Here is a 57,061-nt window from a genome sequence, read left to right on the forward strand (position 1 = left end):
CGCACCACGACGATTCATCCCACCCTTCTGACATGGCGGAAATGAGTCGGCGAGGAACAGAGGGCCGCTGGCGTGTGCCAGGGCAAGACCAGGGCGAGGCAGGAGAACCGCACCGCGGTCAGGCGGTGCCGGGCCTGGATGAGGGCCGGGCTGGCCCCACCTCAGCGTCGGGAGGAGAGCAGCCCGGTCAGGCCGTGGTTCTTCAGGGTGAACCACAGGGTGGCCAGGCCGTCGCCGCCGATGGCACGGCCGTCGGTGATCCGGTCCATCTGCATCTCGTACCAGTTGGTGCCCAGCAGGTGCTCCAGCGGCTCATCGAGTTTCTTGGAACCGGTGCTCAGCCGCGGCAGGCGCACCAGCTTGCGGCTGCCCTGCTTGATCAGCTCATTGGGGTACTCCGGGACCATCACCAGCGGGCGTGCCATACCGATCAGGTCCGCCAGACCGTCCAGCCCCCTCTCGATGTCGGCGGCACACCGAAAACCACCGGTGAGCAGCACCGGGGTGGAGACCTTGTCACGCAGCTGCTTGGCGTAGTCACCGAAGTAGATCTCACCGGTGTCACCCGAGGCATCCACCTTCTCACCCTGCATCAGGGGCGCGGTGTAGGTGCCACCGGAGACCTCGATGACGTCCACTCCCAGCTCTGAGAGTTTCTCAGCGACGACCAACGACTCATCCTCGTCAAAACCGCCGGACACGCCGTCGGAGGAGTTCAGCTTCACGGAGATCGGGAACTCGGCGCCGACCTCGTCTCGGATCGCCTCGTAGATCTCCACCAGCAGACGCATCCGCGACTCCAGGTCACCGCCGTACTCATCGGTGCGCTTGTTGTCGTTCGGGGACAGGAACTGGTTGATCAGGTACCCGTGGGCGGCGTGGATCTGCACACCGGTGAAGCCGGTCGACTGGGCGATCCGGGCGGCGTAACCGAAACGCCACACGATCAACTTGATGTCGTCGACGGTGAGTTCACGGGGGGTGGCGAAGAACCGTTCCGCAGGTCCTTCCATCGGCACCACACTGGGTGCGACGGGATACTTGTTCACGCTGCGGGGCGACTGCTTGCCCGGGTGGTTGAGCTGCATCCACAGCTGGGTGTCGTTGGCGGTGCCCGCCTCAGCCCATTCGCGCAGCGCATCGAGGTGCCGGTCATCGGCGACGACAACGGTGTTCGGCTCCCCGAGGTGCTCGGGGTCGACCATGACTGCTCCGGTGACCAGCACCCCGGCGCCACCTTCCGCCCACCGGCGGTAGAGGTCGATGTGCTGGTCGGATGGTCCGCCCGACGGGGTGGCCAGGCCTTCGCTCATCGCGGCTTTCACGAGGCGGTTTTTCACAGTGGTGCCGCACGGAAGTTCCAGTGGCGCGGCGACCGTTACAGGGGTCACGGTGACTCTCCAGATCAGTTCATGGTTGATGTTCTCGTCGTCAGGGACTTAGGTCCAAGACCGGTCCCACCCGACTGCCCCATAGTGTACCCGCTGTAAGGACGGCATAACTAGCGCTGGTAGAGGCGATAGAAATCCCCAGCGCACAGGCCTACCAGCCCTACCGTCGGACGCGACGTTGTGCGCGGACCCTCCGCAAACGTGCCGCAGCCAGCGGCCAGATGAGCTTCTCGATCTCCACGATCACCAGCACCGTCACACCGATACCGGTACACATCAGCCACTGATCCCAGCTCAACGCGGTCAGGCCCAGCAGGTCCGCCGCCGCCGGCCAAGCGGTAACACCCCACTGCAGGAATATCGCGATCAGTGCGGAGATCGCCAGCAGTTTATTGCCCAACGGATTCATGGTGAGGATGGAGCGTCGCAGGGCGCGGGCGCTGAACACCTGGAAGAAGTTGAACATCACCATGGTGATCAGGGCCAGGGTGCGGGCCTCCTCCAACGGAAGGCCCGACTCGTGTGCCCACCGGTAGACCAGCAGCGTGCCGATGCCCATCCAGGCTCCGGTGACGACCGTTCGGATCCACATCCGGGTGTCCAGCACACCTTCGCTGGACGGTCGGGGTTTCTGCTCGAGTTCATCACCCTCGCCCTTCTCGAAGGACAGGGCGATGTCCTGGATGCCGTTGGTGATCACGTTCATGAACAGCAGGACGACCGGCATGAAGATCAACGGGAGGTCGGTGAAGGTGTTCACGATGACCGCGATCATCAACGCCAGACCGTTGGTCAGCAGGAAGAATGTGGCCTTACGGATCGAGGAGAACGTCACCCGGCCGAGGCGGACGGCCTCGACGACGGTGACGAAGTTGTCGTCGGTGAGCACCACGTCGGCGGAGTCGCGGGCGACATCGGTTCCGGAGGCGCCCATGGCCACACCGATCGAGGCGGACTTCAGGGCGGGGGCGTCGTTGACACCGTCACCGGTCACCGCGACGGTCTCGCCGTCGGCCTTGAGCAGCTTGACGATCCGCAGTTTGTCCTGCGGGCTCATCCGGGCACACACGGTGGTGGTCTTCAGCCGGTCGCGCAGCTGGGCATCGTCCAACGACCCCATGTCGCGCCCGGTGAGAGCTTCATCGCCACCACGCAGGCCCAGTCGGGCGGCAATGGCGGCGGCGGTGACCGGGTGGTCACCGGTGATCATCATGACATGGATCCCGGCATGACGACACTGGACGATCGCGTCCCGCACGCCCTCGCGCGGGGGATCCATCATGCCCTGCAGTCCGGTGAACTCGAGGTGCTCCGGGGTGGGCAGCGTGTCGGCAGCGGCCAACTGGTCGACCTCCGCCCTGCCGACCACCCGTGAGGCGGTGGCGATGACGCGCAGGCCGTCGCGTCCCATGTCCTCGTTGGCGGCCTCCATCTCGGCGATGGTCCCGGGGCTCATGTCGCAGAACGAGGCGATGGTCTCCGGGGCACCCTTGGCGTGCAGGACGAACCGCTCGCCCCCGCCACTGTCGATCTCACGTACCAGCGTCTGCGAGTACGCCAGCTCAGGCTCATAGGGCATCCCCGCGACCGGGCCCCGGTCCCGTTCATCGGAGGTGACCATCCCGGCGTTCAGCGCGACCTCGGCCATCGCCACGTCAACGGCATCGCCGATGAGCGGGGCGGTCGGGTCGCCACCAGTATGGGTGGCATCGTTGGTCAGCGCACCGGAGCGAAGGGACTTCCCCACCGCCGCGTCAGTGGCACCGGCAGCAGCCAGCTTCTCGGTGAGGTAGGTGCCGCCCGGGGTCCACACCTTCTCCACGGTCATCTTGTTGATGGTCAGGGTTCCGGTCTTGTCCGAACCGATCACCGTGGTCGACCCCAGGGTCTCCACGCTGGGCAGCTGTCGCACCACGGCATGGTTGGCGGCCATCCGGGACACGCCGACCCCCATCGCCACCGACAGCACCACCGGGAGCGCCTCCGGCATCGCCGAGACGATCAGGGCGACAGTGGTGCGGAAGGCCTCGCCGAGGTCATTGCCGACGATGATGTTCACCCCGAACACGGTCAGACCGGCGACGATGAGGACAACGCCGATGAAGCGTTCCAGCCGGTCGGTGAGGACCTGAAGCGGGGTCTTCTCCGGGGCCTCCTGGACCAGTGAGGCAATCGAACCAAGCTCGGTGTCGTACCCGGTCGCCACGACGATGCCGGTCGCCCGTCCGGACACCACCAGCGCCCCGGAGTACGCCATGGTCACCCTGTCGCCGACCGGGGAATCAGCCTCCAGGTCATCGGCTTCGGTGTACTTGGTGACTGGCAGCACCTCACCGGTCAGCATGGATTCATCGCTGCGCAGTCCATTGCACTCCACGATGCGCAGGTCAGCAGGTACCTTGTCGCCGGATTCCAGGCGCACCAGATCACCGGGGACGAGCTCGGCAGCGTCAATGGTGGTGACATGTCCGTCCCGGATGACGGTCGCCTCCGGTGAGGACAGCTGCGCCAGGGCAGCGACGTCCTTCTCAGCCTTCCGTGCCTGCCAGTAGCCGATCGACGAGTTCAGCACCACGACAATGAAGATCGCGATCGAGTCGAACCATTCCTGCTGCAGCAGCGTCACCACACCGGCGATCAACAGGAAGATGACCATCGGTGAGGTCAGCTGCTTGCCCAGGACCACGTACCACGGGTCGGCGACGATCTCGTCGAGTTCGTTCCTGCCGTAGATCTCGGCCCGCTCCGCTGCTTCGGCGCTGGTCAGGCTGGCGTCCTGCCCCTCAGCGGCGACCGGGAGGTCGAGCGTCCCGCGGGTCTCGTCGACGGTGAGCGTATGCCAATGTGTCCCTGCTCCGGTCACGGAAGCCTCCCTGGTCGTGGATATCCTCCCCAATCGTAACCGGCCCTCCGGACACGAAGTTGCCGTCACACCGGCAGGCACACCCGCTGGTCTTCCCCCGTCCGCGACCCGGACGGACATCGCTAAACTCGATGTCATGAGTATCCCAGGTCTCCCCCGCGTCATCGATGCTGCGACAGTGCGGTCAGTGTTGTCCCCCACCGCGGCGGCGGACGCGATCAGCACCCCGATCATCGACCCGACGATCAGCTTCGACCCGTCCACCGACCTGCCGCGCCGTACCGCGCACACCAGTCACGGCCACTTCCTGCTCATGCCCTCGGAGGTCGGGACATATGCCGGGGTGAAGGTCGCCACCGTCGCCCCCAGTAACCCCGCGCTGGGCCGCCCCCGGATCAACGCCACCTACCTGTTCTACGATGCCGAGTCCCTGCAGTTGGAGAGCATCATCGACGGGGTGGCGCTGACCACCCGACGCACTCCTGCGGTGTCGATCGCCGCCCTGCGTCCGACTCTTGCCCTGGTGGACACCCCGGTAAACCTGGTGGTCTTCGGGGGTGGGCCCCAGGGGCTCGCCCACATCGAGGCACTCGCCGCGGAACTGGGACCGCGTGCCGGCGGTTCCCCGTTCAACTCGGTGAATATCGTGGTGCGTAACCCGGACCGTGCCAGCGATCATGCCCACGCGGCCGTCGAGGGACTCGGCCGGGTCCTGCCCACCGACTCCCAGGACACCCTCGATGCACTCGCCGCGGCCGATGTCATCGTCACCGCGACCAGTGCGGACACTCCCCTGTTCCAGGACCATCACGTCCGCGACGATGTCGTCGTCATCGCCGTGGGCTCCCACGAACCCAACACCCGCGAATTGGACGCCGACTTCATCGCCGGGGCGAAGGTGATCGTCGAGGACATCGACACCGCCCTGGAAACCGCCGGGGATATCGTGCTCGCCCACTTCGAAGGGGCGATCAACCCCGGCGATCTGGTGTCGATGCGTACGGCACTGACCGAGAAGACCGTGACCCCGGGGCGGCGTCCGGTGGTGTTCAAGAGCGTGGGCATGTCCTGGCAGGACCTGCTCATCGCCGAGGCGGTGGACCGCCTCAGTCGGTGACCCAGTCGGCGGTTCAGCCGGTGGCTCAGTCCGTGGGCCCCTGCCCCCCTGGGGTATACTTTCCCCATGACAACCATCGATCCGGCTGAAGAACAGCGACGGAGGAAAGCGTCCTACCGGGGGTCAGGGAAAGCACTGACCTGGACAGTACTGGCCGGACTGCTGATCGCCGCCGCCGGCGCGCTCGCGGGCCTGGGCATTGCGGGGTTCATGGAGCAGTTCCGCATCATGGCCTTCCAGTCGATCGGCGAGACCAACGCGTGGTTTCCGGAGTCGATCCCGCCGTGGTTGCCCACCGTCGGCGACTTCGGCAGTATCTTCCTGTCGATCGCCGCAGTAGCCCTGTACCTGCAGTGGAATCGCCGCTACACCGGTCGCACCGAAGGTGTCGGTGGGGCGGGCCCGACGCTCCTCTGGCTGGTCGGTTGCGCAGTGTCACTGTGGTTCGCCTGCCTGCTGCTGTGGGGGGGGGAGCCGGACACCGTCGGCTACTACGAAGGCCCCTTCCGTGCCGGGGAAGAGTGGGGTGCCGATGCCTCGATCATGTACTGGGCGAAGATCTGGTTGCCGCTCGCCGCGACACTGATCGCCCTACTGGTGTTCCTCATCCGCAATCTGGGCAGCCTGGGACGGCAGTCGAAGAACCGTCGGATCGACCAGATGCTGTCCACCCAGACCCGGGTGAAGGGCACCGTCACCGAGGGCGGGGTGCCCAACCTGGAGGCCTCGAAGACCTTCATGAAATGGACGTTCACCTTCTGCGACCACCAAGGTCAGCAGCGGTGGGCGAGGCCTTCGGTGGCTACGGCAGTTCGAGCTACCCGGGGCAGGGCAACACCGTGTGGGTGATCTTCCCCGCCACGGAGCCGGACAACACCCGCAGGATGTACGTGTCCATGAAGGACTCCCGGAACCCGGCCGACTACCAGTCGGTGTCCCACGCGTAGTTCTCTCGGCCCTCTCGGCCCTCTCGGCCCTCTCGGCCCTCTCGGCCCTCGCGCGCATTTCGTGTCCGGGCCGTGTCCTATGGTGGGCACCATGACCAACGAGCTGCACGACCACGCCACCTCAATCCTGCGTGACCTCACCGGCAGGCCGGACGCCGCCTTCCGCGACGGCCAGTTCGAGGCGGTCTCCGCGCTGGTCGCCGACCGTAGGCGCGTGCTGGTGGTCCAGCGCACCGGTTGGGGAAAGTCGGCGGTGTACTTCGTGGCGGCACGACTGCTACGGGAACAGGGTGCCGGGCCCACACTGATCATCTCCCCGCTGCTGGCGTTGATGCGCGACCAGGTCGCCGCCGCCGAACGCGCCGGGGTGCGCGCGGCGACGGTGAACTCCTCGAACGTCACCGAGTGGGATGACATCCTCGCCGCGCTGAACGCCGGGCAGTTGGACGTTCTGCTGATCTCCCCGGAGCGGCTGACCAACCCGCGGTTCCGGGAGCGGGTGTTGCAACCGTTGCTGAACGGCGCTGGTGCCGACCCTGGCGCAGGTACTGGTGCAGGCGTTGGCATGATCGTGGTGGACGAGGCCCACTGCATCTCGGACTGGGGCCACGACTTCCGCCCGGACTACCGTCGGATCGGCGCGCTGCTGGAGTCGCTTCCGGACGACCTCCCCGTGCTGGCCACCACCGCGACAGCGAATACCCGCGTGGTCGAGGACGTCGCCGAGCAGCTCGGCCACGACACCATGGTGGTCCGCGGGGCACTGTCACGGGACTCGCTGCGCCTTGGTGTCGCCCCCACGTCCTCGGCTGAACACCGGATCGGCTGGTTGGCGCAGCACCTCGGCGACTTCACCGGTTCCGGCATCATCTACTGCCTCACCGTCTCCGCCGCCGAGGACACCACCCGGGTGCTCCGCGAAGCCGGGTGGAATGTCGCCACGTACACCGGACGTACCGATGCCGAGGACCGCGCTCGTCTGGAACAGCAGCTCAAGGACAACGAGCTCACCGCCCTGGTGGCCACCAGTGCCCTGGGCATGGGCTTCGACAAGCCGGACCTGGGGTTCGTGGTGCACCTGGGTGCCCCGTCCTCCGCCGTGGCCTACTACCAGCAGGTAGGACGCGCCGGCCGCGCCACCGATTCCGCCGACGTCCTGTTACTGCCCGGCCCGGAGGACCCGGACATCTGGGAGTACTTCGCCACCGCCTCCATGCCGGACCAGGACGAGGCCGCCGCAGTGCTCGCCGCCCTGGGAGAGGCCACCGCACCGATGTCGGTCCCTGCCCTGGAACCACTGGTCGGGGTCCGCCGAACCCGCCTGGACCTGCTGCTCAAGACCCTCCAGGTCGAGGGGGCGGTGGACCGGGCATCCGGTGGATTCGTCGCCACCGGTGAACCCTGGCACTACGACACGGAGCGCTATGCCGCGGTCGCTGCCGCCCGGAAGCGGGAAGCCCAGGCGATGCTGGACTACGAGTCCGGCCAGATGTGCCGCATGCGGTTCCTCGCCGAGTCACTGGACGACCCCACCGCCCACGACTGTGGACGCTGCGACGTCTGCGCCGGGGTGTGGTGGGATACCTCGGTGGACCAGACGAACACTACCGATGCCCGCCAGGTGCTCTCCGGGATCGGGGTGCCAGTGGATCCGCGGGGTCAGTGGCCCTCCGGGATGGACAAGGTCGGTGTTCCGCTGAAAGGGAAGATCCCGGCAGAGGAGAAGGTCGCCGAAGGACGGGTCATCGCCCGCTACACCGACCTGGGCCCGGGCCAGGTGCTGCGGAAGTTCCTGGAGACAGGCGCCGAGGATACCCCGGTTCCGAAGAACATCGCCGACTGGTGCATCCGGGTACTCAAGGGATGGGGATGGGACCAGCGCCCCACCGTGGTGGTGGCCATGCCGTCGGCGACCCGGCCGGTGACGACCTCCGCCCTGGCCTCCGGCCTGGCACAGATCGGGCAGATGGTCGATGCCGGTTCACTGGAGCACACCGCAGACCCGGGCGACCCGGATGTCAACAGTGCCTTCCGGGTGCGCAACCTCCACGGGGCGATCCAGGTGCCGGCGGAGACCGCTGCCGCAGTGAACGGGCAGGTCGTCCTGCTGGTGGACACCGAAATCGGGTCACGGTGGGCGATGACCGTGGCGGGCCGGGAGCTACGCCGTGCCGGGGCAGCGGAAGTGCTGCCCTTCGCTCTGGCACTGCGCGCGTAAACTCGCCGGGGTAAGGGTGGCCACACAAAACCTGGACACCCGCGATCCCACCCCACACTCAGGAGGCTCACGACAGTGCACGGAGAATACAAGGTCACCGGCGGCAAGCTCATCGTCGTCGACCTGGAGGTGACCGGCGCGTCCGACGGTTCCGACGGCACCCCGCAGAATGCCGGCGTGCTCACCGGCGTCCGCATCGCCGGCGACTTCTTCCTCGAGCCGGACGAAGCACTGATCCGCATGACCTCCGCCCTCCAAGGCGCACCGGCGGACCTCTCCGCCGAGGGCTACGCCGAGCGGGTCAGCGACTCCCTGCTGCGCAGTGACGTCCTCTTCGGCATCACCGCCGAGGGCGTCGGCATCGCCGTGCGTCGTGCACTCGGCCACGCCATCGGCTGGGAGGACATCGACTTCGACGTCATCTACGGCCCCTCCGTCGACCCGATGGTCAACGTCGCCCTCGACGAGACCCTGGTCGCCGACGTCGCCGCCGGACGCCGCAAGCCCTTTATGCGCCTCTGGGAGTGGAATGCCCCACAGGTCGTCATCGGGTCGTTCCAGTCGTACTCCAACGAGATCAACCAGGAGGGTGTCGACAAGTACGGCATCACCGTCTCCCGACGCGTCACCGGTGGCGGGGCGATGTTCATGGAACCCGGCAACTGCGTGACCTACTCCCTGGTCGTCCCCCAGTCCCTGGTGGACGGACTGAGTTTCGCCCAGTCCTACCCCTTCCTCGACGAATGGACTATGGAGGCGTTGAAGAAGGTCGGCATCAACGCCCACTACATCCCGCTCAACGACATCGCCTCCGAGGAGGGAAAGATCGGTGGTGCGGCACAGAAGCGTTTCTCCAACGGGTGGATGGTCCACCACGTGACCATGTCCTACGACATCGACGCGGAGAAGATGCTCGAGGTGCTCCGGATCGGCAAGGAGAAGATGAAGGACAAGGGCCACCGCTCTGCGGGCAAGCGCGTCGACCCGATGCGTTCGCAGACCCAGCTGCCGCGCGAGGAGATCCTCACGGTCTTCCATGACACCTTCAAGGCGAAGTACGGCGCCACCGAGGGCGAGATCACCGAGCAGGACGTGGCTGCGGCCCTGCAGCTCTGTGAGGAGAAGTTCGACACCGAGGAGTGGACGCACCGGCTGCCGTGAGGTGACTGCTGTTTCACCCGTCACGCACCGCCCGACCGGTGGATCCCCACTGACACCGCAGAGACACCCCAGTCCCCTGCCATGGCATTCCAAGGAACGGTTCGTAGATTGAATGTCAGCGCCTTCGGAGGCCACTAGGACACCACGATCGTGGTGGTCACCGGAGTCAACGCAACGATCATGAGTGACCCGATCCGCACGATGGAAGGACCGTATACGGCAGCTGAGCATTCTCCTCTTGAAACGTCAGCAGTGAGCCCCCGGCCCGCGTCTTCACCGACGCGACCGGGGGCGAACTGTGTGCGGAGGTGCTCACGCGACTCACACCCGCGACAGCCGGACCAGCGTCTCCTTCTGTGTGGTCAGGCAGCGCAGCGTCCCGACCCCGGTGACGACGGCGGCGATGACCACCCCGGCGAGGATCACGTACATCAGCGCCAACTGGGTACGCACCGCCTCCATCGGATCCACCCCGGCCAAAATCAGGCCGGTCATCGCCCCGGGCAGGAAGACGATACCCAACGCCGCAGTCTGCTCGACCTGCGAGGAGATCGCCGTCCGCAGCGACGACCGCATCAACCGTCGCGACGCCGTCCGCGTTGTCATACCCAACGCCAGGCCCGCCTCGACTTCGGCCCGCTGGTCGGAGGCGAACTCCGCCACCCGGGAGGCAGCCACCACCCCGGCTTTCATCGAGTTGCCGATGACCATGCCGGCGACCGGGACGATGGTGCGTCCCTCGATGTCGAAGATGGTGAAGCCGAAGATGATCGCCAGGCTCGACACCGCGATGACCACATGCGCCAGCAGTGACACCCACAGCAACCCCGGCACCTGCGGGGCACGGCGGGTGACCGTCCAGGAGGCGAAGACCACGATGCCGACCACCCACAACCACGACCAGAACAACGGGGTTTCCGGACGCACCAACGGCACCAGGGCAGCGCCGACGATGATCATCTGCACCAGTGACCGCCCCACCGCCACCACGATCGGCTTGTTCAGCTGCAGTTTCAGCGGGGTGGTCACCGCCAACGCGATGGCCACGAAGATCAGGGACGCCGCCAGTCCCAACCAGCCCACGTTGGCACCAACGTCACTTCCCACGTCGCCGCCCATCACGCCACCACCTTCCCGGCGTCGAGCCGGACCACCCGGTCGGCGATGCGGTCGACCTGCTCGGCGCTGTGGGACACCCAGAGCACCGAGATACCGCGCTGCCTGGTCAGCACGGTGCTCACCAGGTTCTCCAGCACCGCGCTGGCCTCGTCGTCGAGGGCGGAGGTGACCTCGTCGGCGAGGATGACCCGTGGTTCGGTGGTCAGGGCCCGCACCAGGCAGAGACGCTGGGCCTCGCCGCCGGAGAAGTGGTCGGCCTCGCGGTGCAGCATCCCGGCGTCCAGCCCGACCTCGGCGAGTAGTGCGGCGGCCTCGTCCTCCGTCAGCTCCGGGGCACCGGCGCGCAGGTTGTCCAGTGCGGTGCCGGGGAAGACCGTGGGCCGTTGGAAGACCATGGCGACGTCGCGGCGCAACGCGAGTGGGTCGGCGTCGACGAGATCGTCGCCGCGGTAGGTGATGCGTCCTGACGTCGGGGATTCCAGCAGGTTGCAGCAGCGCAGCACGGTCGATTTCCCGGACCCGGAGGGCCCGGTGAGCGCAGTGATGCCACCGGCGGGGATGTCCATGGTCACTCCGTCGAGGATGCGGTGGCCGCCGCTGTCGAGGGTGACGTCCCGGAAGCTGAAAAGTGTCTCGGCACCGCTCACGACAGCTGCTCCCGCAGGTCGTCGAGGATCTGCCCGGCGTTCGCGCTGCGTTCCGGGTTGGACGCGACGACGGCGAGTACCAGTGCTTCGAGTACGGCGACGGTCGGGGCGTAGCCCGGAATGAACGTCGGGTTGCCGCGTCCCACACCGAGTACCGCGGCACATCGGGGGTCAACGGTGTGACTGTCCTCGCTGAGCTGGATAATCGGGACGTCCAGTTCCTCGGCCCGGTCGTACAGGACGCACACCTCACGGGTGGGCCGGTCGTAGGACATGAGCACGACCACGTCCCCCCGGGTCAACCAGGAGAGTTCATCGGCGAAGGAGCGTCCGGCGCTACCGGCGGCGATGGTGGACACCCCTGAGCGACGGAATCGGTGGGATGCGTAGTCCGCGAGGAAGCGGGACGGGCCGAACCCGATGAGAACAATCCGTCCGGCCCGGTTGAGGGTCTCCACCGCGGTCGACAGGGCGCGCTCCCCCACCCGTTCCGGCAGGGAGTCGAGTGCGGCGGCGGAATCCCTGATGTGCAGGCTGATCGGGCCGTCGGCCTGGGCGGTGTTGTCGGATTGCGCTGACTGGCCTGATAGGCCCGACTCCCCGGTCTGGCCTGCGTGATCGGCGAGAGCCTGGATCGACGAGCTCAGCCAACCGGCCCGGGAAAGCTCGGTGGCGAGGTTCTCGCGCAGCTCGTCGAGTCCCTCGAAGCCGAGCTTGCGCACGGTGCGCACCACGGTGGCGTCGCTGGTACGGGACGCTTCGGCGAGCTTGAGTGCGGAGAGGTGTCCGACGCTGTGCGGGTTGCCCGCCATGAACTCGGCGACGCGGACCTCGGCGGGGGTCAGGGCACTGCGGTGGGTGGCGATACGGTCATCCAGTTCCATGTCGTGGATACTACCACATCTACCGCAGAACGTAATGTTCGCTACATCACGCTCTCGTTCGTCAACGAGCGGCCCAACAGGCGGCCCAGCGAGTGGCCCGGCCGGAACATAGACGGAGAGGTCACTTCTGGACCAAAAAAGTGACCTCTCCGTCTATGTCATCGTCTATGTCGCCGTCTGTGTACGCGTCGATACCACCGTCCGTGCCGCCAGCCGAGCCTCCTCCCACGCACGTGCCCCCCGCGCATGCAGCTCCGGCCCACGTGCCTCCCACGCTAACAGCCTGTCACATCAAGACAACTGCGGGCTGCCTACATTACGTAGAGTATGCAGAAAGCCCACCTCTCCTCCTGCCTCCGCGCCGGCTCAGAAACCGGCCCCCGCAGCCGACGGCGAAGCTCTCCGCAGCCGCTTCCTCGGCATCCGCTGGCCCCTGCTGCTCCAGGCCCCCGAGCGTCCCCGCGTCGCCGCCCCGATCGACTACGACGACGAGACGTCCCCGGCCCGCTTCACCGGTCGCGTCATCTTCGGCGCAAAGAAGTTCACCCTCCCCGGCGGCCTGTTGCTGATCCTGTCGAACATCGCCGGGGCCGGGCTACCCGTCGTCGCCGGCCTGGCGGTCGACAGGGGCATCGCCACCGGCGACCTCACCCAGCTGGCCCTGTGGACTGCCCTGCTGGTCGCCGACATCATGGTGATGTCGCTGTGCTTCCGACTCGGCTCACGCATGGGCTTCTTCGGTATGCAGACCGTGCAGCACCGGCTGCGCATGCAGGTCACCGAACGTCTGCTGCACCCGGCGGGGATGCAGGGACGCCAGCTCCGCGGCTCCATGCTCTCCGTCGCCACCGGTGACGTCTTCCGCCTTGCTGCGACGATGCAGTTGGGCATCTACCCGGTCGGTGAGGTCGCCGCCGTCCTCGCCGCCGCGGTGATGCTGCTGGTCATCTCCTGGCCACTGGGCCTGGCGGTGCTCATCGGCGGTCCGCTGATGCTGTGGGCGATGACGGTCGGTGGTCGTCCGCTGCAGCGTCGCAGCCGCGAACAGCAGGCGCTGGTTGCCGGGGCGACCGGCAAGGCGTCCGACCTGATCACCGGATACCGGGTGGTCAAGGGCCTGCGCGCCGACGACGAGGCCTCCCTGCGCTACCACGAGGTCAGCCAGGTCGCGCTGGGCGGAGCCTTGCGTGCCCGCACCGCGCGGGCGACGTTCAACGCCTCGATGAACACCATGACCGGTGTGTTCATCGCCGCGCTCACCACCTTCGCCGCATGGTTGGCGTTGAACGGACACCTCACCGTCGGCGAGCTGATCGCGGTCGTCGGCGTGACCCAGTTCCTGGTCGGCCCGCTGACCATGCTCCCGGCGAACGCCGGCGCGGTGTGGGCCACCGGTGTCGCCTCGGGCGAGCAGGTGCTCGGGCTGCTGCGCACCCCGTTCGCCCACGCAGGCATTGCTGAACGAGCCGGTACTGCAAGCATTCAGGACGCTCCGGTCACCGCCCCCGCAGTGGACGTCACCGTCGGTGGCCACCACCTTGCGGTGCAGGACGCCGAGTTCGTCGGCGTGCGTGCCGCCGGCTCCACCGGCCGGGCATTGGTGAACCTGCTGGCCTCCGGCCGGGATGCTGGTCGACACAGCGGCCAGCCCAGCGTCCTGATCAACGGCACCGACGCCGCCGAGATGGACATCGACACCTACCGCGCGACCGTACTGACGGCCCCGCATGCCGCGGACCTCTTCGACGACACCATCGGCGACAACGTGGCAGGCGGCGAGGCCGACGCCATGACCGGAGGGGAGTCCCATGTCCCCGGCGCGCTACACGCCGCCGCCTGTGACGACATCCTGGACTCCCTGCCCGACGGCGTCGACAGCCTCGTCGGTGATGCCGGCACCCGACTGTCCGGTGGGCAACGCCAGCGCATCGCCCTGGCCCGGGCATTGGCGGCCAACCCGCCGGTGCTGGTGCTGCATGACCCGACGACCGCGGTGGATGCGGTCACCGAGAACACCATCGCCGAGCGGATCGTCCCACAGCGGAATGGACGCACGACCATCGTCGTCACCGCCTCACCGACCCTGCTCTCCCGCTGCGACCGGGTCATCGAACTCGCCGACAGCACCACTACCGACAGGGCCACCACGACCACCACGATCACCGCGACCACCACTGGGGAGGCCCGATGAGCGCCACCGCGACCGACACCTCAAACAGACTTCCCGTCGCGACCGGACGCCGCGCCGCCGCCGCCGTCTGGGACGCCCTCGGCGAGCGCCGCTGGCTGCTGATCTCCGCCGGGGCCGCCGCCCTGGAGCTGGTCACCCCGGTCCTGCTCGGCGACATCGTCGACGTGGTGGATTCGGGCAGTGCAGACTCCGGCTCCGCCACCTCCATCTGGCTCTACGGGCCCGGCATCGCCGTGGCGGTGATCGCCGCGGCCGTGCTCGGTGTACTCGGTGTGCTGCTGGCGGCCCGGGTGCTGGAACGACTGCTGGCCACCCTGCGCGAACAGTTGGTGTCCACCGCCCTGGCCCTGCCGCAGGAGCGGGTGGAACGCTCCGGCACCGGCGACCTGATCTCGCGGGCCAGCGACGACGTCGCCCAGGTCTCCGAGGCCCTGTCGCAGGTGCTGCCGACCCTGTCGCGCACCGTGTTCACCATCCTGCTGACCCTGATCGGCCTGTTCGCCCTGGACTGGCGGTTCGGGCTGGCATTCCTGGTGGGAGTGCCGCTGTACTGGCTGGCTCTGCGCTCGTACATCCGCCTGGCCCCCGCCCTGTACGCCGCGGAACGCGCCGCCTTCGGCAGCCACGCCCACCACCTGCTCTCGGCACTGAAGGGTCTGGAGACCGTGCTGGCGTTCCGGCAGTCCGGCTGGCACAACACCCGGATCGCCATGTCGTCCTGGGCGGTTGCCACCTGGGCGCTGCGTGCCCGCACCGTGCAGACCATGTTCAGCTGGCGCATCGACCTGTCCTTCGCCGCGGTGATCTCTGTGGTGCTGGCCACCGGTTTCCTCCTGGTGGACGCCGACCTGGTCACCCTCGGCGCGGCAACCACCGCCGTCCTGTTCTTCCTGAGGCTGCAGGGGCCGCTGCGGGGGCTGATGATCGAGATCGACACGCTACAAGCCGCCGCCGCCTCACTGACCCGCATCATCGGGGTCACCGACATGGCCACCGGCAGGCAGAACGCTGCATCCGATGCAGCGTCCGACACTGCGTCCGACACGGCCACCGCGCCGGATGGCACCGCCGTCACCGTCGAGAACGTCCGCTTCGCCTACCAGGACGGCGGGGACGTCCTACGGGACGTCACCCTGCACATCGACACCGGCGAACGCATCGCCGTCGTCGGCACCTCAGGTGCAGGCAGGACCACCTTGGCCGCGCTCGTTGCCGGGATCCTCACGCCATCGGCAGGGCATGTGCAGGCACCGGAGTCCACCATGCTCGTCAGCCAAGAGACCCACATCTTCGCCGGCACCCTGCGGGAGAACCTCACCCTCGGCGCACCGGGCGCCACCGACGACGATCTGGTGGCCGCCATGACCAGGATCGGCGCGGCAGACCTGCTCGACGAACTCGGTACGGACACCGCCAGCGGCCTCGACACCGTCCTGGGACCGCAGGGCCGTCCACTGACCGCGGCACAGGAACAACACCTCGCACTGACCCGCCTGCTCATCGCCGACCCCGCTCTCGCCATCCTCGACGAGGCCACGGCGGAGGCGGGCTCGTCCCACGCCGCGACCCTGGACCATGCCGCCGATGTCGCACTTCAGCACCGCACCGGCATCGTGATCGCCCACCGGCTGTCGCAGGCGGTGATCTGTGACCGGATCGTCCTGATGGAACATGGACGAATCGTGGAGTCCGGCAGCCACGACCAGCTTGTCGCCGCCGGGGGACGCTATGCGGTGTTGTGGCAGGCATGGTCGGAGAACCAGTCGGCGCACCGGTCCTGATATCGGGCCCTGACATCGTGTCCTGACATCCGGGGGGTACCTGCCGACCACGGGCATACACTCGGAACTAACGATAAACACGCAGTAGGAAAGGCATTTTCCCGTGACTACCCCATCCGCGACACCGTCCGCGACACCGTCCACTTAGGAGGCAATGATGAATCGGATCCGCCAGCACGGCTTCCAGTTCCTGCTGTAGCGTGGCATCCTCGGCGTCCTCGCCGGCATCGCCATCATCCTGATACCCGGAGTTTTCGCGGTGGTCAGTGCCTTCTTCATCCTCGGGTTCATGGCGATCGGCCTGGTGCTCACCGGAGTGACGCAGCTCAGCCTCCCGAAGGACATCCGGTCCGGCTGGTCCATCGCCGTCGGCATCATCAACGTTCTCTTCGGTGTTCTCCTGGGATTCCTGGCCATCTTCAACCCGGTCCAGAACGTCTGGACCCTGGCATGGGTCGCCGGGATCTACATGATCATCCTCGGCACCTACGCCCTCGTCCTCGCCTTCCAGGTCCGCAAGTCGACGAAGGACTGACTGACAGCTGACTGTAAGTTGTGTCTGCTATGGAACAGGCCTACGATCATCCGTCATGATCTCCCGCCCTGGGGACGTGTCTGACGCGTCCTACTTCGTTCCCGGCCCGCACCTCGGCCGGCATCTTCGCGACTCCTTGGGGAAGATGCTGCTGTTGCGCGGCACCCTCGGCATCATCGCAGGTCTCCTGCTGCTGTTCTTCCCGGTCGACACTGCCGTCGTCATCGGCATCATGGTCGGTGTCTGGCTGCTCGTCGACGGGCTGGCCATGTGCGGACTGGGGTTCAACCAGCGCTCCCACGGCGCACCGTGCGGCTGGACCGTGTTCGGCGGTCTCGTCACCGCCCTCACCGGCGTGGCGGTCCTGATCTTCCCGGTGAGCTTCGCCGTCGTCGGTGGCATGGCCGTGCTGTGGATCACCGCCATCGGCCTGATCGTCACCGGAGTGGCCCGACTACTCTCCCGGGCCAATGGCTGGGCGCTGTCGACCGGTGTCCTCAACCTGATCTTCGGCATCATCATCGCCGTGATGTGCCTGACCGACCCCTCGGGCAGCCTGGTCGCCCTGGCCTGGGTCATCGGCCTGTACGCCGTACTGTTCGGGGCGCTGGCGATCGTGTCCGGCATCCGGATGCGACGCAACAGCTAGCACCTCACGTCACCCACCCCCGACGGTGCTGTCCCACCGTTGATGCAAAGTAGCGTAGGGGGTATGAGTACCGCTTTTCCTGATTCTTCCGCTTCCCCTCGCGTCCCCCTCTCCCTCATCGACTTCGCCACCGTCCACGAGGGCGAGACCTCCCGCGACGCCTTCCTCCGGTCGGTGGAGATGGCACAGCTCGCCGAGACCCTGGGATACTCCCGGATCTGGTACTCCGAGCACCACAACATGAAGTCGATCGCCTCCAGCGCCCCGGCGGTACTGATCTCCCACATCGCCGCGAAGACCGACACGATCCGGCTTGGAGCCGGCGGAGTGATGCTGCCCAACCACGCCCCGCTGGTCATCGCCGAGCAGTACGGCACGCTCGCCGAACTCTACCCGGACCGGATCGACCTGGGCCTGGGACGCGCCCCCGGCACCGACCAACGGACCGTGCTCGCACTGCGCCGTGATCCACGGTCGGCGGAGTCCTTCCCGGACGATGTCAGGGAACTCCGGGGGTTCCTGTCCGGGCGCTCCCGCGTCGCCGGCGTGACCACCGTGCCCGGCACCGGCACCAATGTGCCGCTGTACATCCTGGGATCCTCCCTCTTCGGCGCGCAGCTCGCCGCCACGCTGGGGGTGCCGTACTCCTTCGCCTCGCACTTCGCACCGGACGCTCTGACCCAGGCGGTCACCGCCTACCGGGAGAACTACCAGCCCTCCCCGGAGCACCCGGAACCGTACGTCATCGCCGCGGTGAACGTCACCGCCGCCGACTCCGAGGCGGAAGCAACCGCCCAGCACGAGCAGAACCTGCGGCAGCGGGTGAAGACCATGGCCCTGCGCGGGCGCAGCGTGACCGAGGAGGAGCTGGATATGGTCATGTCCTCGCCGGCGGCCGAGCAGATCCTGTCGATGATGCGCTACACCGCCGTCGGCACCGGCTCTCAGGTCAGCGACTACCTGTCCCGGTTCGCCGAGCATGCCCAGGCCGACGAACTGATGGTTGCCATCCAGTCCCCGAGCACCGCTGGTGCATTGCGCGCCATGGAGATCACCGCGGAGTCGTGGGGGCTGTAGCGGCTGCAGCGGGCTGGATTTCTTGTAGCGAAACGGCGTTACCGCACTACAAAGCCCCTGAATCACCCCCAAAAATACCCCCGTATGACCTTTGGGTGAGCGTTCCCGCAGGCACCCCCCCCCGGGGCACATTTCCTCGCATTACCCAGCAGTTAAGGTAGGTCCCCCTACCCTCATCTTCACCTCACCTGCAGCTCATCAACCTGACCTGTTCTTAGGCTGCGCTTTACTGCCTCGACCATCTTCGATAGGCTGCACCGAGATGAGTTTTTTGCTCAGCTCGACAGAGCGGTTGGGCGGGGAAGGTTTCTGACGTGACCTCCTCTCACCGGCCGCTAACGATGATGAAAGGGAACCTGCTTCAATGCGTAGCACCATCCTCCGTGGCCCCGTGAGCCGTGCACTGGCCGTCACCATGACCGCCGCCCTGTCCGTCGGCGCCCTCGCTGCCTGCTCGGACGACGACGACAGCAGCAACGGTTCGTCCGACGGCGACACCCGTACCGTCACCGACGCCCGCGGCGAGGTCGAGATCCCCGCCGACCCGGAGCGCGTTGCCGCCTTCGACAACCGCATCTTCCAGGTCCTGGCGAACTGGGACATCGACCTGGTCTCCGCACCGGTCACCCTGATCCCCGACGAGATCACCAAGTACCACGAGGACGAGGACATCCGCGACACCGGTTCGCACCGCGAGCCGAACCTCGAGGAGCTCGTCGCCGCCGAGCCCGACCTGATCATCACCGGTTACCGCTACTCGTCCCAGTACGACGAGATGGAGAAGTTGCTGCCGGACACCCCGATCATCGACCTGAGCTTCGGCCAGGACTCCGAGGGCGAGAGCAACCAGCCGCTGGAGGAGACCCTCAAGGAGATCACCACCCTGATCGGTGAGATCTTCGAGAAGGAAGATGAGGCCGAAGACCTGATCGAGGACTTCGACGAGGCAAAGGACCGCGCTGCCGCCGCCTACAACTCGGATGAGACCGTCATGGGTCTGCTGACCTCCGGTGGCGACATCAACTACTCCGCACCGTCCACCGGCCGCTCCGTCGGCCCGGTCTTCGACATGCTGGACCTGACCCCGGCCTACGACGCCGACGGCTCCTCCAACCACCAGGGCGACGATGTCTCCGTGGAGGCCATCGCCGACTCCAACCCGGACTGGATCATCGTCATGGACCGTGACGCCGCCGTCAGCGCCGACGAGCCCGAGTACCACTCGGCCCAGGAGCTGATCGCCGACTCCGAGGCTCTGTCGAACGTCACCGCGGTGCAGGAGGACAACATCATCCTGTTCCCGAACAACTTCTACCGCACCGAGGACATCGAGGCCTACACCGAGGTCTTGAACACCATCGCCGACGCCTTCGAGGACGCCGCGGAGTAATCCTCCCCACGTGAGACCCACCCGCGCGACTCAGCCCGGGACCAGTACGAGACACAGGCCTTGACCTGCGAAACGTCCGGTTCCGGGCGTTGTCGTGCGAAAAGCGCAGACAGGACACCCATGACCTCCGCACCACCCGTGCCCCAGGAGAAGGAATCCCCACCCCTGGCTCCGCCACCGAAGCCCTCCTGGTGGCGCACGACCTGGCCGATCCTCATCGGCATCCTCATCACCATCGGCCTCATCATCGCCTCCCTCTTCATCGGTGTCTACGACATCACCGGTGCCGAGGACGGGTGGCGGATGTTCGGGATCACCCGTATCCCCCGCACCATCGCCCTGGCGCTCGCCGGTGCGGCGATGGCCATGTGTGGTCTGGTCATGCAGCTGCTGACGCAGAACAAGTTCGTCGAACCCACCACCACCGGCACCACCGAGTGGGCCGGTCTGGGACTGATCCTGACCATGGTGATGATCCCCGGTGCCAGTCTGTTCACCCGCATGGTCGGTGCGATCATCTTCGCCCTGGCCGGAACAATCGTCTTCTTCCTGTTCCTGCAGCGGGTCACACTGAAGTCTTCGCTGATCGTGCCGATCGTCGGCATCATGCTCGGTGCGGTCGTCGGGTCTGTCTCGACCTACGTCGCACTGCAGACCGAGATGCTGCAGCAGCTGGGCATCTGGTTCGCCGGTAGCTTCACCGGCATCGTACGGGGACGCTATGAACTCCTGTTCATCGTCCTGGTCGTGCTGATACTCATATTCATCGTCGCCGACCGGTTCACCGTCGCCGGCCTGGGCAAGGACATCGCCACAAACGTCGGCCTGAACTACCGCCAGGTCCTGTTCGTCGGCATCATGATGATCGCCGTGGTCACCGGAGTGGTCACCGTGGTGGTCGGCAACCTGCCGTTCCTGGGACTGATCGTGCCGAACATCGTCTCGATGTTCCGCGGCGACAACCTGCGCTCGAACCTGCCCTGGGTGGCGATGCTGGGCATGTGGATCCTGATCATCTGCGACATCATCGCCCGTACCGTGATCATGCCCTTCGAGGTCCCGGTGTCACTGATCCTCGGCATCCTCGGCGCGATCGTCTTCGTCATGCTGTTGGTGAGGAGCCGCCGCTATGCGCGATAAGAAGTCAGTACTGAAAGATACCTCGGCTCCAGGAACCGCAACCGGTGCCGATGCCGAAGCGTCCGACATCCGCTCACAGAAGCGGCACTCCGGGCCCTTCGCCCAGCCCCGTCAGCGGACCAAGTACATCATCCTGGTCACCGCTTTGGTCATTGTCGCCGTGGGCTTCACCATCGCCCACATGTGCTACGGCAACCCGATGCCCTTCGGCTCGTCCGGCTACTGGACGATCGCCGAGATACGGATGAATGCGATCATCACGATGCTCATCGTGGCGTTCTGCCAGGCCTTCGCCACGGTGTCCTTCCACACCGCCACGAACAACCGCATCATCACCCCGTCGATCATGGGGTTCGAATCCCTGTACGTCGCCGTGCAGACCGCGGTGATCTTCTTCCTCGGCACCGCGGGCCTGGCCGCCTTCACCGGCACGACCCAGTTCCTGCTGCAGTCGGGCCTGATGGTCCTGTTCGCCGTCACCCTGTTCACCTGGCTACTCAGCGGAAAACTGGGCAATATCCACGTGATGCTGCTGGTGGGTATCGTCATCGGCGGTGGTCTCGGTTCACTGTCGACCTTCATGCAGCGTCTGTTGGAACCCAATGAGTTCGACGTGCTCACCGCCCGCACCTTCGGCAACGTGAGCAACGCCAACACCGACAACTTCCCGATCGTGATCCCGGTCGTCGCGGTGGTCTGCACCATCCTGTACCTGCGTTCCCGCCGGATGAACGTCGTCGCCCTGGGTCGCGACACCGCCAACAACCTGGGTATCAACCACAAGCGGGAACTGATAATCCTGCTGCTGCTGATCTCGATCCTCATGGCGATGACCACGTCCATGGTCGGCCCGATGACCTTCCTCGGCTTCCTGGTGGCCACACTGGCCTACCAGCTGACCGACACCTACGACCACCGGCTGATCCTGCCGGTCGCCGTTCTGATCGGTTATATCGTGCTGATCGGCTCGTACTTCATCATGCGCAACTTCTTCTACGCCGAAGGCGCGGTGACCATCATCATCGAACTCGTCGGCGGCACCGTCTTCCTGTTCTTCATCCTGCGAAAGGGACGCCTGTGATCACCGTAGAGAACCTCACCAAGTTCTACAGCGCCGAGACCACCATCGGCCCGGTCAACCTCGAGATCCCGACCGGCGGAGTGACTGCCCTGGTCGGCCCCAACGGCGCCGGCAAGTCCACCATCCTGACCATGATCGGACGGCTCCAGAAGCCGGATGCCGGCAGCATCACCGTCGGCGGGATGGACATCCTGGGCAAGAAGTCCGGCGAGGTGGCCAAGCACCTGTCGATCCTGCGCCAGGAGAACCACTTCGTCACCCGGCTGACCGTGCGCCAGCTCGTCGGTTTCGGACGCTACCCCTACTCGCACGGAAAGTTGAACGTCGAGGACGAGAAGTACATCTCCGAGGCCATCGACTTCCTCAACCTGAAGCAGTTCGAGAACCGCTACCTCGACCAGCTCTCCGGCGGCCAGCGCCAGCGCGCTTACGTGGCGATGGTGCTCGCCCAGAACACCGAGTACGTCCTGCTGGACGAGCCGCTGAACAACCTGGACATGAAACACTCCGTCCAGATGATGAAGCAGCTACGCCGGGCCGCCGACGAACTGAACCGTACGGTGATCATCGTGCTGCACGACATCAATTTCGCCGCACGCTACGCCGACCACATCTGCGCGATGAACGACGGCCAGGTGACCGTGTTCGGCACCCCGGAGGAGGTTATCCAGGACGAGGTCCTGACCAGGATCTTCGGCACCGACGTCGAGGTCCTCGACACCCCGGCCGGGCGCATCGCGAACTACTTCTAGAACGCGATTGTCAGGACGCGACTCTCAGGACGCGACCTTCAGGAGGCCATCTTCAGCCCCACGACCCCGCCGATGATCATCCCCAGGAAGATGATCTTGGCGAGGTTCAGTGTCTCGTCCCCCGTTGCCGCGGCATAGGCCACCGTCGTCACCGCGCCGACCGCCACCCACACCGCATAGGCGGTGCCGGTGGGGAGATCGCGCATCGCCCACCAGAGCCCAGCCATGCTGATGGTGAGCCCACCGACGAAGACGGCGATGGGCAGGGGGCGGGTCAGTCCGTCGATGCGGCCGAGTGCCGTCGCCCAGACGGCCTCGAAGAGGCCGGAGATGATGAGAATGGTCCAGGCCATGGGGAATACTCCACGGTATCGGGGTCAATGATCTTCGATAGTCGTGGCCGTCCTTGCGTTTCCCCTGGTTACGGCTCCCTCGCCCAGGTGTGTGGCCGAGCCTAGCACGCGGCGAAGCACACGCAGGAAGCCACAGGTAAGGGTGCCGCAACAACACCGCAGGGGTCGAGGGTAGGTTGGTGGCATGGCTTCAGAGGACATCACCGGCGAGAACTTCCGGACCGCGTTCCGCCGTCACCCCACCGGTGTCGCGCTGATCACCGCGAATGTGGACGGGACGGATGTCGGGATCACGGTCTCCAGCATCGCCTCGCTGGCGGTTGATCCCCCGGCAGTGTCCTTCTCACTGACCAAGGCAGACGGCAGCGCCGGGGCGATCCTGCGGGCGTCGTCCTACCTGATCCACTTCCTCAACGAGCAGCAGGCGGATGTCGCCTACCAGTTCTCCCGCTCCGCCGGGACCCGGTTCAGCGACGAACAGCGCTGGTCACGGGCGGACAGCGGGGAACCGCTGTTGCCGGACGCCCTGGCGGTGATGCGCGCCCATACCCTGGACACCTTGCGGGTCGGGGCGTCCACCCTGGTCGCCGCCGAGGTCACCGCGGTGACCCGTGGGGCCGACGGCCACAGCGACGCCCCCGCCGCCGCGGACATGGTCGGCCACGCTCCCCTGATGTTCCGCAGCCACCAGTTCTACCGCTTCCCCACCGAGCAGCCCCCGCTGTGATCCCCCTGGTCAACACCGCTACACGTCGGCGTTGCCGGCCTCCCACTCGTCCCACGGGATGTTCCAGTCACCGAGGCCGTCGTTCACCGTCTGAGCCGGACCACCGGTGCCCTTGACCTCGGCGATGTCACCGCGTTTGAGGTTCTCGTAGACCCACTGGGCGTCCTCCACCGAGAGGTTCAGGCAGCCGTGCGACGTGTTGGTGTTGCCCTGTGCCCACACCGACCACGGTGCGGCGTGGAAGTAGATGCCGGAGTACGACATCTGCGTGGCGTACTGCACGTCGGTGACGTATCCGCCGGCGTCAAGGGCCAGGCCGTAGGTGGTGGAGTCCATGGTCATCGCATCGAGCTGGTCGCCGATCTGGAAGATGCCCTCCGGAGTCTCGAAACCGGGCATACCCATCGAAGTGGGCATGGTCTTGACCATCTCACCGTTGCGCGTCACGGTGACGGTCTTGGTGGCATCGTCGGCCACCGCGCGGACATCGTCGCCGATGGTGAAGGACGAACTGCGGTCGACCTGGCCGTACATTCCGCCGAGATCCGTGCCGACCAGGTCGGCGTCGACGGTGACCTCGGTGCCGGGGGCCCAGTACTCCTCCGGACGCCAGCGGACCTCCTGGGCGCTGATCCAGTAGAAGGCACCCTCCACCTGGGGCTCGGTGGTCACGGTGATGGCGTCCTGCACGGCCTGACGGTCCTGCGGGACCGCGTCGAAGCGCATGGCGATGGACTGGCCCACACCGACCGTGGACTCGGGCAGCGGCGACAGTGCACCGTTGGTCACGGCTGCCGGGCTGAAGGTGGTGAAGGACGTCGACAGGGACTCGTCGCCGCCGGTGGCCTCGAGGCTGTAGGTGGTGGAGTAGTCCAGCTTGCCGTCTGAGGTCCACTCGGTCTCGTCGTCGTTGAACGAGCCCTCGACCTCGGTGCCCATGCCGTCGGTGAGCGAGACGGAGTCGATGCCTTCACTGTCCTGGACGATGATCGGCTCATCGACCTTCACGTCGGTGTCATCGTCCTCGACGTTGGTGGTCAGCTCGACAGCGTCGTCGGCATCGCTGTCACTGTCCTCGGCCTGCGCGGCGGGCGTGGTGTCGGTGTCTGTGTCATTGTCCCCGTCGATGGTGCAGGCGGAGGTGGCAAGTAGTGCGGCGGCACCCGTGGCCGCAACGATGGAACGCAGGATTCGGCCGCGGCCGAAACGGGAAAGCATGGTGTGTTCTGTCTCTTCTCCGACCAGTGCCGTCCGACAGCCTGCAGCAGCTGCCGGACGGTGTGGGTCGATCACTTCGTGGTGGATCTCTCACGGTTCATCTTAGGTGCGACTCCGCGATTCCGAGAAGCGAAAAAGCCACGATCCGGGACATTGTGTCCTAATCGTTACCCACCAAGCGCTGCAGGTTTGCGTCAGGTTTGCGTGGCCACGCCCGATAGTCTCCGCCTATGTCCGGCAGTATCCGTCACCGCACCCCCTGCACCTCCCCCCCCTCCGTCACTCCCATTCCCGCCGCCCGCTCCCGCCCTCCCGCTCCGGAACCCTCCACCCGCTCGCCCCCTCCGGGACCCTCCACCTGCTCCGGACCGACTCCGGAAGGACACAGCCACACCCACACAACACATATAAGCACAGAAACATATCCCTACCTGGGAATTTGCGCTGCAATCATCGTGCGGTCTATAGTTTCCCTCGTTGCCAACAAGGCCTCGCCGGGCCGGATGTCAACACTGCGTCATTAGCTCAATTGGCAGAGCAGCTGACTCTTAATCAGCGGGTTCGGGGTTCAAGTCCCTGATGACGCACCACAGAAGACCCCAGCCGGGACGACACCGTCACCCGACTGGGGTCCCTTCGTATCCCTCACCCCCGGTTGTGGTCGGATAGCCCACACTGGCCGATAAACTTCCCCACCGTCCCGCCCGAGCACGGACAATGGAGGTCACCAAACCCACCAGGAGGGAAATCACCGTGAACGCCATGAACATCAAGGACTCGGTCATCGTCGTCACCGGCGGAGGCGCCGGCATCGGCCGTGAGGTCACCCGTCAGCTGCTGGACCAGGGCGCCACCGTCCACGTCCTCGACCTGAACATCTCCGGACTCGCCTCGGTCGGCGCCCAGCCCGACCAGCTCGTCCCCCACCAGGTCAACATCGCCGACCGCGAGGCCGTCACCGCCGTCGCCGCCGAGATCACCGCCGCCGGCCCGGTCGACGGCCTGGTCAACGTCGCCGGCATCATCCAGGAGTTCATCGACATCAACGACCTGGACTACGACGCCATCGAACGGGTCATCAACGTGAACTTCTGGGGCACGGTGAACACCACCAAGGCACTCCTGCCGGCACTGCTGGAGCGTCCCAAGGCCGCCGTGGTCAATGTCTCCTCCATGGGCGGGCTCGTCCCGGTGCCCGGGCAGAGCGCCTACGGTGCGTCGAAGGCCGCGGTGAAACTGTTCACCGAGGGGCTGCAGGCCGAACTGCTCAAGAGCTCCGTGTCGGTGAGCATCGTCTTCCCCGGCGGGGTGGCCACCGACATCACCGCCAACTCCGGGGTGTCGACACCCTCCGGAAAGACCGCGGAGGAGGCCGCCGCCGAGGCCGAGGCCGCAGCGTCCAGGCTCACCACCCCGCAGGACGCCGCGGCGGCCATCGTCAGCGCCATCAAGACCGGTAAGCCGCGGGTGCGCATCGGTAAGGACGCCGTGGCGATGGACACCCTGGGCCGACTGCTGCCGACGAAATCCATCACCCTGATGGCCAAGCTCATGGCGAAACTGCAGTCCTCCTAGGACTGCGCGCCAACGAACTGCGCGGCAACGCAACGATCCCCGTCGGCAAGGAACTCAGGTCGCAGCGGGCCTGCGCGACCGCTACCGGGCCGACAGTAGCCCGGTGATCGGTCCGAGGATCCAGTTGACCACGGCCATGATGATCGCGCCCCAGAACGCCGCCATGAAGCTGTCCACCATCAGGCCCAGGCCGATCGCCTGCGACAGGGTGCCGGCCAGCAGGAATACCAGGGCATTGATCACCAGAGCGAACAGCCCCAGCGTGAGGATCGACAGCGGCAGTCCCAGGATGTGCAGCACGGGACGCACGGTCATGTTCAGCAGCAGGATCACCGCCGCACTGCCGAGGAACACCCACAGGCGGTCGTTGGAGCCGTCGCCGATGAGGGGCTCGACCGGCGCACTGACCGTCACGCCGGAGACGAAGTAGACCACGACCCACAGTGCGGCGGCGGTGGCCGCGGCACGGACCAGGAAATTCCAGATGAAGCTCATAGTTGCATCAGGTTACCAACGCTGAGTGTGAGAACCCTGGGGGTTGGGTGCGAGTTGCCCTGAACGTCAGGACGCCGCCCCGCGTCTCCTGCCCCGGCGCCTCCCCCACCAGGCGATCATGGTCGGCAGGTAGCCACCGATGACCAGCATCGCCAGCGTCCGCATCACCTGCACCACCGTGACCACGGGTTCCGACCCTGCTTCGTGAGCGAAGGCCAGCACCGCGTAGATCCCGCCGGGCACCGTCGCCAGGTAGGCGTCCAACAGGGCGATGTCGGTGAACCTGGCGATCAACAACGCCGCCACGATCGCCCCGGCGATCATGGCCACCACCGCCGCGAGGATCAGCGGCAGGCTGCCCCGGAACTGGCGTAGAGCCGTCTTGGTCAACGAGCCACCGGCCTGCACCCCGATCACCGCATAGGCGGCGACCAACACCAGCCCCTGCGGGACCAGCCACTGCTCCGGGATACCGAGGACACTGCCCAGCCATGTCACCAGCATCGACACCAGCAGGTACGGTACCGGAAGGTTGACCCACCGGCGGGTGGCCCGCACGACCAGCCACACCAACGCCCACACCACCACAGCGCCCACCGCCGGCTGCCACTGCGGTGTCCACCAGGCGACGGTGTCGGTGACGGCCCCGGCAGCGGTCCCGACGTCCCCGGCCTCCCCCGTCACATCCCCGGACGACCCTGACCCCATCGCAAACAGTTGCACGAACGCCGGCAAGGTCAGCACCACCAGCGACAGCCGCAGGTACTGCGTCAACACCACGAAGCGGACGTCCTCCTTCAGCTCGGTGGCCAGCACCGTCATCCCACTGGCCCCGCCGGCCAAGGTGGCGAGCAATGCGCTGACCGCACTCGCCGCCCCAGAACGCCACAGCAGCCATGCCGCCGCCCCGCACAACGCCAAGGTCACCGTGAGGGCGATGGCCGTGGGCCCGAGGTAGCCGAGGACCGTCGGGCCGTCCAACTCCACCAGCGGCGCGACACACACCATCGCGATCACCACCTGGGCCGGCCGCATCACCTGCTTCGATGGTGTCGTCTGCCGGTCGGAGATGATCGCGTAGACGCCGAAGACCACCAGGAAGGCGAAGATCCAGGCGGCGGGAACCCCCAGGTGGTCGCACACCGCGCCGACTGCCACAGCAATGCCGAACACCCCGGCCACCACCGCGATGCGTCGTGCATCGGGGGCGGACCGGGGTGTCGGTCGGCGGGAGCTGTTGCCGGACGTGGCGTGACCAGCCGGTTCGCTAGGAGCGGGCGTCGGCCAGGAGACGCTGGATCTCCTTGATCTGCTTCTTCTCGTTGCGCTTGCTGTTGACCGTCAGGGCCACGATCAGGCCGAGACCGGCCACGACACCGCCGATGGCCAGCTGCGCCTTCGGGTTGCTGAGCACGTCGGAGACCTGCTTCTTTGCGTCCTCCGCGAGGTTCTTCGGCGCCGTGCGGACGCTCAGCTCGTCGAGAGTCTTGGCGAGCTGTTCACGGGTGCGCTCGATGTCGCTCTGGATGGCGTCGATATTGCGGGCCACTGAAGTCTCCTGCGTGATAAGTCGTTAAGGTTCTCTGGCATTGTACGTTCTCCGGGGACGGCGTTGCAGCGGAACCGCCGACAAGGCCGCGTTGAGTCCGTCCCCCAACGTACACTCGGGCACCATGAGCAACGAAAGCAACGAATCGTCCAAAGTCATTCTCGAGGTCGGCGACACCGCCCCGGAGTTCACCCTCACCGACGACAAAGGCCAGGACGTCAGCCTCTCCGACTTCCGCGGACGCAAGGTCATCGTCTACTTCTACCCGCGGGCCAACACCCCGGGCTGCACCAAGGAGGCCTGCGACTTCCGCGACTCCCTGGCCGAGCTCAACGAGGCCGGGATCGACGTGCTGGGAATCTCGCCGGACAAGGTCGACAAGCTGGCGAAGTTCCGTGACGACCAGGAGCTGACCTTCCCGCTGCTGTCGGACGAGTCGAAGGAGGTCATGACCGCCTACGGGGCCTTCGGCGAGAAGAAGAACTACGGCAAGATCGTGCAGGGGGTCATCCGGTCGACGTTCCTCGTCGACGAGGAGGGCAAGATTGCGCTGGCCAAGTACAACGTGAAGGCCACCGGGCACGTCGCCCGCATCGCCAAGGACGTTCTGTAGGCGGCCCGACCAGTCAGGGGTGAGGTGCGACAGTCCAGGGCCTGGTCACTCAGGGTGCGGTATATCGGGGTTCGGAAGCATGCCGGTGAGAGCAGCGTCCTCACTCTGGTTACCCGGTAGCTCAAGGGCCCTCCGGTATTCGGCATTGGCTTCATCCACACGACCCAGCTCCTCGAGGGTGACCGCCCGGGCGATGTGGAACGGGCGGAACCGCTGGAGAAGCTCTGCATCATCACCGTCGCCGACCAGGGCGTCCAGCGCCGCCAGTCCCCGCTCCGGGCCCAGCGCCCTGCCCGTGGCGACCGCCGCGGCGAGCCTGACCACCGGGCCGGACTCGTAGCGCTCCAGCATCCGGTAGAGCACGGCGATCTGCTCCCAGTCCGTCTCCTCGAAGGTCGGGGCCTCCGCATGGACTGCCGCGATCGCCGCCTGGATCGCATAGGTCCCGGCCCCTTCTGTACCGGCGGCGGTCTCCGCCAGTCCGAGGCCCTCAGAGATCAGCGCAGTGTCCCACCGGGAACGGTCCTGCTCCTTCAGCGGAACCGGCCTGCCCTGGTCATCCACCCGCGTACTGCGGCGGGCCTGGCTCAGCACCAGCAGTGCCAGCAGACCGTTGACCTCCGCCGAACACTCCGGCCGACCTTCCAGCAGGCCATGGACCAGCCGGGCCAGCCGCACCGCCTCATCAGTCAGGTCCTCCCGGACATGCGGCTCCCCGGTCCGGCGCGCAGATCCGTCGGTGAACAGCAGGTAGATCACCCGCAGCACCACGGCAAGCCGTTCGGGCAGATCCTCCGGCCCCGGGACGGTGAACCGGATGCCCAATGTGTTGATCCGCTTCTTCGCCCGGACGATGCGCTGCTGCATCGTGGGCACCGAGACAAGAAGGAGATGGGCGACGTCCTCGGTGGACAGGCCACCGACGAACCGGAGCGTCAGCGCCACCCGGTCCCGCGGTCGCAGCGCCGGGTGGGCACAGGCGAAAACCAGGGCGAGTTGGTCGTCTGTGACTGCGGCACCGGTGGTCAGGACGGTGTCCGGTGCAGCGCCTTGGACGGCATCCGGTGAACCGCCGCCCTGCTCGATGCCCTGCTCGATGTGCAGCTCAGCGAGTTTCCTGGCCAGGTTGGCGTCCCGACGGATGACGTCCAGGGCCTTGCGTTTGGCCGTGGTGGTCAGCCACGCCTCCGGGGAATCCGGCACCCCGGAGTCCGGCCAGGTGCGCAGGGCCTGGGCGAAGGCGTCCTGGAGACTGTCCTCGGCGAGGTCGAGGTCCCCGAACCGGCGGATGAGCGTGGCGAGCAGCCGGGCGCGGCCGTCCTGCCCGATCCCGTCCAGTGCGGCGACCGTCCGGCCGGAGGACATCAGTACGGTGCGAGCGGACGGATCTCGACGTGCCCGCCGGCAGCGGAACCGGGGCTCTTCTTCGCCCAGTCGATGGCCTCGTCGATGCCGGGAACGTCGATGATGTAGCCACCCCCGACGAACTCGTTGACCTCGGCGAACGGCCCCGAGGTCACGACGTGCTCCCCCGAGCCGTCGGTGCCGACCTTCACGCCGTCCTCCTGGTCCTCCAGGGCGAAGGAGTGGACGACCACCCCGGCGGCCTGGATCTCCTGGTCGAAGGCGAAGAACTCCTCGGGGGCCGGTCCGCCGTCCTCGCCGCAGGCGGGATCGGTGTGGTGGCCCATCAGCAGTAGTGCGTACTTCATGATCTCTCTCCTCGAGATGTGGGTGTGTCGTCCCCGGCGGATGATGCCGAGGCCAACGCCGGATCATGGTGACCCGACACCATCATGACGATCAGCGCACCCGGATGTCGACACTCCCGCTGAAAGAGTGCTTCTTCTGGCTGATGTCCTTCCAGTCACCGCGCAGAATCACCGTGTACGTCCCCGGCGCGACATCGGCGGTGTTCCAGGAGACGACGGTGGTGGTCTCGGTGAGGTTCTTGTGGAAGGTCAGCAGGGTCTCCCAGGACGAATCATGGGCGACGAGCTCACCGTCCTTCTCGATGCGCAGGTAGCCCTCCTCCAACCGCAGGTTGTTGTTCGGGTTCGCGCCGGCGAATTTCACGGTGACCCGCTGCCCGGCCGAGACCTCCCGGCCGGGTTCCACGGACAGCACGTCACCGAACTTCTTGCCCATCGGCGCGGTGTCGACCAGGTCGATGGCCGCCGGACTGTCCGGGATCACCCCGGTCAGGTCACCCGCCGGTCCACCGGTCTCCACCGACCCACCGGAGGCGAGCGCCCCCGCCAGACCGTCGAAGACCTGCTGGACGGCCGGTAGCGTCAGGCGTCCGAACGCGGTCGCGCCCCCCTCGTACTCCTGACGCTCATACTCCTCCGGCGTGGTGATGTAGTGGCCGTAACCGCAGCTGTATCCCTGCACCACCACATTGGTCTCCGGCACGTCCATCGCCGCGGCGATCGTCTGCCGGATCCGCAGCCCCGAGGTCGTCGTCGGCTCGAACCCGAGGTGTGCGATGACCAGCCCACCGATGCGCCACACCCCGAACAGGTGGCGTTGCTGGATCAGCCCGTCGATGTAGCCCATCGGCAGCAGCGTGTCCTTCGGCGCATGCACCCCGCGGACGTCCTCCGGGATCGGCGCGAGGTTGTTGAGTTCACGCACCCACGGCGAGCCGCCGCGCTCGGCCTCGTTGAGTCCGATGTCGATGTCCAGTCCGCCGCCGTCCTCCTGGCTGGACGCCGCGAAAGCCGCGCCGAGCACCGCCGGGCCGGTGCGTCCTGCGGAACCGTCGGGCGTCCACTTCCCGTCGACCTGCACACGGTGCATGTCGACCCATCGGGAGCGTCCGGCAACGCCGGTGCGTCCTGCCATGTCCAGCGGACTCCCCGCATCGCGGGACGCTCCGGCGGCTTGCCGGGTACCGAGGATCTCCACCGACTTCGCCTGCCCGGCCATGCCCGGACCACCGGGGCCGGACTCCGGCTCCAGGCCCATGTTCGGGGTGATGTCGCCGGGCGCACCCTGCGAGAATGCGGCGACGAACGGGGCTGCGGCGAGGTTCGCGTGATCGACCCCGGCGGCCACCTCGGTGGACCAGGCGGCATAGCCCTTGTTGTCGCCGGAGATGTGCTTGATCTCGTGACTGAAGCTGGTGGGGTGCACCGAGTACCAGTTGACCAGGCCGATCGGGGTGCCGCCGCGGGTCACGTGCAGGGTGACGGCGGTGCGGTCGATACCGTCCGGATTCTCCGCGCGGTCGGCGGCCGGGTTGCGGTCGAAAGCGTGACGCGAGCGGTTCGCACCGACCTCCTCGACCTCACTGGAGAGCAGGGTGAGGTCGGACGGCGCGATGTCGGCATGGGCCCGCTCGATCGAGCGCACGATGCCGGTGACCTGCGCCTCGAAGGTGACGGGGCGGAAGCCGAGGGAGACGAGGTCGACCATGGCGTGGCCGGAGCGTCCACCGGGGCCGACGTGGGTGTGTGTGGCGCTGATGACGACGTTGTCCGTGGTGTAGGTGTCTCCGTAGGACGCCCGGAGGCGGCGGACGACCTCCAGGAACACCGACTGGAACATCAGCGGGGTGTCGACGGTGACGTGGACCAGGCAGGAGCCACCGGACTGGAAGATGAAGGCGCGGGAGTAGAGCCGCTGGCGGATGCCGACGGTGGTCTGCTCCTGGACCGCGTAGCCGTCCATGCCGGCGCCGAGGGGTTCGCCGGTGGAGTCGGCGATGCCGCGTCCGACGAGCATCTCGCCTGACCCCCCGCCACTGTCGCCGCCGGTACCGTCGCCCGCGGCGGTGCCGGCCCAGGCGTTGCCGGACTGCGTGGCTGAGCTGGACCACAGGACCGTGCCACCGGCGGCGACGCCGGCGATTCCGGCGAGGCCGAGGAAACGGCGCCGGGTGACCGGTGGCACCCGGTCTGCCGGTCCCTGGTTGGCCGATGCCCTCGCCGATGTCTGATCCGGTGGTGCCTGCTCTGCCATGGGGTCTCCTGTGTCAACGTCGGTCATGCTTTCTCATTGAAAGCTACCGGTGCGACTCAGATTACGTTGGCGTGATGAATGATCTGGCTCAGAAACGCCTCTTCAGAAGCGCTCGGTGTGGAACTCGGTGTAGCCGCAGATCTGACAGTGACGCTTCTGGGTGACGTCGAAGGCGACCGGATGCTCCGGGTGACTACCCCACACGTCGGCCTCCTGGTGCACCTCCCAGTCGCCCCACAGATGCTCGTGGGGACTCAGTTCCCCGGCCCGACCACCCTGCCGCAGCGCTCTCCTGGCACGTCGAGACGCCCAGAACGCACCTGCCCCACCGGCCGCCAGGCCGACGACCAGGCCCACGAGAAGGAAGATCAGTTCGGACATACCGTAGATTCTTCCACCATTTCCTCCGGGGCGACCCGCCCTCCCCCTGCGGTAAACACCCGCCCCATTATGCGTCATTGTCGCTACGCGTACCCGGATCGGTCATCTCACGTGTAGTCGGCCGACCGATTCGGGTACGCGTAGCGACACCGGCACCGGTTGATCGTGCGCCCGGGGGGACTTGAACCCCCACGTCCGTAGACACCAGGACCTAAACCTGGCGCGTCTGCCAATTCCGCCACGGGCGCGTACACCCCGCTCGTGGGTGCGAGAGACATCGTAGCGGATTCGAACCTGTCGACCACCAGGGGTACCCTTGAGACCGTGCCCGATGATGTCACCGGCGACACCGGTACCGCCCAGAAAGCCCACCCCAAGAAGGCCAACCCGTTCTCCACGCGCGTCCGGGTCATCCAGCTGTCATTCCTGACGCTCGCCGTCCTGGCGACGATCGGCCTGGCGTGGTGGCAGTGGGAACGCTGGAGCAGCGGCGGCGGATCCTTCCAGAACCTCGGTTACGCCATGCAGTGGCCCGCTTTCGGCGCCTTCTTCATCATCGCCTACCGCAAGTACATGGAGTACGAGCGCGAGCGGGTCCTCGGTGAGGAGGCGCCCGCGGTCGCCAAGGACAAAACCGCGGACGCGCCGCGGGAGATCCCGCAGGACATCCTGGACGAGCTGGACAACAACCGTCACCTCGACGGCAAGGCCTCCACCGGTGCTGGCGGCACCGCCAGCACCGCGCCCGCCTTCGTCGATGACCGGCGTCGCGCCGCTCGCCAGGCACGGGAAGCCGGCAGCGGGAGTACCGCCAGCACCGCCAACAACACAGACAGAACAGGAACCACGGACCCCCGATGAGCAACACCTCTGCAGCACCCGTCTCCGACGACCGCGCCCGCCGCGTGAAAGGCGCCCTGACCCGTTACTCGGTCCTGGCCTACATCACCGGCGTGTTCCTGCTGTTCCTGTGCGTCGAGATGATCCTGAAGTACATCGTGTTCCCGCAGATGGACATTGCAGAACCCGGCTGGTTCTCACTGGTGGGCCAGATCCACGGTCTGATCTTCATCGTCTACTGCGTCATGTGCCTGGACCTGGGCGTCAAGGCCCGCTGGGAGCCGACGAAGTGGGTCACCACCATCCTCGCCGGCGTGATCCCGGTGCTGTCCTTCGTGCTGGAGAAGCGTCGCCGTACCGAGGTCATCGAGACCTTCGGTCTGCAGGATCCAGTACGGTAGCAACGCCCGGGCCGGGGAGGGGGACATCCTGGCCCGCACCAGGGATACCGGGGCGTCAGCCCTGCGAAACCGGCTCGAACTCGTCCTTCTTGTCAGGAGGGGCGTAGCCGGCGGCATCGAGGAGCCGGTAGATCACATCTCCCAGACCCCTGAGGTGTCCGGCGATCGCACGACCCTCGGCACTGAGTCCGTAGACGGGACGGCCATTGTCGTCGAGGTCCCGGGTGACTACCCCGTCGGCGGTCAACGCGGACAGTGTCTGTGAGAGCATCCGTTCACTCGACCCGCCGATTCGACGGTGCAGTTCACCGAACCTGGTGAGACCGTCATCCAAGGCGATCAGCACCATCGGCCCCCACTTGCCGGTGATGTGACGGAGCACCTCCCGGGAGGGGCATCGAGGCTCGAAGATGTCGAGCTGCTGTTGCACCGTAGGCCGTCCTTTCGTCGGAGCCGGAAGATCATCAAGACCAGTACTGTTGACATCCTATCGCATATGACTTACTTTGGGTAAGTGCTTACGAAAAGTAAGTACCCTAGAACGCACCACAGCAGAGGACCAGACCATGACCATCGCATTCACCGGAGCCACCGGACAGTTCGGAGCACACGTCGCCGAGGCACTGCTCGCCCGCACCGACGCCAGCAATCTCGTCGCCCTCGCCCGCGACCCGCAGAAGGCCACTGACCTGGCTGAGAAGGACATCGAGGTCCGCGCTTTCGACTACGACCAGACTGACACCCTCGCCGACGCCCTCACCGGTGTCGACCGTCTCCTGCTGGTCTCCGGAAACGCCATCGGCCAGCGCGTCCCCCAGCACAAGGCCGTCATCGACGCCGCAGAGGCCGCCGGTGTGAGCTTCCTGGCCTACACCAGCTTCCTTCACACCGACACCGCCTCGATCATCGCCGTCGCCCCGGAGCACCAGGAGACCGAGAAGCTACTCGCGGACACCAGCGACAACCTCGATGTCGCCCTGCTGCGCAACGGCTGGTACACCGAGAACTACACGGACACCGTCACCCAGGCCGTGTCCACCGGCACCTTGCTCTCCAGTGCCGGCAACGGCCGGGTCAGCTCCGCCACCCGTGCCGACCTCGCTGCAGCCGCCGCTACCGTACTCACCGCAGAGGAGCCGGCACCGGGCACCTACGAACTCGGCGGCGACACCTCCTTCACCATGGCGGACCTGGTGGCCGCGATCACCGAAGTCTCCGGAACCCAGGTCGCCCTGAACGAGGTCTCCGGTGAGCAGCATGCCGCGATCCTCGCGGAGGCGGGTCTGCCGGAGGGACTGGTCGGCTTCCTTGTCAGCACCGATGCCGCCATCGCCGCCGGTGAGTTGGAGGACCCGAACCCGGGCGCACTGTCCGAGCTGATCGGTCGTCCGACCACTCCCCTGGCCGATTCCCTCGTCGACTGGCTGAAGTAGGACCGGCTGAAACAGCCCGGCCCTAGTTCGCCGGAGAGGTCTCCACCCGGGCCCGACGCACCGCCTTGGCGTCCATCCCATTGGCCACCCCGGTGTCCACCGACCAGTTCGCCGGGGCGTCCGGCCACTGGTGCCCCAGGCACCCCAGCACCGCCACCGCCGCCGCCTTCGAGGTCACCGGCAGGGTCGACAGATCCGGAAGGAACCCCGGGTTGTGGTTGGTGGGAATGTCGATGTCCAGGCGTCCGGCCTGGTCCGCGCGGCGCCACTGGGCCCGCGGGGTGATCCCCACCGTCCAGAACAGGTACGGCGCACCGAATGCCCGCGGGATCACCGAGAAATCCTCCGAGGCCGTCCACGGTTCCATGTCGAGTGAGTCCTCGCCGAAGAAGTCGTCGAAATGCGGACGCACCAGGGAGAAGACGTTCTCGTCGTTGTCGGTGGCGTCCAGGCGGCCGAGGAACTTGAAGTCCGGCTCGCGTTCGCAGCCGGCCGCGGCCGCCTCGGACCGGACGATGCGTTTGATCGCGTCCAACGCCCGGGCCCGCATCGGCTCCTCGTAGAACCGGCAGCTCAACGCCAGACGGGCGGTGTCCGGGATGACGTTGTTGGCCTTTCCGGCCTCCACCGACGCCACGGTGACCACCGCGAACTTGCCCGGCGGCAGCTCACGGGACACCACCGTCTGCAGTTTCATCACCACCGAGGCCGCCAACACCACAGGGTCGACCGCCCGGTGCGGCATGGAGGCGTGCGCACCGCGTCCGAACAGGGTGATCTCCAGGGTCGTCGAGCTGGTCAGCACCGGCCCCGGCGCGCTGAGCACCTGGCCGGCCGGGCCGGGGACCACGTGCTGGCCCAGGCAGACATCCGGCCGCGGGATGATCGACCGCAGCCCGTCGGTGACCATGCCGTGGGCACCGATGGAGGACTCCTCGGCGGGCTGGAACAGGAAGACCACCGTGCCCTGCCACTTGTCGCGGGTGCTGTCGATGATCGACAGGGCCCCGAAGGCGCTGGAGGTGTGCGCATCATGTCCGCAGGCGTGCATGGTGGGCACGCGCTGGCCGGTGGAGTCCAGCTGGGAGTGGGTGGAGGCGTAATTCACGCCAGTGTCCTCGGCGACGGGCAGCCCGTCGAAGTCGGCACGGAACAGGACGGTGGGGCCCTTCCCGTTGCGCAGGACGGCGGTGATGCCGTGTCCGCCGATGCCGGTGGTGACTTCCCAGTCCGGGAAACGACGCAGTTCCAGGCCGATCCTGATCGCCGTCCACTCCTCCGCCCCGGAGAGCTCCGGGTGCTGGTGGAGGTCCTTGTAGAGGCCGGTCACCCACTCCTGATCGAATACCGAGTCGGCGACGATGTCGGCGGGCGGGGCGGTCAGGGGCACGGGTGTCACTGATCCTTTCAACGGAGTTCGGACGCACGTAGGTACATGTTGGGACAAGTCAGTGTCCACTACTCTACGTCGCTGTCAGGTCATATGCCCTGATGAACCCACCATGCAACCAGTTGCGACCTGCCGTCTACCCGCTTCTCAGCCGCGCAGCGCCTCCAGCAGCGGCACCAGTTGGGCCAGTGCCCGGCCACGGTGGGACAGTTCATCCTTGCGCTGTGGGGTCAGTTCCGCCGAGGACTTTCCCGGCTCCTCGTCCGGGGTGAACAGCGGGTCGTAGCCGAAGCCGTTCTCCCCCTGCGCCGCGCGCAGCAGTTCGCCGGACCAGGTGCCGCGCACCGTGGTCTCGGTCCGTGATGCCTTCGGGTCGTCACCGAACGCCGCACCGAGGCGTCCGGCCAGCTCCGCCGGCACCGCCAGCGCGCAGGCGGAGACGAACGCCGCCCCACGCCGCTCATCCGGAATATCGGAGGTCTGCGCCAACAGCAGCCGGTTGTTCGCCTCATCGTCACCGTGGCCCCCCGACCAACGCGCCGACAGCACCCCGGGCATGCCGTTGAGTGCGTCGACACAGATGCCGGAGTCGTCGGCGACGGTCGGCAGCCCGGCATAGCGCACTCCGTCACGGGCCTTGATCAGCGCATTGTCCTCGAAGGTCGCGCCGGTCTCCGGGGTCTCCGGGTACTCCTCGACATCGCGCAGGCTGAGCAGCTCGATGCCCTCGACACCCGCGGCGTCCAGCACACGGTTCAGCTCCGCGAGCTTCTTGGCGTTACGCGAGGCCACCAGGACCTTCAGCGTCGGTGCGTCCCCGCTGGCGTCTCCGCCGTTGACCGCGGCACTCACAGCGACACCGTCTCGCCCAGCTCCGCGGCCAGGGCCTTCTTCTGCAGGGCGACCAGGTCGTTCAGGCCGTCCTCGGCCAGGTCCAGCATGGTGTTCAGCTCAGCACGGCTGAACTCGGCCTCCTCGCCGGTGCCCTGGATCTCCACGAACTTGCCCGCCTCGGTCATCACCACGTTCATGTCGACCTCGGCGCGGCTGTCCTCCTCGTACGGCAGGTCCAGGCAGGCGGCACCGTCGATGATGCCGACGCTCACGGCGGCGACCGGGGGAAGCAACGGCTGGCCGGGCACCACGCCGCGGGCCTTGAGCACCGCCAGGGCGTCCGCCAGGGCCACGTAGGCGCCGGTGATCGAGGCGGTGCGGGTGCCGCCGTCGGCCTGCAGCACATCGCAGTCGATGTTCACCGTGTTCTCCCCCAGGCCGCGCAGGTCCACGGCGGCGCGCAGCGAGCGCCCGACCAGGCGGGAGATCTCGTGGGTGCGGCCCTTGACCTTGCCGCGCATCGCCTCGCGCGGCATGCGCTCGGCGGTGGCCGAGGGCAGCATGGCGTACTCGGCGGTCAGCCAGCCTTCACCGGAGTCCCGCTTGAACCGCGGCACCCCCTCGGACACGCTCGCGGTGCACATCACGCGGGTGTTGCCGAACTCGACGAGCACGGAGCCGGCCGGGTTGCTGGTGAAGCCGCGGGTGATGCGGACGTCGCGGAGCTGGTCGACGGCGCGGCCGTCGGCACGGAACAAGGGATCAGAAGCAGTCATGGGACCACAGCCTACCGCCCCGCCCGGACAGCAATCAGACGGAGGCCACCGGGACCACCATGTCGGGCCGGGCCAGCTCGACCGGGCCGTCGAAGAACCGACGTGCCCCACGCAGCGCACCCTCGGCGTCCCCCCACGGCGGGATGTGCGTGATGACCAGACGTCCCACCCCTGCCGCGGCGGCCGCCTGCCCGGCCTCCTCGCCGGAGAGGTGCATCTGCGGTGGGTTGTTGCCGTCGTCGCGTTCCCCCCAGGTCGCCTCACACAGCAGGACGTCCGCCCCGGTGGCCAGTGCGGCCAGGTGCCCGGTCGCCGCGGTGTCACCGGAGTACACCAGCGAAGTACCGTCGGCTGCCTCCACCCGGATCATGTAGGACTCGGTGGGGTGCACCGCCGGTGCGGCGTACAGCCGGGTCTCGCCGATGCGGTGCTCCGGGTAGACGGTGCCTCGGGACTCATCGGAGAAGGCGACCGGGACGGCCTCGGCGTCCGGTGCCTGCCAGGTGCCGATCTCCAGGATGTCGGAGTAGTCCTCGACCAGGTCGGGATGGTCGGCACCGGCACGCCCCAGGTGCACCGCCGAGATCGACGGCCCCAGCAGGATGTGGCGATGCCGGGCCGGGGAGGTCGGGTGAAAACGCTGCCAGACCACCAGCGACCCGAAGTCTGAGCAGTGGTCGGGGTGCAGGTGGGAGAAGATGACGTCGACCTCACCGGGCTCGCCGAGTGCCTCGAGCCGGGCGAGGACCCCCGCCCCGACGTCCATGAGGATCTGGCGACCGTCCGCCATACGCAACAGGTAGCCGGAGGCTGCGTTGTCGGGCGCGGCGAGACTGCCGGAGCATCCCAGAATGGTCATGTCCATGCTTGCCATTATCTCACGTTCTCCCTCAGGGTCGGGTTACCTTCCAGCATGGATTTCATCACTGCTGGTGAGGTCGTGTGATCAGGTCATCATGTCGGGGATCTGAGCGACACCGGCCACCGAGGGCCCGAGGAAGCGGGTCGCCAGGTTGGCGAAACGCTGCGGGTCGCCGGTCGACTCGAAGCTGCGCAGGACGTCACGGCCGTCCCGGTCAGCGCCGGGTTCGCCGGAGTTGACGGGGTTGACGGGTTCAGCCAGCAGGTCGCGCTCCGAGAGGGTCCGGTAGACCATCTTCGCGGTCTCCTCCGCCGAGGAGACCAGGGTGACGTCGTCCCCCATCACCAGCTGGATCACCCCGGTGAGCAGTGGATAGTGGGTGCAGCCGAGCACGACGGTGTCCACCCCGGCGTCCTTCAACGGCTCCAGGTAGTTCTCCGCCAACCCCAACAGCTGACGGCCGGAGGTGATGCCGCGTTCGACGAAGGGGACGAACTGCGGGCAGGCCTGGGCGAACACCTCGACATCGGGGCTGGCGTTGAAGAGGTCCTGGTAGGCCTGGGAGGTGATCGTGGCATGGGTGCCGATGACCCCGACCTTGCCGTTGCGGGTGGCGGCGACGGCACGGCGCACCGCCGGCAGGATGACCTCCACCACCGGGATGGGGTAGCGCTCGCGGGCATCGCGGATGAAGGCTGCGGAGGCGGAGTTGCAGGCCACGACGATCATCTTGCAGCCCCGCTCGACCAGTTCATCGGCGATGGTCGTCGCCAGCTGACGGACCACGGCCAGCGGCTTGTCACCGTAGGGGGCGTTGGCGGTGTCGCCGATGTAGATGGTGGATTCGCCGGGCAGCTGGTCGATGATCGACCGGGCCACGGTGAGTCCGCCGACACCGGAGTCGAAGATGCCGATCGGAGAGTTCGCGTCGCTCATGTCCGACAAGCCTAGTCCGTGCGCTCAGCTTCTCGTCTTGGCCCGTTCCTTCTGCACGGTGCGACCCGACCCCCAGGCGGCGAGACCACCGCCGACCGCGCCGAACAGGTGGCCCTGCCAGCTCACCCCGGGCTGGTTGGGGAAGATACCCCAGAACAGCCCGGCGTAGACGATGATGACCACCACGCCGAGCAGGATCTCCAGGATGCGACGGGTGAACAGGCCCCGGATCGCCAGGAACACCGCCCACCCGTAGATCAGGCTGGACGCACCGACGTGCACCGTGTTCTCCCCGCCGAAGGCGAACACCCCGGCACCGGCGACCAGCATCGTCATCGTCGTCGACGCCCACACCGCCTTCTGCCCGGACAGTGCCACCAGGAACAGCAGCACCGCCACCGCCGGGGTGTTGGCGATGAGGTGCCCGAGGTCCACGTGGATGAACGGGGCGGGCAGGATGCCCCAGATCCGGGAGAGGTCCTGTGGGTGGATTCCCAGGCTGGTCATCCGGTAGCCGGACAGGGCGTTGACGATCTGGACGATCCAGATCACCGCCAGGAAGACCAGTGTGGTGATCAGTGCCTGGCTGACCCGGCCGCGATCCTTGAACCGGGAGACCTCCTTGCCCGTGGAGCTGTCGGCCCCCGTGGGACCGGAAGATGATCTGGTGGTCATGGTGTGCCTCCGGTGATGATGTCGGCCCAGGCGGGGATGCCGAAGGCGCTGTCGGCGTTGAGGACAGCCCGCGCGACCGCGCGTTCAGCGCAGGTGGCCGCTGCCGCGCTGAGCACGGCGAGTTCCATCTGGTCGACGGTGTCGGACGCGTTGTCGGACCCTGTGTTGTCGGACGCCGCGGCGGACTGTCCGGTACGGACACCGGACGGCGCGAGAGCGAAGACGGTGTCCCCGTCCATCGGCAGGTGCGCCGGACGTATCGCACGCGACAGACCGTCGTGCACGGCCATGGCCAGGCGTTCGGCCTGTGCCTTGGTCACCGGAGCGTCGGTGGCGACGACCCCGATGGTTGTATTGAGCGATTCCGGCGCACCGGACGGGAACTTCATCCCGGCCATCCCGCGCTCCAGGAACGCCGCCAGGCCTTCTTCGGTCGGTTCAGGAAGAGTCCCGCCTGTGCCGTCCCCACCCAGGTCAGCGGGGTGTTCCTGCGCCACCGCAGCGGACCAGAGTGTGCCGTCGGAGGGGTCGGCGATCGAGCCGACCGGGTTGACCACCAGGCCCACGGCCACGGTCCGCCCGGCCCCGGGCAGGCTGCCCGGTTCACCGGCGATCACCGAACTGGCCTCGCCGAATCCGCCCTTGACCGCCCCGGCGACCGCGGCGTGACCGGCGCCGACATTACCGAGCGCGGCGGCAGCGTCCTGCACACTGACCGTCGCACTGTCCAGCGCGGCGTCCAGCGCGGCGCGTCCGGTCTCCGCGGAGGGACGCGAGGACGCCTCCCCCACCGGCAGGTCGAAGATCACCGCCGCCGGGACGATCGGCACGATCGGGCCCGGCACCCCCTCGCCGAACACCGGGAACCCGATGCCGCGGGCCTCCAGGCCCGCCATCACACCACCGGCGGCGTCCAACCCGAAGGCTGAGCCACCGCACAATGCAACGGCATGCACCGACTCCATCGAATTCGACGGCTTCAACAGGTCGGTCTCGCGGGTCCCTGGGCCACCGCCGCGCACATCCACCGCGCCGACCGCACCGTCCGGGCAGGCCACCACGGTGATCCCGGAACTGTCCACCTCGGCATGGCCGAGGAAGATCCCGGTGACGTCCGCCAGGCCGTTGACCGGACCCGGCTCACTCGTCGGGAACATCGAGCTCCCCCATCAAGGCAGTCAGCAGGCTGTCCTGGTGGTACCCCAGCCACTCAAGGTAGTTCTCCGCCGCGGCGACTTCCCGGGACTCCGGGTCGAGGTCGGCCCGGAACCGTTCCAGCTCGGAGTTGTGGAACGTCCGGATGTCGGCCAGGGCACCCAACCACGGGCGCACCTCACGTTCGGTCAAACTGACGTGCACCGAACCGTCCGGCCCGAGCTTGTCGCCGACCACACGCAGGTTCAACAGCTTGGCCTTGATGATGTCGGTCTCGTTGAACTGACGCGACACCCCCGACTCGCCCTCGACCTCCTCGTCACCGTCACGGAAGAACGACGGCAGCAACGCCGCCAGGGACGGGTCATCGGGAGCGTCGGTATGTCCCGACGGCAGGCCGGTCATCTCCGCCAGCTCGTCCTTCGGTGCAGAGCGTGCCCGTCCGATCAGCCGCTCGCCCACGGTCGCGGCACTGTCGCCGAGCATCTCGCGCTCCATCGGCTCCAGCTCCGTGAGAAAACGGATCCCCCGGACCAGACTCTTCTTCTTCACCCACGGTTTCATGTCGCTGCTCCTGACCTATCCCTCGCTGCGCTGCATCGTCGCCCACAGGCCGGCGGTCTGCAGCTTCTTGACGTCGCCCTCGACCTTGTCGCGTTCCCCGGAACTGACCACGGCCTTACCGTCGTTGTGGACCTGCAGCATCAGCTCAGTGGCCTTCTTGCGGGAGTAGCCCAGCACCGTCTGGAAGACGTAGGTCACGTAGCTCATCAGGTTCACCGGATCATCCCAGCAGATACACAACCACGGCAGATTCGCCTCTGCGGCGGTATCCGGGAGCTGCTCTTCCACGGGGAGTACCGCGGGAGCGGCAGGAGAGGCAGGCGCTGCTGGTGAAGTCATGGACCCCAGCGTACCGGCACTCACCGTGCTGCCGCACCGTCGCCATTGGCCCCCGACACACCGGGACGCACTAGACTGACTCAGGTGATTGACGAGACCCGCCCCTCCACCGCGCTGCTCACCGACATGTACGAGCTGACGATGCTGCAGGCCGCACTGCGCGACGGCACCGCCGAGCGTGAGTGCTCCTTCGAGGTATTCACCCGCAGACTGCCCAATGAACGCCGTTACGGTGTCGTCGCCGGCACCGCCCGGGTCCTCGACGCCGTGCGGGACTTCCGCTTCTCCGAGGCCCAGCTCGCCGAACTCGACGAGCTGAACTTCCTCGACGAGACCACCCGCGACTACCTGGCGAACTTCCACTTCAGCGGGCAGATCGACGGCTACCGGGAGGGTGAGCTCTACTTCCCGGACTCCCCGGTCCTCACCGTGCGTGGCACCTTCGCCGAGACGGTGATCCTGGAGACCGTCATCCTGTCGATCCTCAACCACGACTCGGCGGTGGCCTCCGCCGCGGCCCGCATGGTCGTCGCCGCGGCCGGGCGTCCGATCATCGAGATGGGCTCGCGCCGCACCCACGAGCAGTCCGCCGTCGCCGCCGCCCGGGCGGCCTACCTCGCCGGATTCCACTCCACCTCCAACCTGGAGGCCGCCGCACGCTTCGGCGTCCCCGCCGGCGGCACCAGCGCCCACGCCTGGACCCTGCTGCACGTCGACGAGGACGGCCAGGCGGACGAGAAGGCCGCCTTCAAATCCCAGATCGACGCCCAGGGCCCCGGCACCACACTGCTGGTCGACACCTACGACATCACCACCGGTGTGGCCAATGCCGTCGAGGTCGCCGGCACCGCCCTCGGCGCGGTGCGCATCGACTCCGGTGACCTGGGTGTGCACGCCCGGCAGGTCCGTGCCCAGCTCGACGGTCTGGGTGCCTTCGACACCAAGATCGTGGTCTCCTCCGACCTCGACGAGTTCGCCATCGCCGCGCTGCGCAGTGAACCGGTCGACACCTACGGGGCCGGCACCTCGGTGGTCACCGGCTCCGGGGCCCCGACCGCCGGACTGGTCTACAAGCTCACCTCCGTCGACGGTCACCCGGTGGCCAAGCGCAGCAGCCACAAGGCCAGCCACGGTGGTGCCAAGCGTGCCCTTCGTGCCCGCCGTGCGACCGGCACCGCCGTCGAGGAAGTCGTCTTCCCCTTCGACGAGCAGGCCCCCGACCTGGGCCTGCTGCAGGCCACCGACCTCACCGTGCCACTGATGCGTGACGGCGAGATCGTCGACGACCTGCCGACCCTGACCCAGTCCCGCGACCACCTCGCCGCCCAGCTGGTCACCCTGCCGTGGGAGGGCCTGGCCCTGTCCCGCGACGAGCCCGCACTGACCGTGCGTTTCGTGAACCTGTGACCGGCGGCTCCCCTGTGTCTGCCGATGTGTCTGCCGACCCGCTGGACCTGCTCGACCACACCGTCGACGCCCTCGGCGGCACCCGGCGCGACGGGCAGCGCGACATGGCGACGGCCGTGGCGTCCTCCATCGAGACCCAGAAGCATCTCGCGGTCCAGGCCGGCACCGGCACCGGCAAGTCCCTGGCCTACCTGGTGCCGGCGCTGCGTCATGCGGTGACCACCGGCAACCGGGTGGTGGTGTCGACTGCTACCCTGGCCCTGCAACGCCAGCTCGTCGACCGGGACCTGCCGCGGGTGACCGGGGCGGTGGCGTCCTCGCTGGGCCGGGAGCCCAGCTTCGCGATCCTCAAGGGTCGCAACAACTACCTGTGCCTCAACCGCGTCGGCGGCACCGGCACGCTCGGCAGCGACGCTGGTGACGATGGTGAGGACGCATCGGACGCCCTGCTCGACAGCGCCGAGCTCACCGCCACCGGCGCCCAGGTCGCCCGGTTGCACGACTGGGCTCAGGAGACCGAGGACGGCGACCGTGACTCCCTGCCCAAGGGGGTCAGCGACCGGGCGTGGCGCCAGGTCAGCGTGACCAGCCGGGAGTGTGTCGGGGCGTCCCGCTGCCCCTTCGGCGACCAGTGCTTCGCCGAGGCCGCCCGGGAGCGTGCCGCCGAGTCGGACCTGGTGGTGACCAACCATGCGCTACTGGCGATCAACGCCCTGGCCGACCAGCCCGTCCTGCCGGAGCATGACGTGGTCATCATTGACGAGGCCCACGAACTGGAGTCCCGGATCACCTCGGTGGCCACCGAGGAGCTCTCCGGGGCGGCCGTGGCGATCCTCGCCCGACGCTGCGAGAAGGTCGGGCCGGACGACTGCGCCACCGAACTCCTCGCTGCCGGTGACGAATGGACGGCCGCGATCGAAGCATCCGTCACCGCCGGTACCGCCCCGGAAGGACGCTGGACGCACGTGCCCGCGGCCCTCGACGAGCCGCTGCACGCCCTGCGCGACGCACTGTGGAAGACGCGCACGCGACTGTCCGGCAGTACCTCGATGACCGGCGGGTCGCAGAGTGACCCGGAGAAGTCCGCCGAGGTCCACTCCTGTGTCTCCGCCTGTGAGGAGATGCACGATGCCGTGGTGCGGATCCTCGACGCCTCGCCGGCGGAGGGGGACGCCGGTGCGTCCGGTGCGTCCGACCTCTCCGAGGACACGGCGACCGCCGAGTCCCTGCTCGGCGAGGACGTCGTCTGGCTGGCCGGCGACCGCTCCCGACGCTCGGTGTACGTCGCCCCCCTGAGCGTCGCCGACCTGCTGCGCCAACGCCTGTTCACCTCCGCCACCGTCGTGCTGACCTCGGCGACCCTGGCGCTGGGCGGACGGTTCACCGCAATGCTCGCCAGCTGGGGCGTGGCCGCCTCAGCCTGCCGCACCCTGGACGTCGGCACCCCCTTCGACGCCGCCACGCACGGCATCCTCTACACCGCCCGCCACCTGCCCCCACCCGGACGCGAGGGCACCTCACCGGACACCATCGACGAACTCGCCCAACTGGTCTCCGCCGCCGGAGGACGCACCCTCGGCCTGTTCTCCTCCCGCCGCGCCGCGGAGAACGCCGCCGCCGAACTGCGCACCCTGGTGCCCTACGAGATCCTCTGCCAGGGCGACGACTCCCTCGGCGCACTCATCGACCGCTTCCGCGACGAACCCGAGACCTGTCTCTTCGGCACGCTGAGCCTGTGGCAGGGGGTGGACGTCCCCGGCCCGTCACTGTCCCTGGTGGTCATCGACCGGATCCCCTTTCCCCGGCCGGACGATCCGCTGTCGCAGGCCCGCAAGGAAGCCGCCGACTCCGCCGGGCGCAGCGGTTTCATGGAGGTCGCCGCCACCCACGCCGCACTGTTGATGGCGCAGGGTGCCGGACGTCTGCTGCGTTCGGTCGACGACCGCGGGGTGGTCGCCGTACTCGACCAACGTCTGGTCACCAAGCGTTACGGATCCTTCCTGCGCGCCTCGATGCCGCAGTTCTGGCCGACGGTGACCGGGGACACCGCACGGGGGGCGTTGCGGCGCCTCCGTACGTCCTGAGTGCGTCCTGACGGGTAGGCTGGCATGCGAAAGTACGCGACGACCCGCGAACGCATGGAGGACCCATACATGCCCGTCCCTAGTGACCGCCCGGACATCCAGATCCCTGACGTCGGACTCTACGAGTACCTGTACGGCGGACTGTCCCCCGCGGACGAGAACCGGGTCGCCGTCGTCGACCTCGCCGGGGGCACCGAGACGTCTTTCGCCACCCTGCGCAGCCACGTCGACTCCGCCGCCGGCTGGCTGTCACGACACGGTGTGGCCAAGAACGACGTGGTGGCGCTGCACTGCCCGAACTCCGTCGAGTTCATCGTCGCCGCCCACGCCGTCTGGCGACTCGGGGCCATCCTCGCACCCGTCCCCCTGCTGGCCACCCCGTCGACCGTCGCGGAGCAGATCCGGGAGTCCCGGGCCGGCACCCTGCTGACCCTCGCCGGGCTGGGTGACGGCGGTGAAGAGGCCGTGGAACTGGCCGGGTTGGGCACCGACCGGCTGGTGCAGCTCGACACCTCGCGGGGTCTGAACCAGATGCTCGCCGAGCGCAACAACCCGCCGACGGTCGACTTCGACCCGGCCACCCAGGTCGCTGCCCTGCCGTTCTCCTCCGGCACCACCGGACTGCCCAAGGGCGTGCAGCTGACCCACCGCAACCTGGTGGCCAACATGGCCCAGGTCGAGGACGCCGGCGTGGTCTCCCGCGACGACGTGGTCTTCGGTGTGCTGCCGTTCCTCCACATCTACGGGTTGACCGTGCTGGCGAACCTGCCGGTGCGGCTGCGTGCCCGGCTGGTGACCGCACCACGGTTCGAACTCAACACCTTCCTGCGCAGCCACCAGGCCCACGGAGTCACCTTCACCTTCATCGCCCCGCCGGTGGCGGTGGCTCTGGCCAAGCATCCGGCGGTCGACGAGTTCGACCTGTCCACGCTGCGTGGGCTGTTCTCCGGGGCGGCGACGTTGGACGCCGACCTCGCCGCACTGGTCACCGAGCGCCTCGGTGTGGAGGTCTACCAGGGTTACGGGCTGACCGAGACCAGCCCGGTGACCCACCTCAACCATGCCGGCACTCCCGGCAACCTCTCCCGCGGCTCGATCGGGCTGCCGGTGGCGAACACCGAACACAAGCTCGTGGACCCGGAGTCCGGCGAGGTCATCGATGTGCCGCCCACCCCCGGGGAGCTCAGCGCCCCCGGTGAACTGTGGGTGCGTGGGCCGCAGGTGATGGGTGGCTACCTGAACGCACCGGACGCCACCGCCGAGGTACTTCCCGGCGACGGTTGGCTGCGCACCGGGGACCTGGCCCGACAGGGCTCCCACGGCGAGGTGTACGTGGTGGACCGTCTCAAGGAGTTGATCAAGTACAACGGCTACCAGGTGCCACCGGCGGAGTTGGAGGCGTTGCTGCTGACCCACCCCGGTGTCGCTGATGCTGCGGTGGTCGGCTGGGTTGATGCCGACGGTGTGGAGGTGCCGAAGGCCTTCGTGGTGCGGCAGGGTGCCGGTGCTGATGATCGTGACGGTGCCGGTGCTCGTGCTGGTGACGCGGACAGTGCCGCCGAGGGCATCATGGCCTACGTCGCCGAACGGGTGGAGCCCTACAAGAAGATCCGGGCGGTCGAGTTCATCGACCAGATCCCGAAGTCCGCGACCGGCAAGATCCTGCGCCGGGACCTCCGCGCGTCCTGACATCCCTCCCCCATCCCCACAGCTGCATCACTCCCCACAGCTTCATCGCTCCCCACAGCTTCTTGAACGTCACTCCTGCTCCCGGTTGGTCGAGACCCCCTCAAACCAACCAGGAGTGCGAGTGAGAGCACGGGTGGAAGGCAGAGTGCCGAAGGTCAGTCGTCGGCGCGGGCACCAACGGAGAGATCAGCCGGCGACCACAGTCCCGCTTACGGCGACCACAGTGACCGAGCCCGGGGCCACCTCTGTGTAGCCGGCGTCCTGCACCACTGCGGCGTACCCGGACGACGCGTCATGCTGACGAACAGCCTCCGCCCGCGCGCGCAGCCCGGCGAAGAGCTCCCGCCGCACCTCACGGACCTCCAGCGGGAAACCGGCGGCCGACCACTCCAGCGCCGCGTCCGCGCCCATCTCCGCAGCCAGCAGCATCGAACCGTGGGCGACCTGCGCCGCTGCCTTGCCCACGGACATCCCCAACGAGGAATCCACGTAGATCACCGGGGTGCCGTAGGAGGTGTCGCTCGGCGTGCCGTGGGAACTGCCGCCCGAGCCGTCGCCTGAGTTGCCGTCCGGGCTGTCGTCCGAACCGTCAACCAGGTCGGTGCCCTCGATCTGCAGCCGGTTGATCAACGCCGGAGTCTGGCTCACCGGACACGGTGTGAAGGCACGCACCCGGGCACCGTCGACCTCGGCGGTGACCCCGGGCAGCGCCTGGACGTCCCGCCACTTCTTGTTGCGGGCCCGGCGGGCGATCTTGCGGATCCGGGCACCGTACCAGCTCATCAACGCGGCGGCGAAGGCACCGGTGGTCTCCCCGGTCTCCTCGCCGGCCCGCGGATCCAGGCACACCGCGACACAGGCAGTCGCCGCGGCCTCCAGGACAGCCCGACGTGCCGGCAGCGGATCGTGCGGGATCTCGAGCACCAACGGCATCACCTGGACGGTCAACGGGTCATCCGGGTCCTCGCCGTCCCGACCGTCGCGGTGACGGTCCAGGACCTCCCGCAGTCTGCGGTGGGCGACTCGGACCTTGTCGGCGTCGTCGGTTCCTGCCGGCACCCCACGGTCGAGCTCGGGCATCAGTACTCGAGCGGGACGCGCCGGTAGGTGCCGTCCTCGAGGTCGGCGGCGTCGATCTCGTCGCGGTCGATGCCGAGCATGAACAGCACCTCGTCCATGAAGGGGTGGTTCACCGCCGCATCAGCGACCTCCTTCAACGCCGGCTTGGCGTTGAAGGCGATGCCCAGGCCCGCGACCGACAGCATGGCGATGTCATTCGCACCGTCACCGACAGCCACGGTCTGGTGCAGGGCGATACCGTTGCGCCAGGCGAACTCCTTGAGGGTCTCGGCCTTGATGTCGCGGTCGATGACCTGGCCGATGACCCTGCCGGTGAGCTTGCCGTCGACGATCTCCAGGGTGTTGGCCCGGTAGAAGTCCAGCCCCAGGTCGCGGGCGAGCGGCTCCAGGACCTGGACGAAACCGCCGGAGACCGCACCGGTGCGGAAGCCCAGGCGCTTGAGGGTACGGATGGTGGTCCGTGCACCCGGGGTGAGTTCCACCATCGACGCCACCTCGTCGATGACAGAGGCGTCCAACCCGGCCAGAGCCTTGACCCGCTCGTGCAGGGATTCGGCGAAGTCCAGTTCACCACGCATCGCCCGCTCGGTCACCGCGGCGACATCGGCCTCACGCCCGGCGTGGGCGGCGAGCATCTCGATGACTTCCTGCTGGATCAGCGTGGAGTCGACATCGAAACAGATCAGACGGGGGGTGCGACGGGTCAGGCCGGCCCGCTGGATGGCGATGTCCACACCCGTTTCATGTGCCACTGTGGCAAGTGCCTGACGCAGCTCGGCGCTGCCGCCGGGGGTCGGGTCGGCGGCGGTGATCTTCAGCTCCAGTCCGGTGACCGGGTAGTCGGCGATACCACGGATGCGGTCGATGTTGGCACCGCTCTCCACCAGGGTGCGTCCGATGGCGGAGATGTGCTCGGCGGTGACCGGATCACCCAGGACGACGACGGCGTGGGTGGACCGGGCCCGGCTGGACTGGACCTCCTCGCTGACGTCCAGGATGACGGTCATGCCGCGGTCGGTGAGTTGTTCGCACAGCGACTGTCGCATGGCTTCGGTGTTGCCGGCGATGACACCGATGTAGGCGGCGAGGTTGAGGTTTCCCCGGAAGACGGCCTGCTCGACGTCAAGCAGTTGGACGTCGTGCTCGGCGAGGATGCGGAAGAAATCCGCGGAGACACCGGGGGCGTCGGGACCGGTGACGGTGACGACCCCCGGGGTCAGTCCCGGTGCGAGGGTGACGGTCAGGTGGTGACTGGCGGCTGGGGTGTTGGCTTCGTTCTGCTTCTCCACACCTTTCATTGTCTCATGCCCCGAAATGCGGAACAGCCACACCCCGCGTAGTTGGGGTGTGGCTGTGGCCGGTGTCGCGAAGGACTACACGGGGACTAGTCGTGGACTAGAAGTGACGTCCGACGTGCGACTCTTCACGCATGGTCTTGACCATGTGCGGGTAGTGCAGCTCGAAGGCGGGGCGCTCGGAGCGGATCCGCGGCATCGAGGTGAAGTTGTGGCGCGGCGGCGGGCAGCTGGTGGCCCACTCCAGGGAGTTGCCGTAGCCCCACGGGTCGTCGACGGTGACGATCTCACCGTAGCGCCAGGAGCGGAAGACGTTCCAGACGAACGGCAGGACGGACAGGCCGAGGATCAGCGCACCGACGGTGGAGATCTGGTTCATGACGGTGAAGCCGTCCTGGTCCAGGTAGTCGGCGTAGCGGCGCGGCATACCCATATTGCCCAGCCAGTGCTGGATCAGGAAGGTCATGTGGAAGCCGATGAAGGTCAGCCAGAAGTGCCACTTACCGAGGCGGTCGTCGAGCATGCGTCCGGTCATCTTCGGGAACCAGAAGTACACGCCGGCGAAGGCGCCGAAGGCCACGGTGCCGTAGAGCACGTAGTGGAAGTGCGCGACCACGAAGTAGGTGTCCGAGAGGTGGAAGTCCAGGGCCGGGGAGGCCAGCATGACACCGGTCAGGCCACCGAAGAGGAAGGTGGCGAAGAAGCCGATGGCGAAGACCATGGGGGTCTCGAAAGTGATTCGACCCTTCCACATCGTTCCCAACCAGTTGAAGAACTTCATACCCGTCGGCACGGCGATGAGGAAGGTCATGAAGCTGAAGAACGGCAGCAGGACCGCGCCGGTGACGAACATGTGGTGGGCCCACACCGCCATCGACAGTGCCGCGATCGACAGCGTGGCGAAGATCAGGCCGACGTAGCCGAAGACCGGCTTGCGGGAGAAGACCGGGAAGATCTCGGACATGATGCCGAAGAACGGCAGGGCGAGGACGTACACCTCGGGGTGGCCGAAGAACCAGAACAGGTGCTGCCACAGGATGGCACCGCCGTTGGCGGAGTCGTAGATGTGGCCGCCCAGGATGCGGTCGTAGAGGACACCCAGGCCGGCGGCGGCGAGCAGCGGGAAGATCAGCAGCGCCACCAGCGAGGTGACCAAGATGCCCCAGGTGAAGATCGGCATACGGAACATGGTCATGCCCGGTGCGCGGAGGCACAGGATGGTGGTCAGCATGTTGATGGCGGCGGCGATGGAGCCGACACCACCGACGGCGACACCGACGACCCACAGGTGTGAACCGACACCCGGTGAGTGGATGGCGTCAGCCAGCGGCATGTACATCGTCCAACCGAAGTCGGCCGCACCACCGGGGGTGAGGAAGCCGGTCAGCATGATGATGCCACCGAAGGTGGTCAGCCAGAAGCCGAAGGCGTTCAGACGCGGGAACGCCACATCGGGCGCACCGACCTGGAGCGGCATGATGTAGTTGGCGAAACCCCAGACAATCGGTGTTCCGAACAGCAGCAGCATCACGGTGCCGTGCATGGTGAACAGCTGGTTGAACTGCTCATTGGACAGGAACTGGAGTCCCGGGTGGAACAGCTCGACGCGGATCAGCAGGGCCATGAGGCCACCGATCGCGAAGAAGGTGAACGACATGATCAAGTACATGATGCCGAGCTGCTTGTGGTCGGTCGTGGTCAAGATATTCCACGCATGCCCACCCTTCGCAGACTTTCCACCGTGCGGAGCAGGCCGTTCGGGGGCGACAGCGTGGTCGTCCCTTGGCGCTACTGCGGTCATTCAATCCTCCTGACTACGCGGTGCCGATCGTCGGTTCGACACCCAATGAATGAGCTGCTCGGCGGGACCCTTGGCGGCGTTGGACACCACCCGTCACGCAGGACCCCGCGCAGACTGCCACCAATACTAATGCGTCGGCCCCGTCATTAATAGCCAGAGCCCCCACCCCGGCCCGTCTATCACGCAATCGGGGGTGGGAGAGCCGACCGTGCCCTGCACACCGGGTAGCCGTCTCCGCCGGTCACAGCGTCCCGCCCCTCGCCTCACTCACCCACGTGCCCCTCACCCCACCCACCGACATGCCCGGGCATCCACCCGGCGCCATCCCCCATAAAACTGCTCAATGCCGGTCGCGCAACCGTTATGGACGCCGTGACAACGCATACCCCCGGGGTATACTCTTTCGACTATGACACCTCCCCCAGAATCCCGCGCCCCTTTACCGCCGGATACCCCATCCCGCCTCGTGATCGTCGGCGGTGTCGCCGGGGGCATGAGTTGCGCCGCCCGTGCCCGACGCCTCAATGACAACGCCGAGATCATCGTGCTGGAACGCGGCGAGCACGTGTCCTTCGCCAACTGCGGTCTGCCGTACTACGTCGGCGGGGAGATCGAACACCGGGAAGCCCTTCTAGTGCAGACCCCGCAGCGACTGGAGGAATCGCTGAACCTGGATGTCCGCACGCACCATGACGTCACCGGCCTCGACCCCGAGTCCCGTACCGTCACGGTCGAGACGCCCGACGGAACAATCGAGATCAACTACGACGCCCTCGTCCTCTCCCCCGGGGCTACGGCAGCCACTCCCCCGCTCCCGGAGCTGGATTCCCCCCGCGTCCACACCCTGCGCACGGTGCCCGACGCCGTCACCCTCCGTGAGATCGCCGAGGACGCCCGCAGCGCCGTCGTGCTCGGCGCCGGATTCATCGGGGTCGAGACCGCCGAGGTGCTCGCCCACCGCGCCATCACCACCACCCTGGTGGAATACGGACCACAGGTTCTCCCCCCACTGGACAGCGAGCATGCGTGGCTGGTGTCCGGAGAACTACGACGGCTCGGGGTGGACGTGCGGACCGACACCGCCGCACTGCGGGTGCTCGCCGGTGAGGGCAGCGACACCGTCGAGCTCTCCGACGGCAGTTCGTTGGACGCTGACCTCATCGTGCTGGCGACCGGAGTGCGTCCCGACACCGGCGTGTTCGAGGCCGCAGGGGTCGCCTGTGAACGCGGTGCCATCGTCACCGACGAGCACGGCCGGACCTCACTGCCCCAGGTGTGGGCGGTCGGCGATGCGACGATCAGCACCGACCCGGTCACCGGGGCCCGCCGCCCAGTGGCCCTGGCCGGCCCGGCCAACCGAGCAGGACGCCAGGTTGCCGACGACATCATGCGCCCCGGAACCGCGCGGGCACTGCCGTCCCCCGCCGGCACCGCCATCGTTCGTGTCGGTGCGTTGACTGCAGCGATGACCGGTGCCAACCGTCGTGCGCTCATCGATGCCGGGATCGACGCCAGGACGCTGCACCTGCATCCGAACCAGCACGCGGGGTACTTCCCCGGGGCGGAACAGGTCCACCTCAGCCTGCACATCGACCCGGCAGACGGCCGGATCTTCGGTGCCCAGGCCGTGGGCGCCGACGGGGTGGACAAGCGGATCGACGTCCTGGCCACCGCCATCCGTGCCGGCCTGCATGTCGATGACCTCATCGACCTCGACCTGGCCTACGCCCCGCCGTACGGCCAGGCCAAGGACCCGGTCAATCTGGCCGGGATGCTCGGGGCGAACGTCCTCGACGGCACCGTGACACTCTGGTACGCCGATGACCTCGTTGACCCTGACGAGGTCCGTCAGAGCTCACTGGTGCTCGACGTCCGCACCGCCGATGAGATCGCCACCGGGATGTTGCCGGGCGCACTGCACATTCCGCACACCGAGCTGCGTGGGCGTCTCGACGAGGTGCGCGACGAGACGGCAGGACGCCCCGTGCGGGTGATGTGCGCCTCCGGCGTCCGTTCGGCCCTGGCCCACCGGATCCTTGCCCAGGCCGGATTCGATTCGGCGACACTGTCCGGCGGCATGCTGACCCTCCGCGCGACCCTCGGCGACAAGGCCGGGGAACTGTTGCAGGCCCCCGCAGACCCGACACCGAGAAACCGATACACCGCTCCCTCCCGAAAGGATGAACACCATGACGACCACTGACCAGGACGCCCAACGAAAGATCCTGAACCGGCTGCGTCGGGCCCGCGGGCAACTCGACGGACTCATCACTGCCGTGGAGGACGAGTCGTCCTGCCGCGATGTGGTGACCAGGCTGTCCACCGTGATCCACGCCCTGCACCGGGCTGGTTATGTCGTCGTGTCCACGGCGATGCAGGACTGCATGGCCGACCCGGAGTCGACCGCCGACCACGACGGGCTCACGACCGAGGAACTCGAGAAGCTCTTCCTCTCCCTGGCCTGAGCGCTCCCGTACTCCCCCATCGTCCCCTGAAATCCCCCAACCTCCCCCGCCGTCCCCGCCCCGGTCCCCGGGGCATTCCATCCCACGTTTGAAGGAGAAACCATCATGTGTCGACCGATCACCTGCAAGAAATGCGGAAAAACCACCTGGGCCGGCTGCGGCATGCACGTCGACCAGGTCATGGCCGGCGTCCCGGAATCCGACCGCTGCGCCGGCCACCCTAAAGAGCCGTCCGAAGGAGGTTTCTTCGCCAGGATCCTCGGCCGGTAGCCACCTGCCACCGGACGAGACACCACCGCGGTGCCTGGGACTAGAAGTCCCAGTCGTCGTCGGTGGTGTTCTGGGCTTTGCCGATGATGTAGGACGAACCGGATCCGGAGAAGAAGTCGTGGTTCTCGTCGCCGCCCGGGTTCAGTGACGACAGGATGGACGGCGACACCCGGGTCTCGTCGTCCGGGAACAGTCCCTCGTAGCCGAGGTTGTTCAGTGCCTTGTTGGCGTTGTAGCGCAGGAAGCGCTTGACGTCCTCGGTCCAGCCCAGGTCGTCGTAGATGTCCTCGGAGTACTGGCACTCATTGTCGTAGAGCTCGAAGACCAGCTCGAAGGTGTGGTCCTTGAGCTCCTGCCGGCGGGCCTCGGTCTCCTTCTCGAGGGACCGCTGGTACTTGTAGCCGATGTAGTAGCCGTGCACGGCCTCGTCCCGGATGATCAGTCGGATGACGTCGGCGGTGTTGGTCAGCTTCGCGTGCGAGGACCAGTACATCGGCAGGTAGAAGCCCGAGTAGAAGAGGAAGGACTCCAGCAGGGTGGACGCGATCTTCTTCTTCAGGGGGTCATCGCCCCGGTAGAAGTTGAGGATGATGTCGGCCTTGTCCTGCAGGCTCTTGTTCTCCTCCGACCAGCGGAAGGCGTCGTTGATCTCCGGGGTGGACGCCAGAGTCATGAAGATCGAGGAGTAGGACTTGGCGTGCACCGATTCCATGAAGGCGATGTTGGTGTACACCGCCTCCTCGTGCGGGGTCAGCGAGTCCGGGATCAGGCTGGTGGCACCGACGGTTCCCTGGATGGTGTCCAGCATGGTCAGACCGGTGAACACCCGCATCGTCGCCTGCTTCTCGACATCGTTGAGCGTGCCCCAGCTCGGGATGTCGTTGGACAGCGGCACCTTCTCGGGCAGCCAGAAGTTACCGGTCAGCCGGTCCCAGACCTCCAGGT

53 protein-coding genes and 2 tRNA genes (1 of these 55 cut by a window edge) are annotated in these 57,061 nt (G+C 67.2%); 26 read left to right on the forward strand and 29 right to left on the reverse strand.

The genetic code is table 11. From position 1 onward, the window contains the following. Positions 1-161 precede the first annotated feature (161 nt). Positions 162-1,391 (reverse strand): NADH:flavin oxidoreductase/NADH oxidase family protein, encoded by a 1,230-nt coding sequence (locus ACTXPP_RS09350; protein ID WP_301496183.1) that lies wholly within the window; start codon positions 1,389-1,391, stop codon positions 162-164. Between the two features lie 160 nt (positions 1,392-1,551). Continuing rightward, positions 1,552-4,254 carry a cation-translocating P-type ATPase gene (locus ACTXPP_RS09355; protein ID WP_301496182.1) on the reverse strand — a complete coding sequence of 901 codons (2,703 nt, stop codon included), beginning with the start codon at positions 4,252-4,254 and terminating at the stop codon, positions 1,552-1,554. A gap of 136 nt (positions 4,255-4,390) precedes the next feature. Between ACTXPP_RS09355 and ACTXPP_RS09360 the strand changes: the two genes are divergently transcribed. The 4 genes from ACTXPP_RS09360 (at position 4,391) to ACTXPP_RS09375 (ending at position 9,697) form a co-directional block, all read left to right on the forward strand. Further along, a complete protein-coding gene (locus ACTXPP_RS09360) occupies positions 4,391-5,371 on the forward strand; it encodes an ornithine cyclodeaminase family protein (RefSeq protein ID WP_301524660.1) in 981 nt (326 codons plus the stop codon). 66 nt (positions 5,372-5,437) lie between these two features. Next, positions 5,438-6,220, forward strand: coding sequence for a hypothetical protein (locus ACTXPP_RS09365; RefSeq protein WP_443341907.1), 783 nt, complete (start codon positions 5,438-5,440; stop codon positions 6,218-6,220). Between the two features lie 189 nt (positions 6,221-6,409). Further along, positions 6,410-8,536, forward strand: a complete 2,127-nt coding sequence (locus ACTXPP_RS09370) for a RecQ family ATP-dependent DNA helicase (protein WP_301496179.1) — start codon at positions 6,410-6,412, stop codon at positions 8,534-8,536. 75 nt (positions 8,537-8,611) lie between these two features. Then, positions 8,612-9,697, forward strand: a complete 1,086-nt coding sequence (locus ACTXPP_RS09375) for a lipoate--protein ligase family protein (RefSeq protein ID WP_301496178.1) — start codon at positions 8,612-8,614, stop codon at positions 9,695-9,697. A 321-nt stretch (positions 9,698-10,018) separates the two neighbouring features. On the opposite strand, the gene ACTXPP_RS09380 is transcribed toward ACTXPP_RS09375, so the two are convergent. From ACTXPP_RS09380 to ACTXPP_RS09390, 3 genes are read right to left on the reverse strand one after another with little or no spacing between them, the layout of a single operon-like run. Further along, positions 10,019-10,804, reverse strand: a complete 786-nt coding sequence (locus tag ACTXPP_RS09380) for an ABC transporter permease (protein ID WP_443341909.1) — start codon at positions 10,802-10,804, stop codon at positions 10,019-10,021. A gap of 11 nt (positions 10,805-10,815) precedes the next feature. Beyond that, on the reverse strand, positions 10,816-11,463 hold the full coding sequence (locus tag ACTXPP_RS09385) for an ABC transporter ATP-binding protein (protein WP_301496174.1): 648 nt from the start codon (positions 11,461-11,463) through the stop codon (positions 10,816-10,818). Beyond that, a complete protein-coding gene (locus ACTXPP_RS09390; protein WP_443341911.1) occupies positions 11,460-12,347 on the reverse strand; it encodes a MurR/RpiR family transcriptional regulator in 888 nt (295 codons plus the stop codon). The genes ACTXPP_RS09385 and ACTXPP_RS09390 overlap by 4 nt, the downstream gene beginning before the upstream one ends. Before the next feature lie 562 nt (positions 12,348-12,909). On the opposite strand from ACTXPP_RS09390, the gene ACTXPP_RS09395 reads away from it, so the two are divergent. The 9 genes from ACTXPP_RS09395 (at position 12,910) to ACTXPP_RS09435 (ending at position 22,943) form a co-directional block, all read left to right on the forward strand. After that, positions 12,910-14,538: an ABC transporter transmembrane domain-containing protein gene (locus tag ACTXPP_RS09395; RefSeq protein WP_301524659.1), complete on the forward strand. Its 1,629-nt coding sequence runs from the start codon at positions 12,910-12,912 to the stop codon at positions 14,536-14,538. After that, complete coding sequence (locus ACTXPP_RS09400; protein ID WP_301520642.1) at positions 14,535-16,319, forward strand: ABC transporter ATP-binding protein; 1,785 nt, start codon at positions 14,535-14,537, stop codon at positions 16,317-16,319. The genes ACTXPP_RS09395 and ACTXPP_RS09400 overlap by 4 nt, the downstream gene beginning before the upstream one ends. A gap of 205 nt (positions 16,320-16,524) precedes the next feature. Then, the gene (locus ACTXPP_RS09405) at positions 16,525-16,854 is read left to right on the forward strand and encodes a DUF308 domain-containing protein (RefSeq protein ID WP_301496238.1); all 330 of its coding nucleotides are present in this window, start codon (positions 16,525-16,527) and stop codon (positions 16,852-16,854) included. Positions 16,855-16,909: 55 nt separating this feature from the next. Continuing rightward, complete coding sequence (locus ACTXPP_RS09410; protein WP_301520641.1) at positions 16,910-17,503, forward strand: HdeD family acid-resistance protein; 594 nt, start codon at positions 16,910-16,912, stop codon at positions 17,501-17,503. Positions 17,504-17,566: 63 nt separating this feature from the next. Continuing rightward, complete coding sequence (locus tag ACTXPP_RS09415; RefSeq protein WP_301520640.1) at positions 17,567-18,580, forward strand: LLM class flavin-dependent oxidoreductase; 1,014 nt, start codon at positions 17,567-17,569, stop codon at positions 18,578-18,580. Positions 18,581-18,944: 364 nt separating this feature from the next. Then, the gene (locus tag ACTXPP_RS09420) at positions 18,945-19,970 is read left to right on the forward strand and encodes a siderophore ABC transporter substrate-binding protein (RefSeq protein ID WP_443341914.1); all 1,026 of its coding nucleotides are present in this window, start codon (positions 18,945-18,947) and stop codon (positions 19,968-19,970) included. Between the two features lie 120 nt (positions 19,971-20,090). Continuing rightward, complete coding sequence (locus tag ACTXPP_RS09425) at positions 20,091-21,110, forward strand: ABC transporter permease (protein WP_443341916.1); 1,020 nt, start codon at positions 20,091-20,093, stop codon at positions 21,108-21,110. After that, positions 21,100-22,191 (forward strand): iron chelate uptake ABC transporter family permease subunit, encoded by a 1,092-nt coding sequence (locus ACTXPP_RS09430; RefSeq protein ID WP_443341918.1) that lies wholly within the window; start codon positions 21,100-21,102, stop codon positions 22,189-22,191. Before ACTXPP_RS09425 ends, ACTXPP_RS09430 begins: the two co-directional genes overlap by 11 nt. Then, the gene (locus ACTXPP_RS09435; protein ID WP_443341920.1) at positions 22,188-22,943 is read left to right on the forward strand and encodes an iron ABC transporter ATP-binding protein; all 756 of its coding nucleotides are present in this window, start codon (positions 22,188-22,190) and stop codon (positions 22,941-22,943) included. Before ACTXPP_RS09430 ends, ACTXPP_RS09435 begins: the two co-directional genes overlap by 4 nt. A gap of 38 nt (positions 22,944-22,981) precedes the next feature. Here ACTXPP_RS09435 and ACTXPP_RS09440 read toward each other — a convergent pair whose 3' ends face one another. Continuing rightward, complete coding sequence (locus ACTXPP_RS09440; protein ID WP_301496232.1) at positions 22,982-23,296, reverse strand: DMT family transporter; 315 nt, start codon at positions 23,294-23,296, stop codon at positions 22,982-22,984. Positions 23,297-23,480: 184 nt separating this feature from the next. Here ACTXPP_RS09440 and ACTXPP_RS09445 point away from each other — a divergent pair, with 184 nt between their 5' ends. Beyond that, positions 23,481-24,023 (forward strand): flavin reductase family protein, encoded by a 543-nt coding sequence (locus ACTXPP_RS09445; RefSeq protein ID WP_301496234.1) that lies wholly within the window; start codon positions 23,481-23,483, stop codon positions 24,021-24,023. An 18-nt stretch (positions 24,024-24,041) separates the two neighbouring features. Here the strand turns inward: ACTXPP_RS09445 and ACTXPP_RS09450 are convergent, their stop codons facing one another. After that, on the reverse strand, positions 24,042-25,241 hold the full coding sequence (locus ACTXPP_RS09450) for a L,D-transpeptidase (RefSeq protein ID WP_443341921.1): 1,200 nt from the start codon (positions 25,239-25,241) through the stop codon (positions 24,042-24,044). Between the two features lie 514 nt (positions 25,242-25,755). Between ACTXPP_RS09450 and ACTXPP_RS09455 the strand changes: the two genes are divergently transcribed. Beyond that, positions 25,756-25,831: transfer RNA gene (locus ACTXPP_RS09455), tRNA-Lys, on the forward strand. Between the two features lie 172 nt (positions 25,832-26,003). Next, positions 26,004-26,816 (forward strand): SDR family NAD(P)-dependent oxidoreductase, encoded by an 813-nt coding sequence (locus ACTXPP_RS09460; protein ID WP_301521109.1) that lies wholly within the window; start codon positions 26,004-26,006, stop codon positions 26,814-26,816. A gap of 81 nt (positions 26,817-26,897) precedes the next feature. Here the strand turns inward: ACTXPP_RS09460 and ACTXPP_RS09465 are convergent, their stop codons facing one another. The 3 genes from ACTXPP_RS09465 to ACTXPP_RS09475 all read right to left on the reverse strand — a co-directional run bounded on the left by ACTXPP_RS09465 (position 26,898) and on the right by ACTXPP_RS09475 (position 28,860). Next, positions 26,898-27,311 carry a phage holin family protein gene (locus ACTXPP_RS09465; protein WP_301521108.1) on the reverse strand — a complete coding sequence of 138 codons (414 nt, stop codon included), beginning with the start codon at positions 27,309-27,311 and terminating at the stop codon, positions 26,898-26,900. A gap of 66 nt (positions 27,312-27,377) precedes the next feature. Then, positions 27,378-28,484 (reverse strand): AbrB family transcriptional regulator, encoded by a 1,107-nt coding sequence (locus tag ACTXPP_RS09470; protein WP_301525484.1) that lies wholly within the window; start codon positions 28,482-28,484, stop codon positions 27,378-27,380. A 94-nt stretch (positions 28,485-28,578) separates the two neighbouring features. Continuing rightward, on the reverse strand, positions 28,579-28,860 hold the full coding sequence (locus ACTXPP_RS09475; protein WP_443341922.1) for a DUF3618 domain-containing protein: 282 nt from the start codon (positions 28,858-28,860) through the stop codon (positions 28,579-28,581). A gap of 124 nt (positions 28,861-28,984) precedes the next feature. Here ACTXPP_RS09475 and bcp point away from each other — a divergent pair, with 124 nt between their 5' ends. After that, on the forward strand, positions 28,985-29,473 hold the full coding sequence (gene bcp, locus ACTXPP_RS09480) for a thioredoxin-dependent thiol peroxidase (RefSeq protein WP_301498003.1): 489 nt from the start codon (positions 28,985-28,987) through the stop codon (positions 29,471-29,473). 45 nt (positions 29,474-29,518) lie between these two features. On the opposite strand, the gene ACTXPP_RS09485 is transcribed toward bcp, so the two are convergent. The 5 genes from ACTXPP_RS09485 to ACTXPP_RS09505 all read right to left on the reverse strand — a co-directional run bounded on the left by ACTXPP_RS09485 (position 29,519) and on the right by ACTXPP_RS09505 (position 34,068). Beyond that, positions 29,519-30,838 carry an RNA polymerase sigma factor gene (locus ACTXPP_RS09485; RefSeq protein WP_443341924.1) on the reverse strand — a complete coding sequence of 440 codons (1,320 nt, stop codon included), beginning with the start codon at positions 30,836-30,838 and terminating at the stop codon, positions 29,519-29,521. Continuing rightward, positions 30,838-31,185 carry a YciI family protein gene (locus ACTXPP_RS09490; RefSeq protein ID WP_301498007.1) on the reverse strand — a complete coding sequence of 116 codons (348 nt, stop codon included), beginning with the start codon at positions 31,183-31,185 and terminating at the stop codon, positions 30,838-30,840. The genes ACTXPP_RS09485 and ACTXPP_RS09490 overlap by 1 nt, the downstream gene beginning before the upstream one ends. 91 nt (positions 31,186-31,276) lie before the next feature. Continuing rightward, complete coding sequence (locus ACTXPP_RS09495) at positions 31,277-33,439, reverse strand: neutral/alkaline non-lysosomal ceramidase N-terminal domain-containing protein (RefSeq protein WP_301520972.1); 2,163 nt, start codon at positions 33,437-33,439, stop codon at positions 31,277-31,279. 102 nt (positions 33,440-33,541) lie between these two features. Then, positions 33,542-33,820, reverse strand: a complete 279-nt coding sequence (locus ACTXPP_RS09500) for a hypothetical protein (RefSeq protein ID WP_301525353.1) — start codon at positions 33,818-33,820, stop codon at positions 33,542-33,544. 166 nt (positions 33,821-33,986) lie between these two features. Next, positions 33,987-34,068, reverse strand: a tRNA-Leu gene (locus ACTXPP_RS09505). Between the two features lie 76 nt (positions 34,069-34,144). On the opposite strand from ACTXPP_RS09505, the gene ACTXPP_RS09510 reads away from it, so the two are divergent. Next, positions 34,145-34,681, forward strand: coding sequence for a hypothetical protein (locus ACTXPP_RS09510; protein WP_443341925.1), 537 nt, complete (start codon positions 34,145-34,147; stop codon positions 34,679-34,681). Beyond that, positions 34,678-35,061 (forward strand): DUF3817 domain-containing protein, encoded by a 384-nt coding sequence (locus ACTXPP_RS09515; protein WP_301495187.1) that lies wholly within the window; start codon positions 34,678-34,680, stop codon positions 35,059-35,061. Before ACTXPP_RS09510 ends, ACTXPP_RS09515 begins: the two co-directional genes overlap by 4 nt. 55 nt (positions 35,062-35,116) lie before the next feature. Here the strand turns inward: ACTXPP_RS09515 and ACTXPP_RS09520 are convergent, their stop codons facing one another. Then, the gene (locus ACTXPP_RS09520; RefSeq protein ID WP_301495189.1) at positions 35,117-35,491 is read right to left on the reverse strand and encodes a winged helix-turn-helix transcriptional regulator; all 375 of its coding nucleotides are present in this window, start codon (positions 35,489-35,491) and stop codon (positions 35,117-35,119) included. 136 nt (positions 35,492-35,627) lie between these two features. Here ACTXPP_RS09520 and ACTXPP_RS09525 point away from each other — a divergent pair, with 136 nt between their 5' ends. Beyond that, on the forward strand, positions 35,628-36,494 hold the full coding sequence (locus tag ACTXPP_RS09525) for an NAD(P)H-binding protein (protein ID WP_443341927.1): 867 nt from the start codon (positions 35,628-35,630) through the stop codon (positions 36,492-36,494). 22 nt (positions 36,495-36,516) lie between these two features. Here the strand turns inward: ACTXPP_RS09525 and ACTXPP_RS09530 are convergent, their stop codons facing one another. The 9 genes from ACTXPP_RS09530 to clpS form a co-directional block, all read right to left on the reverse strand. Then, entirely contained in the window at positions 36,517-37,878 is a 1,362-nt protein-coding gene (locus ACTXPP_RS09530; RefSeq protein WP_443341955.1) for an amidohydrolase, read from the reverse strand. A 153-nt stretch (positions 37,879-38,031) separates the two neighbouring features. Then, positions 38,032-38,688, reverse strand: a complete 657-nt coding sequence (locus ACTXPP_RS09535; protein WP_443341957.1) for a non-canonical purine NTP pyrophosphatase — start codon at positions 38,686-38,688, stop codon at positions 38,032-38,034. Between the two features lie 44 nt (positions 38,689-38,732). Next, positions 38,733-39,494 carry a ribonuclease PH gene (gene rph, locus ACTXPP_RS09540; protein WP_301495193.1) on the reverse strand — a complete coding sequence of 254 codons (762 nt, stop codon included), beginning with the start codon at positions 39,492-39,494 and terminating at the stop codon, positions 38,733-38,735. A gap of 34 nt (positions 39,495-39,528) precedes the next feature. Continuing rightward, on the reverse strand, positions 39,529-40,359 hold the full coding sequence (locus ACTXPP_RS09545) for an MBL fold metallo-hydrolase (protein WP_301495195.1): 831 nt from the start codon (positions 40,357-40,359) through the stop codon (positions 39,529-39,531). Between the two features lie 81 nt (positions 40,360-40,440). Further along, positions 40,441-41,292, reverse strand: coding sequence for a glutamate racemase (gene murI / locus ACTXPP_RS09550; protein ID WP_301495197.1), 852 nt, complete (start codon positions 41,290-41,292; stop codon positions 40,441-40,443). A gap of 24 nt (positions 41,293-41,316) precedes the next feature. Beyond that, positions 41,317-41,967 (reverse strand): rhomboid family intramembrane serine protease, encoded by a 651-nt coding sequence (locus ACTXPP_RS09555; protein WP_443341929.1) that lies wholly within the window; start codon positions 41,965-41,967, stop codon positions 41,317-41,319. Continuing rightward, positions 41,964-43,124: a P1 family peptidase gene (locus tag ACTXPP_RS09560; protein WP_443341930.1), complete on the reverse strand. Its 1,161-nt coding sequence runs from the start codon at positions 43,122-43,124 to the stop codon at positions 41,964-41,966. The genes ACTXPP_RS09555 and ACTXPP_RS09560 overlap by 4 nt, the downstream gene beginning before the upstream one ends. Continuing rightward, entirely contained in the window at positions 43,108-43,686 is a 579-nt protein-coding gene (locus tag ACTXPP_RS09565) for a DUF2017 domain-containing protein (protein WP_301495203.1), read from the reverse strand. Before ACTXPP_RS09565 ends, ACTXPP_RS09560 begins: the two co-directional genes overlap by 17 nt. A 15-nt stretch (positions 43,687-43,701) precedes the next feature. After that, positions 43,702-44,025 carry an ATP-dependent Clp protease adapter ClpS gene (gene clpS / locus ACTXPP_RS09570; RefSeq protein WP_301495206.1) on the reverse strand — a complete coding sequence of 108 codons (324 nt, stop codon included), beginning with the start codon at positions 44,023-44,025 and terminating at the stop codon, positions 43,702-43,704. 84 nt (positions 44,026-44,109) lie between these two features. Here clpS and ACTXPP_RS09575 point away from each other — a divergent pair, with 84 nt between their 5' ends. The 3 genes from ACTXPP_RS09575 (at position 44,110) to ACTXPP_RS09585 (ending at position 49,205) form a co-directional block, all read left to right on the forward strand. Beyond that, positions 44,110-45,432: a nicotinate phosphoribosyltransferase gene (locus ACTXPP_RS09575; RefSeq protein WP_301520511.1), complete on the forward strand. Its 1,323-nt coding sequence runs from the start codon at positions 44,110-44,112 to the stop codon at positions 45,430-45,432. A 14-nt stretch (positions 45,433-45,446) separates the two neighbouring features. After that, positions 45,447-47,516, forward strand: coding sequence for an ATP-dependent DNA helicase (locus tag ACTXPP_RS09580; RefSeq protein WP_443341932.1), 2,070 nt, complete (start codon positions 45,447-45,449; stop codon positions 47,514-47,516). Between the two features lie 69 nt (positions 47,517-47,585). Beyond that, positions 47,586-49,205, forward strand: coding sequence for an AMP-binding protein (locus ACTXPP_RS09585; protein WP_301495212.1), 1,620 nt, complete (start codon positions 47,586-47,588; stop codon positions 49,203-49,205). A gap of 186 nt (positions 49,206-49,391) precedes the next feature. On the opposite strand, the gene ACTXPP_RS09590 is transcribed toward ACTXPP_RS09585, so the two are convergent. The 3 genes from ACTXPP_RS09590 to ctaD form a co-directional block, all read right to left on the reverse strand. Further along, a complete protein-coding gene (locus tag ACTXPP_RS09590; protein WP_301495214.1) occupies positions 49,392-50,285 on the reverse strand; it encodes an aminoacyl-tRNA hydrolase in 894 nt (297 codons plus the stop codon). Continuing rightward, on the reverse strand, positions 50,285-51,583 hold the full coding sequence (gene serB, locus ACTXPP_RS09595; protein WP_443341934.1) for a phosphoserine phosphatase SerB: 1,299 nt from the start codon (positions 51,581-51,583) through the stop codon (positions 50,285-50,287). Before serB ends, ACTXPP_RS09590 begins: the two co-directional genes overlap by 1 nt. 97 nt (positions 51,584-51,680) lie before the next feature. Further along, positions 51,681-53,381, reverse strand: coding sequence for an aa3-type cytochrome oxidase subunit I (gene ctaD / locus ACTXPP_RS09600; protein ID WP_443341935.1), 1,701 nt, complete (start codon positions 53,379-53,381; stop codon positions 51,681-51,683). A gap of 409 nt (positions 53,382-53,790) precedes the next feature. Between ctaD and ACTXPP_RS09605 the strand changes: the two genes are divergently transcribed. From ACTXPP_RS09605 to ACTXPP_RS09615, 3 genes are all read left to right on the forward strand, one after another. Then, on the forward strand, positions 53,791-55,584 hold the full coding sequence (locus tag ACTXPP_RS09605; RefSeq protein ID WP_443341937.1) for an FAD-dependent oxidoreductase: 1,794 nt from the start codon (positions 53,791-53,793) through the stop codon (positions 55,582-55,584). Further along, positions 55,571-55,846, forward strand: coding sequence for a metal-sensitive transcriptional regulator (locus ACTXPP_RS09610; RefSeq protein ID WP_301499016.1), 276 nt, complete (start codon positions 55,571-55,573; stop codon positions 55,844-55,846). The genes ACTXPP_RS09605 and ACTXPP_RS09610 overlap by 14 nt, the downstream gene beginning before the upstream one ends. 105 nt (positions 55,847-55,951) lie before the next feature. Beyond that, the gene (locus ACTXPP_RS09615; protein ID WP_443341938.1) at positions 55,952-56,116 is read left to right on the forward strand and encodes a DUF8730 family Cys-rich protein; all 165 of its coding nucleotides are present in this window, start codon (positions 55,952-55,954) and stop codon (positions 56,114-56,116) included. 40 nt (positions 56,117-56,156) lie between these two features. Here ACTXPP_RS09615 and nrdF read toward each other — a convergent pair whose 3' ends face one another. After that, positions 56,157-57,061, reverse strand: the 3' portion of a protein-coding gene (gene nrdF / locus ACTXPP_RS09620) for a class 1b ribonucleoside-diphosphate reductase subunit beta (protein WP_443341940.1). The gene runs 94 nt beyond the window's last position; 905 of the gene's 999 nt are visible here — the last part of the coding sequence; the start codon falls outside the window, past its right edge; the stop codon is at positions 56,157-56,159.

Source organism: Candidatus Corynebacterium faecigallinarum (genome assembly GCF_052264515.1).
Classification (GTDB): Bacteria; Actinomycetota; Actinomycetes; order Mycobacteriales; family Mycobacteriaceae; genus Corynebacterium; species Corynebacterium faecigallinarum.

Bases quoted from the DNA above. Each gene is read 5' to 3' on its own strand.
- ACTXPP_RS09565 (WP_301495203.1), bottom strand. From the start codon at position 43,686: ATGAAACCGTGGGTGAAGAAGAAGAGTCTGGTCCGGGGGATCCGTTTT.
- ACTXPP_RS09465 (WP_301521108.1), bottom strand. From the start codon at position 27,311: ATGAGCTTCATCTGGAATTTCCTGGTCCGTGCCGCGGCCACCGCCGCC.
- ACTXPP_RS09460 (WP_301521109.1), top strand. From the start codon at position 26,004: ATGAACATCAAGGACTCGGTCATCGTCGTCACCGGCGGAGGCGCCGGC.
- ACTXPP_RS09440 (WP_301496232.1), bottom strand. From the start codon at position 23,296: ATGGCCTGGACCATTCTCATCATCTCCGGCCTCTTCGAGGCCGTCTGG.
- ACTXPP_RS09420 (WP_443341914.1), top strand. From the start codon at position 18,945: ATGCGTAGCACCATCCTCCGTGGCCCCGTGAGCCGTGCACTGGCCGTC.
- ACTXPP_RS09560 (WP_443341930.1), bottom strand. From the start codon at position 43,124: ATGTTCCCGACGAGTGAGCCGGGTCCGGTCAACGGCCTGGCGGACGTC.
- ACTXPP_RS09495 (WP_301520972.1), bottom strand. From the start codon at position 33,439: ATGGCAGAGCAGGCACCACCGGATCAGACATCGGCGAGGGCATCGGCC.
- ACTXPP_RS09410 (WP_301520641.1), top strand. From the start codon at position 16,910: ATGATCTCCCGCCCTGGGGACGTGTCTGACGCGTCCTACTTCGTTCCC.
- ACTXPP_RS09555 (WP_443341929.1), bottom strand. From the start codon at position 41,967: ATGACCACCAGATCATCTTCCGGTCCCACGGGGGCCGACAGCTCCACG.
- ACTXPP_RS09425 (WP_443341916.1), top strand. From the start codon at position 20,091: ATGACCTCCGCACCACCCGTGCCCCAGGAGAAGGAATCCCCACCCCTG.
- ACTXPP_RS09400 (WP_301520642.1), top strand. From the start codon at position 14,535: ATGAGCGCCACCGCGACCGACACCTCAAACAGACTTCCCGTCGCGACC.
- bcp (WP_301498003.1), top strand. From the start codon at position 28,985: ATGAGCAACGAAAGCAACGAATCGTCCAAAGTCATTCTCGAGGTCGGC.
- ACTXPP_RS09370 (WP_301496179.1), top strand. From the start codon at position 6,410: ATGACCAACGAGCTGCACGACCACGCCACCTCAATCCTGCGTGACCTC.
- ACTXPP_RS09360 (WP_301524660.1), top strand. From the start codon at position 4,391: ATGAGTATCCCAGGTCTCCCCCGCGTCATCGATGCTGCGACAGTGCGG.
- murI (WP_301495197.1), bottom strand. From the start codon at position 41,292: ATGAGCGACGCGAACTCTCCGATCGGCATCTTCGACTCCGGTGTCGGC.
- ACTXPP_RS09450 (WP_443341921.1), bottom strand. From the start codon at position 25,241: ATGCTTTCCCGTTTCGGCCGCGGCCGAATCCTGCGTTCCATCGTTGCG.
- ACTXPP_RS09500 (WP_301525353.1), bottom strand. From the start codon at position 33,820: ATGTCCGAACTGATCTTCCTTCTCGTGGGCCTGGTCGTCGGCCTGGCG.
- ACTXPP_RS09485 (WP_443341924.1), bottom strand. From the start codon at position 30,838: ATGTCCTCCGGCCGGACGGTCGCCGCACTGGACGGGATCGGGCAGGAC.
- ACTXPP_RS09605 (WP_443341937.1), top strand. From the start codon at position 53,791: ATGACACCTCCCCCAGAATCCCGCGCCCCTTTACCGCCGGATACCCCA.
- ACTXPP_RS09365 (WP_443341907.1), top strand. From the start codon at position 5,438: ATGACAACCATCGATCCGGCTGAAGAACAGCGACGGAGGAAAGCGTCC.
- ACTXPP_RS09390 (WP_443341911.1), bottom strand. From the start codon at position 12,347: ATGGAACTGGATGACCGTATCGCCACCCACCGCAGTGCCCTGACCCCC.
- ACTXPP_RS09445 (WP_301496234.1), top strand. From the start codon at position 23,481: ATGGCTTCAGAGGACATCACCGGCGAGAACTTCCGGACCGCGTTCCGC.
- ACTXPP_RS09430 (WP_443341918.1), top strand. From the start codon at position 21,100: ATGCGCGATAAGAAGTCAGTACTGAAAGATACCTCGGCTCCAGGAACC.
- rph (WP_301495193.1), bottom strand. From the start codon at position 39,494: ATGACTGCTTCTGATCCCTTGTTCCGTGCCGACGGCCGCGCCGTCGAC.
- ACTXPP_RS09490 (WP_301498007.1), bottom strand. From the start codon at position 31,185: ATGAAGTACGCACTACTGCTGATGGGCCACCACACCGATCCCGCCTGC.
- ACTXPP_RS09525 (WP_443341927.1), top strand. From the start codon at position 35,628: ATGACCATCGCATTCACCGGAGCCACCGGACAGTTCGGAGCACACGTC.
- ACTXPP_RS09415 (WP_301520640.1), top strand. From the start codon at position 17,567: ATGAGTACCGCTTTTCCTGATTCTTCCGCTTCCCCTCGCGTCCCCCTC.
- clpS (WP_301495206.1), bottom strand. From the start codon at position 44,025: ATGACTTCACCAGCAGCGCCTGCCTCTCCTGCCGCTCCCGCGGTACTC.
- ACTXPP_RS09610 (WP_301499016.1), top strand. From the start codon at position 55,571: ATGACGACCACTGACCAGGACGCCCAACGAAAGATCCTGAACCGGCTG.
- ACTXPP_RS09615 (WP_443341938.1), top strand. From the start codon at position 55,952: ATGTGTCGACCGATCACCTGCAAGAAATGCGGAAAAACCACCTGGGCC.
- ACTXPP_RS09590 (WP_301495214.1), bottom strand. From the start codon at position 50,285: ATGCCCGAGCTCGACCGTGGGGTGCCGGCAGGAACCGACGACGCCGAC.
- ACTXPP_RS09585 (WP_301495212.1), top strand. From the start codon at position 47,586: ATGCCCGTCCCTAGTGACCGCCCGGACATCCAGATCCCTGACGTCGGA.
- ACTXPP_RS09545 (WP_301495195.1), bottom strand. From the start codon at position 40,359: ATGGACATGACCATTCTGGGATGCTCCGGCAGTCTCGCCGCGCCCGAC.
- ctaD (WP_443341935.1), bottom strand. From the start codon at position 53,381: ATGACCGCAGTAGCGCCAAGGGACGACCACGCTGTCGCCCCCGAACGG.
- ACTXPP_RS09515 (WP_301495187.1), top strand. From the start codon at position 34,678: ATGAGCAACACCTCTGCAGCACCCGTCTCCGACGACCGCGCCCGCCGC.
- serB (WP_443341934.1), bottom strand. From the start codon at position 51,583: ATGAAAGGTGTGGAGAAGCAGAACGAAGCCAACACCCCAGCCGCCAGT.